We start from the raw sequence: 57671 nt of genomic DNA, 5'->3' as shown, positions 1-57671 counted from the left end.
CTCCGCGGGTAGGAACTGGCGCCGACGTTGAAATTGTCGGTCCGTTCGTTGCGTTCGTCATAGGACGCGACCAGCGCGATGCCGAGACGTCCGGAGGGATCCTTCCAGGTCGCATAGGCGGCGCCCGACGGCGTCTTCTTGTTGCCGAGTTCGTTGATGTTCGCACGCAGTGAACCACCGCCGTAGAAACCGGTCCGCTGCTCGAGCGGGCGAAGCGTGTGGATGTCGACCGTCGCACCGATGCTCGCACCGTTCAGATTGGCCTGTGGGCTCTTGAAGACATTGGCACCCGCGATCAGTTCGGACGGCAGGATATCGAAATTGAACTCGCGCCCGGCACCATCGGTCGCGATGACCCGACCGTTGACGGTGACCGTGTTGAACTGCGGCCCCAGGCCACGAACGGTCACACCGTTTCCGACGCCGCGGTTGCGATCGATCGTGATGCCGGGAACGCGCTGAAGCGATTCCGCGACATTCTGGTCCGGCATCTTGCCAAGATCTTCGCTGGCGATCGCATCGACCGAGTTGACGGCCGAGCGCTTGATATCGATCGACTGACGCTGGCTCGCGCGGATACCGGTGACGATGATGTCCGCGGCACCGACGCTGCCGGGCTGCTCCGTTCGCTCTTCTTTTGCCAAGGGGGGTGTCGGAGCCACATCCTGCGGCGAGTTGGTATCGCCCGGCGTCGACGCGGCGCCGCCATTCTGCGGAATCGCCTGCGCCCAGGCCCCGGTGGCCGGGAGCACCGCCATCGCTGAGAGTGCCACGCTAGCATAGAGCCGTGCAGTGCGCTTCATCATCCAAACCCCTTTGTGTCATTATGTTTCTAATGATCGATGATATTTCAGTAGTGCATGTTTGGAATATGTAAAATGGCACGCTGTCTTTCTGACAGGCGGATCTGCGCAAATTGGCATCGTCGTCCCGACGGTCGCCTGCCCGCGGCCAAGACGCGCGCCACGCAGCAGGCCGTTGGCGAAATAGGTCCGACGGCATATAGGGGTTAGCGTGGCAGTGGCTGCGGCCGCCGAGCCGACGCTACGGAGAACAGGTGAATTCGTATGCGTGCGACAGCAAAGAGGCAAAAGGCAACGCCTGATAAACCAAGCGACAATGATGGTTTTGAAATTGCTGATATCGAACTGAGTCTCGCCGACAAAGCGTACGCCGCGATCCTGAAAGGACTGTTCGATCGGTCGATACCGGCTGGTGCCGAGCTTTCACAGTCCGATCTTATCCGATTGCTGGGAATGACGATCCAGCCACTGCGCGATGCCTTGCGACGACTTGAAACCGAAGGGCTCGTTACTATCCACGCCCGCTCCTGCATTCGCTTCGTCCGTGCGGATCTGGAACTGTCGCGCTCGACCTATCAGTTCAGGTCGCTGATCGAGCGGGCGGGCGCGCGCGCGCTGGCGGAAAGCGGCGATGCCGACGAAATCCAGACGCTCGTCGACGACCACGTCGCGCTGATCAAGGCGCTGAAAGAGAATGGCTGGACCCCGACCGAAGAGGCCGAATTGAACAGGCTGGAAGAGCGGCTGCACGGGGCGCTGATTTCAGCGTTGCGCAATCCGCTGATCGAACTCACCGCCCGTCGACTGAAGAACTATGTGACATTGGTGCGCCTGGACTGGCTGACCACCCGACCGCTTGCGATCCGGACACTCGAAGAGCATCTCGACATCCTCAAGGCCTGCGTGGCGCGCGATGGCGATGCCGCGGAAGCCGCGCTCATCTCGCATTTCCAACTCGCGCTCCAGCGGCTTATCGGCATGGTCTAGCCGGCGGATCGCGCGCACCGATCAGCGCCGATCGCTCAACCCGTCGACCTGCACCGCCGCCATCCATTTTCGGACAGGCGTGGCAATGGGAAGCCGCCGCTGGCAGCCATCCAGCGACAACGCGTGGGTCATTTGGCCTCACCCCGGTTCTCGGGCGTTACGGCCAACCGCTGGACGCCCACGCACGTGCGCGCCGCATCTAGCTGTAGCGTAAGGTGGGCATAGTCCGGCATGGTCTGCAGGATGTGACGCGTCAGCCGTTCGTAATGACTGACGAACGTCCGGACCGCGTCGTCGGTCATCACGCCCGCACCCTCCGAACCGGTGCGTCGCAGTACGTGCTCCTGCTGCAACCGCCAATCGAAGACCCGGTCCCAACTCGGCGCACGCAGGAGCACGAGGTGATCGATGCGGGCAAACAGCCTCTGGTACGCGCCGGCCAGGCTCGCGTTGACGTACCGCCGCCATTGACCAAAGGGGTCGTGATCGCGTTCGGTCGCGTTGATCGGCTCGACCAGCGCCTCCGCAGTTTGCGGCCGCGCGCCGACGCACCAGCCTTCGAAGACGATCAACGCAGGCCGCTCCGGACTGGTCGGCCATAGGCGGGCATCGACGCGTTCGTCCGCCGCCTTGTCGAACCGTGGCAGCCGCACGGGTGCCCCCTCGTCCAGCGCTGCAAACGTCGCAAGACCCAGATCGACGTCGTGCGTACCCGGTACGCCGCGGGTCGCCAGCAACGGATGGATCTTCGCCGCCAGCGCGGCACGTTCGGCATGCGTTCGGTACAGATCATCCAGCGACAGCACCGCCGTCCGCGGCACATGCGCTGCGATCGCGGCCGCCAGCGTGGACTTCCCACTGCCTTGCGCGCCGCAAAGCCCCAGCACGAAAGGTCGCTTGCGCGGGACCTGCAACGCCTGATCGACGGCCCGGATCAGGATTTTCTCAGGCGACACGGTCGGGAAGCGGGCGACCCGCGAAGAAGGCATCGAGATTGTCGGCAGCCTGCATGCCCATCGCGATACGCGCCTCGTCGGTCGCACTGCCCAGATGCGGCAACAGCACCGCGCGCGGGCTGGCCAAAAGCCCGGCGTGCACGGTCGGTTCCTTCTCGTAGACGTCGAGCCCGACCGCCGCGATCCTGCCCTCGCTCAGCGCCGCCGCCAATGCGGCCTCGTCTATGACCGACCCGCGCGCCGTATTGATGATGATCGCACTCGGCTTGGCATGGGCCAACAACGCGGCGTCCAGGAAATGATGGGTCTGCGCACCGCCGGGGATGTGCAGCGACACGATGTCGGCCTCCGCCATGAGCGCCGGGGCCGACGAAGCACGTCCCGCCTCCAGCGCCGCTTCCACCTCCAACGAGGCTGCGCTCCGCGAGAAGTAGCGGATCCGCATACCCAGCCCTCGCGCCTTCGCTGCGGTGCGTTGCGCGATCCGCCCGAACCCGATCAACCCCAACGTGGCCCCGACCAGCGATCGCCCGACGAGATGCGTCGGCCGCCATCCGGTCCAGTTCCCGGCACGTAGCTCGCGCTCGCCTTCGCCTGCGCGCCGGGCGGCCATGAGCATCAGCAGGATCGCCAGTTCCGCCGTCGCCTCGGTCAGCGCGCCGGGCGTGTTGCTGACGGCAAGGCCCGCGGCGTGGGCCGCACGCAGATCGATATGCTCGACGCCGGCACCATAATTGGCAAGCAACCGCGCCCGACGTTCCGGGATACCGATGACGTCGGCGGTCAGCGCGTCGGTAATGGTGGTCACGACGGCGTCGAACGCGCCCAGCGCCGTGCGAAGCTGGTCCGCGTTCAGCGGCGTATCGTCGAGGTTGAAGACCGTCTCGTAATCGCGGGCAAGTCGGACCTCGACCTCGGTCGGAAGACGCCGGGTGACACAGATCCGGTGACGTGGCGACGTGGCCTGGCTCATCGGTCCTGTCCACCATCTGCACGCTCGTAGTGGTCGATCGCCTCTACGCCCCGTACCACACCGACCGATGCGTCGGCGCGCAACAGCCCGGCCTGCCGCAGGTCCGCCCAAAATGCGTCGGGTATCGCCCAGCGGTAAAGCTGCATCGTCCGTTCGGCCTGTGCATGGCTGGTCAGGCCAGGCAGAACACAGGCGACCGCCGGATGCGCCAACGGAAACTGAAGCGCCGCCGCAGCGAGCGGTATGCGGTGCGCTTCGGCGATCACCTCGATCCTGCGCACCCGGTCTACAATGGCGGTGGGCGCGCTATCGTAATTATAGTGCAATGGTCCCTCTCCCATGGTCCCGGTCGCGAGAATGCCGCTATTGTACGGGCCGCCGATCACGACCGATACGGCGTTTGCCTCGCATGCAGGCAGAAAGGCATCAAGCGCGTCCTGCTCCAAGAGCGTGTAGCGCCCCGCCAGCAGGATCATGTCGAGTTGCACAACGCGCATCGCATCCAGGCACACCGCCGTCTCATTCACGCCGAGGCCGAACCCGCCGATCGCCCGGCTGTCACGCAGGTGTTCCAACGCACGAAATCCACCGCCCCTGGTCAACTGGTCCCAATAGCGCGCGTTTGTTTCGCCGTGCGTCGTCCAGCCGATATCGTGGACCAGCAGCAGGTCGATCCGCGCCAACCCAAGCCGCTGCAGGCTGTCTTCATGCGAACGCAGGATGCCGTCATAGCTATAGTCGTAAACGACGCGGAATGGCAGCGGCGCGGCAAATCCGTCGCGCATCGCGGTCGCGCCAAGCGTCTGGTCGGCGATCAGGCGGCGGCCGACCTTGCTCGACACAACCACGTCGCGTCGCGCCCGTAGCGCGTCACCCAGCCGGCGCTCGCTTAGTCCGTAGCCATAGAAAGGCGCTGTATCGAAATACCGGATTCCGGCGTCGAACGCGACATCGACAGCCTCCCGGGCCGCGCCATCGTCGATTGCCTGATAGAGGTTGCCGAATGTTGCCGCACCGAAGCCAACGCGCGTTACGTGCGTTTCGGTTTTGCCCAGACGCCGCGTGGCAATCATTTGCACGGCTGGAATACCAGATACGCCATATTGCTATCCATGATTGCAAGTGGATAAGTACAAGGAGAGTGGCGATTTCGCCCGCCATACGGTGTAGCCCACGGCCGAACCGCTTCATCCCGGCGATACGGCGGACGACATTGCCGCCCGTGCCTCCCACCGATACCGGCTCGTGTCTCAGGCTGCATGAATTCGAAAAGCCACGGCATGGCGCGATGGCGGCGGTCCCGACGTCGTTATTTCCAGGCCGTTGCGCGTGCGCGTCCAATCGACCTTCGTGTTCGATCCCAACATCTCGACCCGCGCGATCGCTCGCGGATGATGCTCGCTCCCCTCCCGCAACGCGCGGATCAGGATCTTGCCGTCTGCGGGCCAACCGAGCGCAAACGCATAGAGCGCGTCGCCCTTGGTCGTAAAACGGATATCGCGGTGGTCGAACCGCAGTTGTTCCAGCTTATAGTTGCCGCCTAGCGGCTGGGCCACCGTCGAGGGACCCTCGCCGTAAATCTTCCACGGCCTGCTCCCTTTGATCCCCTCGCCATTGATCGCCTGCCATTCGGCCATGGCGGTCAGGAAGGCCACTTCATCGGTGTCGGGTTCCCCGTGTCCGGGCAGCGGTATGCTGAGCAACAGATTGCCGTTCTTGCTGACGATATCGACGAACAGCGGGATCATCAGCGACGGCGTCTTGTAGGCATGCCGCTGGAACAGGTTGCGATCATAATGCCAGTCGCCGATGCACGCTTCGGTCTGCCAGGGCTCGGCCTCCAGCTTGTCGGCCATCAGCATCTCGAAATCGCGCGTCAGTGCGCCCCAGACCGGTTCCGGCACTTCCTTCAGGTCGACGACCCCCTGCAACGTGCCGCCCCGACGCTGCATATTGCGATTATAATAATAGGCGATGATCTGCGGGGCGAGATCCGGAATGCCCAGCCACACGCCCAGGTCGGGCGCGGCGGGCCCACCGGCGTCGAAATTGAACTTGACGCCATCGTCGAAGGTCAGGACGTCGGGGTCGTAGCGATCGATGACGTCCTGCACGCGCAAAAGGAATTCGCGCACGAAACCGGGGCTCGGCGAACCCTTGAGGTGCGGGGTCCCGTTCAGTTGACGGGGGTCGCGGCCCTCCCACCATTGTCCCTTGCCGTCCGCCTTGGTCAGTACGCCGTCATACTGCACGCCGGCCATCGGACCGGTCGTGTCGCTCTTGTAGCGAACCGGCAGGAACTCGTCCCAAGTACGATGCGGCGTCCCGTGGTAGCTGACGCCGAACTTCAGGCCCTGCCCGCGCGCCTCCTTGGCCCAGGTGCCGACGATATCGCGCTTCGGACCTATCTGGGTACAGTTCCACGGCTGATAGGCGGAATCCCAGCAATCGAAATTGTCGTGATGCGTGGCCAAGGCGACCAGATACTCTGCGCCCGCCTTCTTGTAGAGCGATACGAGTGCCGCCGGATCCCAGCGCTCCGCCTTCCAAAGATTGCAGATGTCCTTGTAACCGAAGCGCGAGGGGTGGCCGTACGTTTTCACGTGATGCACGTTTTGCGGCATGCCCTGGATATACATGTTGCGGGCATACCAATCGCCCTGCTCGGGCACGCACTGCGGGCTCCAATGCGCCCAGATGCCGAACTTGGCGTCCCGGAACCAGCTCGGGCATTCATAGGCCTTCAGCGATTCCCAGTAAGGCTGGAATGGGCCCTCGGGAATGTTGCCCTTGAAGAACGTCGACCTGATCGACGCGCTCGCCGGTGCCGCACTCGCCAGAACTCCCGCCCCAGCCCCGGCGATAAACATCCTCCGATCCATCACGCTCCCCTCGTCCAGCCGACTATATTGCCTGACGTAGCATACGAATATCAGATAATCTAATTGAGATATGGCGGGCGATTTCGGCCGTCTCGCGCTTGGCAGCACCGATGTCCCGTCCTCGGTCGTCGGAAGTGCCGAGATTACGTCGCGCGAGGGTTGGCAATGCCGTCCGCAGGGTCACCGCGGAAGCAGGGAAGCGCGGTGCGCCCCAAGCCTGTCCTGCATTTTCTACGACCGGCGGCGCTCCGGGTCGTCCTCACCGATGGTGCGCGGCACTCGCCCCAAACACGCGCTTCGCGAACACCTGTGCGGCCTGTTTTACGATTGACTGCCTCACGCGCTTCATCGATAAACCAAAAACCCACGAGATTCCGCGGGTTTTTGCCGTGTGCCGGTTTAGCTCAGTTGGTAGAGCGCCAGTTTTGTAAACTGGATGTCGCGGGTTCGATTCCTGCAACCGGCACCACATCCTGCAACCAACGCCTATAGCGTCAGGCGCGACACCGTTCCCGCATGCCACCATTTTCGGCACGCCTTGTTGAACAGGCCATCGCTCGACCCGAGCAACATAGCACGCGCGATCATTGCGAAAATCGCAGCGTCAGCAACGCCGTGCGCGGATCGGGGAAGTTCTTGTACCACGCACCGATCGAAGGGTTGTAGACCGACGCAACCTGCTTGCTCGCGTTCAGCACGTTGCGGATCGATAGCGCGACGTCGACATGCGGGTTCGGGGTCGTCCAGGTGATCGTGCCGTTCACATAAGCCTGCCCCGGCGAGCGATCCTGCGGACGGTTGAGGGCGGAGACGTAGTAGGACGATTGATAATTGGCGTCGGCCGCCAATCGCAGCGAGCCCGCCGCGGCCAAGGGCAGTTCGTAGCTCGCGCCGCCGGTGACGGTCCATTTCGGCGCATTGGTCAGGCGGTTGCCGTCGGCGTTCACTCCTGCGCCGCCCGCGCCCTTATAGTCGTCGAACGTCGCATGGAGATATCCCCCCGCGAGTTGCAGGCTGAAGCGGTTCGTCAGGCTGGCGCTGTTCTCTATCTCGACACCCCAGCTATGCGCCTTGCCAGCATTGCCGCGACGCGATCCCTGATAGACAGGATCGAAGAACGACACCTGCAAGTCCTGATAATCATTGTAGAACGCCGCTACATTGGACCGCAGCGCACGGTCGAACAGCGTCGCCTTCAGCCCGGTTTCGTAGGTGCTCACCTTCTCCGGCGCGAACGGCAACGTGGCGAGATCGAGCCGCGTCGCACGGTTGTCGTACCCGCCCGATTTGAACCCCTGCGAATAGCTGGCATATTGCAGCAATTGCGGGTTCCATTGCGCCTGTACCGAGGCCTTCGGGGTCAGCGCACGCCACGTCTCGTCCGCCTCCCCCGCGATCGACTGCGCGGTCGGGACACGTGCGAGGTTGATGACCTTGTTGTCGAACACGAAATCCTTGTGTTCGATCGTACCGCGTAAGCCCCCGGTGACGCTGAATACCGACCCGAACCGATAGGTTGCCTCACCGAAGATCGCATAGGCGTCGGTGGTCGTGATGTTGTGGGCGCGCAGACCCGAGACCGCCGCGGTCGGCGACGTTCCGAGGCGCGTGAACCCGTCGCGTTCGACGAAGAAGCGTTCGTGCAGATAGAACAGCCCGCCGGTAAAGGTCAGTGCGCCGTAATCGCCGTTCAGCTGCACTTCCTGCGTCACGTAGCGATCATTGTAATGGATCAGGTTCTTCTGGATCAGCGCGGACTGGCCGTCATTGTCGTACGACACCGGATCGAGGTTGAACCCGCCGACCGCAGTGATCGATTTCAGGCTGAGATGCTCGCCGAGCGCGTATTTCACGCGCAGAGAGCCCGAACGGCCATCGAGATCCTGGAGCGGCTCGACCTCGGAATAGGAGGTACGCTTGTCGAACACGACACCCGGCTGGTTGACCGGGATATAGCTACGCGAGTCGGAGCGGTCGCGGACGAGATTGGCGGTCAGCAACACGTCGAGGTCGGCGTTCGGCGTCCAGCGGAGCTTGCCCCTGAACGAGTCGACGTCGATCCGGTTGACGTCGTGGCCGAGCGTCGGATCCTTGGTCACACCGTCGCGACTGTGGTGGATATACGAGAAGCTTGCTGCCAGCGTATCGCTCAGCGGACCGCTGACGAGCGCGCGTGCGTCGACCTCGTTCTTGCTGCCATAGCCGATCGCGGCCTTGAGGTGCGTTTCCTGGTCCGGATCGCGGGTTATGATCCGCAGCGCGCCGGCACTCGAATTGCGCCCATAAAGCGTGCCCTGCGGACCGCGCAGCAATTCGATCCGTTCGAGATCGTTGAACTCCACCATCGAGCCGATCTGTCGCGGGATGTAGACGTCGTCGACATAGACCGCGAGCACCGGCTCCTGGATCGGATCGCTTTCGCCGACGCCGCGCAACGAAAAGGTCTGCGTGGTGTGACTGATCGAGGTGCGGGGCACGAACAGATTGGGGACCTGCCCGGCCAGATCGCGCACGTCTCGGATGTCGCGATCCTGCGCGAGCTGCCCGCCGAACACGGAGATCGCGATCGGCGTCTTCTGCAGGTCGGTCGAGCGGCGCTCTGCGGTGACGATGATCTCGCCGCGATCGGACGTCTCGGTTCGGTCGAACGTATCGACCGGATCCGCAGTCGACGGACCGCCCGTCGTCTGCGCGCTCGCGGACCATGCCAACCCAAAAGCCATGGTTGCGACGGATATCTTCAGCAAACGCCGTGTAATACGACCCATCAATGCGACCCCTTATTATGTCGCTTAACTATGGAGCCTATCTGGTATTCGTACGAGTTGCTTTAGGTATCCGGTCTCAAACTACCGATTGTTCGTCGATACACATATGTATCATTGACTGTTCTTCAGTATATCTTCCCGATCCGTGCATTGAGTGCGGTCGACCAGAGCGGACGGACATCCACCTTCGCCGGAATCACCTTTGCCGTCGCGAACCGGTCCGCAACCTGTTGCTGCGAGGCGATCGCCGCATCGGTGACGGGCACTATGCGCGGATCGGAACTGCGCTCTCGAAACTGCTGGAGCCAGATCGCTTCGGGCACCCCCGTATCCTTGGCGAGCGCCGCCGCCCAGGCCGCGGGGTTGGCCACCGACCAGGCGAAGGTCCGCGCGATCTTGCCGAGATAGTCGCCGATGGCTTCGACGCGGAGCGGGTCCGCAAGCGCTGCGGTTGATGCCGCGACGACGTAATTGCCCGACAACCTCCCCTTGCCGGTGGCGAGCACGCGCGCGCCGGTCGATCGGGCGAGGCTGCCCTGCACGCCGTAAATCACCCATGCGTCGAGCCGTCCCTGCTGGAACGCGGTCAGTCCGTCCGAGGGCGACAGCGCGATCGGCACGACGTCCGCGAACGTGAGGCCCGCCTCGTCGAGCAGGCGGAGCAGGATATAATGCGATGTGGTCGCACGGACATAGCCGATCCGTTTGCCGCGCAAACCCGCCGCATCGTGGATGGTCGAGCCAGCCGGCACCAGCACGACCTGATTGTTCACGTCGTATTGCTGCACCGCGATCAGCCGGAACAGCGGGTCCGCGGCGGCGGCGAAGATCGGCGGGATCTCGCTCATCCCGCCGAAGTCGATCGCGCCGGCGTTGATCGCCTCGACGATCTGGTTGCCGCCCGCGAACAGCGCCTTGCTCACCGTATAGGGCGGCGCCGCTTCGCCGGCCTGCGCGAAGAACGAGTCGATCTGGCCCTTGTAGGTGGCGACGCGCAGCGTGACGTCCTTCAGCGCGACCGGTTTGGAACCCCCGCGTCCGCACGCCGACAAGGCCAGCGCGCCCCCCATCACCGCGCGGCGGGAAACCAGCGGGCTCAATCGAGCAGGTCCGGTTCTTGCGAGACGATCACGTCCCAATAGGGCTGGAACGCCCAGAGTGCGCCGACCTCCGTGCCGACCTGCGACGCGGTGTGCCGCGCGACCGCGTCGCTCATCGGCTTGGTCGTGCCCGCAGCCTCGGCGAGCAACTGCGCCTGGCACGCATTCTCCATCGCGAGATACCGCCAGACCGCCGCCTCGACCGAATGCCCGACCGTCAGGATGCCGTGGTTCTGGAGGATCACCGCCTTGCGGTGGCCGAGCGTCTTCGCGATCTTCTCGCCCTCGCTCGCATCGAGCACGACCCCGCTATACTCCTCGAACAGCGCGTGATCGTCGTAGAAGGCCGCCGAATCCTGTGTCAGCGGATCGAGCAGCCGGCCGAGCGACGACCAGGCCTTGCCGTACAGCGAATGCGAATGCGCCGCCGCGATCACGTCGGGCCGGGCCTTGTGCAGCTCCGAATGGATCGCGAACGCCGCGCGGTTGAGACGCGCGGGCACGCCCTTGGGTGGCTCGACGACCACGCCTTCGTGACTGACGAGCATCAGGTGAGACACCTTGATCCTGCCGAAATGCACGCCGAACGGGTTGACCCAGAAATGATCGGGCCATTCGGGATCGCGCACCGTGATGTGCCCCGCCCCGCCCATATCGTAGCCGTTGCGCCCGAACAGCCGGTACGCGGCGGCGAGACGCTGTTTGCGATACAGCCGCTCGACCGCGGGATCCGCGTGGACCGGGATCACGGACGATCCGAACTCGGGCAACAGCGCCTCGACGATCGCAGTCTCGGCCGGCTCCTTGCGCCGCAGGGGAAGCGGGTTGGTCATCGTCGGTCTCCTCAATAGCCGCGGGCACGATCGACCACGCCGTCGAGCGGTTGCCCGCGGCGGAAGCGATCGAGATTGGCGGCGAAACTCAGCGAAAGATTGCGGCGCGTCTCGGTCGTGTGGACGCTGGTATGCGGCGACAGGCGGATGCGGGGGTGCGTGTAGAAGCGGTGCCCGGCGGTCAGCGGCTCCGGGTAGGTGACGTCGAGCGTCGCGCGCCCGACCCGCCCTTCGTCGAGCGCAGCGAGCAACGCATCGTCGTCGATCAGGATGCCGCGCGCGATGTTGATGAGGTGCAGGTTCGGCTTGGCGAGCGACAGGAGTTTCGCGTCGACCATCCGCTCGGTCTGTGCGGTCGCGGGCGCAGCGAGCACGACGTGGTCGGCCTGCGCGAAGATCGTCGCGGGATCGGCACGCTCGACACCCGCTGCGAGCGGCAGGTCCGAGCGGCGCGTGGCGATCACCCGCATCCCCAGCGCCTGCGCGCGCGGTGCGAGCGCCTCGCCGATCGCCCCAAACCCGATCAAGCCGAGCGTGGTGCCGGCGACGGTCGCGAGCGGCTTGGCCACCCAGTCCTTGCGGTCGCTGATCCAGATGTCGGGGAGATGTTTTGCCTCCGCCAGGATCGCGGCAAGCGCGAACTCCGCCAGCGCGATCGCCGACGCCCCGCGTGCGGTGGTGACCACCGGCCCCTCGAACAGCCAGTCCGGATAGAAATCGATGCCGACCGAGACGAGCTGGATCCAGCGCAGGTCGAACGGCCAGCCCTTGGGTTGCGCCGGGAACGCGTCGCCCGGCCGACGGAACGGCGCGGCGATCAGCACCTCGGGCCCGTGCGCGAGCCCGGCCGATCCAGGCGCGACGCTGACGATCTCCGCGGCTTGGGAGGAGGCTGCAAAGGCGTCGTTGAAGAGTGCCGGCAGCTGGCTGGCGACCTGCACACGCGTCACGCGCCACGCTCCGCGAACGCCGCGCGACCGGTGCTGCCCAGCACGACATCGCCCTGCGGCGTATGGATGCGACCGCACAACACGTCGCGTAAGTGCCTCTCCAAAGGGTTGTGCCGCGTCAGCCCGGCATTCCCGGTGACTGCGATCGCCTTCTCGACCGCGGCGATCGCGTTCTCGGTGACGAGGTGCTTGACCAGCCCCGCCTCCAGCCCGCTCGTCGCGCCGCTCGTACCCGCGTCGAGCAACAACCGGTTCTGCAACAACAATCCGTCGATCGTCCCGACCACCTCCTGGAACCGCGGCAAGGTCGACAGCGACGCGCCGAGATTGGTCGGCTTGCGATCGATCAGCCAGCCGACCAGCCAGTCGCGCGCATTCCGTGCGACGGCGTCATAGATCGCCGACGTCAGCACCGCGGACCAGTTGGCGAACGCCGCAGAATATGGCGGCTGCTTGCCGACCGGCCCGGGCTCCAACGCCTGATCGAACGGCACCAGAACGTCCTCGAACACCACATCGTGGCTGGCACTCGCGCGCAGCCCGAGATGATCCCAGCTCTCCTCGATCCGAATGCCCGGCGTGTCGGCGCGTACCAGCCAGCCGCCGACCAGCGGCTCGGCGTCGTCCGAACGCGCCCAGACCACCATCCAGGTCAGCGCGGTCGAGCCGGTCGAGAAGATCTTCCGACCATCGAGCCGCCAGCCCTCGGCCGTGCGCCGCGCGATCGTGCCGGGAAGGCCGCCCCGCGCCGGCGTGCCCAGATCCGGCTCCACCCGCAGCGCATTGATCAGCGCACCATCGCGCAACGCCTCGCCGACGACACGCGTCTTCAGCGCCTCCGAGAAACCGGACCGATCGTCGAGCCCGGCATGAAACAGATACTGCATCGTCAGGACGAGCGCGGTCGCCGGTTCGCCGCGAGCGACCGCTGCGATTACGCGCCGCGCTTCCGCCAGATCCCCGCCACCACCGCCAAGCCGGCGTGGCGCGGTCAGCGCGAGCAGGCCATGACGGTGCAGCAGCGCGAAGTTCTCGACCGGCAGCGTGCCGGCGCGGTCATGCTGTGCGGCGGTTGCAGCGAACGCGGCTGTCACGCCCGGCAGGATCGCATCCAGATCAAGCGTCGGCCCCTGCGGCGCAATCGAGAGGAGTTGCGCACTCATCGCAGGACCATGCCGGCCAGGTCGTCGACCGGCTTCACGTGAAGACGATCGGTCGCGCACGGCGCAAGGCTGCCGTGCTGCGATCCGGGTCCGGAATTAGGATGTACCAAGGCTGCGCTCCTTCCCGCAGCAAGGAGCGCTTCATTTCCCATCGAATCAATGTAGATTGTCTGCTAACGCATATGAGCCTGGCTTCTAGGACCGATCATGGCCGTCAACATTCCCACCGACGTCGTGCGCAGCTTCGTCGCGATCGTCGATGCCGGCTCGATGCTCCGCGCCGCGGACCGCGTGTTCGTCAGCCAGTCCGCGCTCAGCCTGCAGATGAAACGGCTGGAGGAACTGCTCCAGGTCGCGCTGTTCCGCCGCGAAGGACGCAGGCTCGTCCTGTCGGTGCAGGGCGAACGGTTCCTGCCGCACGCGCGCGACCTGCTCGCGGTCAACGATCGTGCGCTGGCAGCACTTGGCGACGGCAGCCTCGCCGGCCCCGCGCGGATCGGCTTCGTCCAGGATTTCGCGGAGACGTTGTTGTCCGGCGTCTTGTCGGTTTTCGCATCCAGCAACCCCAACGCTTCGCTCGACGTTCGCGTCGCAGGATCGGCCGAACTGCTCGATCTGCTCGCGGCCGACCGCCTCGACATCGTCCTGTGCATCGGCGAGGACACCGACAAGGCTGCCGTCGCCACCGCCGACATGCATTGGCTCGGCAATCCGCGCCTGATGTCCGCCGCGATCCTGCCTCTGGCGGTGCTCCAGAAGCCATGCAGGTTCCGCGATGCTGCGATCGCCGCGCTGGAAGCGGCGGGCAGGCCCTACCGGATCGTCCTGGAGACGCCGAGCCTGTCGGCCCTGCGCGCGGCGGTGACCGGCGGGATCGGTATAACCTGTCGCACCGACGCCTTGATGGGGCTCGATCCGGAGATCCACGACGGGCTCCCCGCGCTGCCCCGCGTCGCCTATGTCCTGCACATCAACGACACGCGACATCCGGTACTCGACCGGCTCCACGACGTCGTCTTTCGTTCGATCGTCGAATCAGCCAGCGCAGATTGACGCTCTTCACGGCCGCAAAGGCTTTCTTTCCCGGTCGACTAACCTGCTGAGATTGAGGCGGTTTTAGGCTCGTATTTGCAACGCTCATAAGGCTGGCAAGCCATTCTCTATTGAACGAGTGGGAATTGAAGACGCATTGAAGGCGCTCCGGAAAACGAGCGTCCGAAAGGCTGTCCATGGCGAAGACGTCCCAACGATCCCCCAGCCGATCATGGCAGAGCAAGCTCCAGCGTAGCCGCTGGGTATCGCCGATAGCGCTCATGCTGGCCTGGGAAGCGGCGTCCCGGACCGGCCTGATCCCCACCCGTACATTGGCAGCGCCTTCGCAGGTGCTGGGCACGCTGTGGGGCATGATCGTATCGGGGGAATTGCCCGCCAACCTTGCCGTATCGCTCGGTCGTGCGGCGGCGGGCCTCGTGATCGGAGTCAGTCTCGGCATCGTCCTCGCCCTGGTCGCCGGTCTCACCCGCGAGGGCGAAGCGGCGGTCGACTCGCCCGTGCAAATGCTGCGGACCTTGCCCGCGCTCGCGCTGTCGCCGCTGTTCATCGTCTGGTTCGGGATCGGCGAAACGCCCAAGATCGCGCTGATCGCGTTCGCGACGCTGTTTCCCGTCTATCTCAACCTCTACAACGGCATACGCGGCGTCGATGTCCGGCTGATCGACGCGGGGCGCAGCTTCGGCCTGTCGCGCGCGCAGATCGTCACCGACATCGTCCTCCCCGCCGCGCTACCGCAACTGCTGGTCGGCCTGCGCTACGCCTTCTCGGTCGCGGTGCTGATCCTGGTCGTCGCCGAACAGATCAACGCCTCGGCGGGTCTCGGCTTCTTGATCAACAACGCGCGCGATTTCATGCGGACCGACATCATCGTCGTCTGCCTGCTCGTCTATGCCGGGCTTGGCCTCGCCGCCGACCAGTCCGTGCGCCTGATCGAAGACCGCGCGCTCGCGTGGCGCCCCAAGCTCGTGGAGGCCTGAAATGAATATCTCGCACATCATCCCGATGCCGCAGCCAGTCCGACCCGTCGTCAAGCTCACGCGCTTCTCGCGCAGCTTCGGCGCCAACACCGTCCTCGACAATCTCCATCTCGAGATTGCCCAAGGCGAGTTCGTCGCGCTGCTCGGTCGTTCGGGGTCGGGCAAGACGACGTTGCTGCGGACGCTCGCGGGACTCGATGCCGCCGATGCGCAGGACGTGACGATCCCCACGTCGCGCGCCGTCGTGTTCCAGGATGCGCGGCTGCTGCCGTGGAAGCGCGTGTGGCGCAACGTCGGGCTCGGACTGAAGGGCCCGGACGTACGCGACCGTGCAGAGGCGGCGCTGCGTGAAGTCGGTCTTGGCCACCGGCTCGACGTCTGGCCACTGACCCTGTCGGGCGGTGAGGCGCAGCGTGTGGCGCTCGCCCGCGCGCTGGTCCGCGAACCGAAACTGCTGTTGCTCGACGAGCCGTTCGCGGCACTCGACGCGCTGACCCGGGTGAAGATGCACGGCCTCGTGATGGCGCTGTGGCGCACGCACAAGCCCGCCGTGCTGCTGGTGACGCACGACGTCGACGAGGCGATCGCGCTGGCCGACCGCGTGCTGGTGCTCGATGCCGGGCGGATCGTCGTCGAGGAACGCATCTCGGTCCCGCGCGGTCAGCGTACCGGAATCGCGACGGCGTTGCGCGAGCGGTTGCTGGGCGCGCTCGGGGTGGAACGGGACGAGCCCCTGCCCTTCGTGAAAGCCGAATGATGGCGACCCTCGTACAAGACCGCCCACGCCTCGACCGCCTGCGCGACTTCGTCACCGGCATCGGCACGCTGCTCGACCGCACCCGCGACGAACGCTCGCTGCTGGAGGAAGGCAGCGCCGCGCTTGGCCGGCTCGTCGCGCATGACGACTGGCTGCCGGACGCCTACGCCGCCCCAAACCCGGATCACTATTCGCAATACCTACTCCACTGCGACAGCCGCGAGCGGTTTTCCGTCGTCAGCTTCGTCTGGGGACCGGGACAGGCCACGCCGATCCACGACCACCGCGTCTGGGGCCTCGTCGGCGTGCTGCGCGGCGCCGAACTGTCCGAACGGTTCGCGCGCTACCCGGACGGCGGCTTGCACGCGGTCGGCGCGATCGAGCGGCTCGAAGCCGGGGAAGTCGAGGCCGTCTCGCCCTCGGTCGGCGATATCCACCGCGTATCGAACGCGTTCGACGACCGCGTATCGATCAGCATCCACCTCTACGGCAGCAACATCGGCGCGGTCGAACGCGCCACCTATGATGCGGCGGGCACCCCAAAGCGGTTCGTGTCGGGCTATGCCAACGCCGTGCTGCCGAACCTCTGGGACCGCTCGGGAGCCACCGCATGACTACCCCCACCGAAATCCGCACCGCGCTGCTGCTCGGGCATGAAATCGCGCTGCTCGACGTCCGTCACGAAGCTGCGTTCGCGACCGGGCACCCGCTGTTCGCCGCCAACCTCGCCTTCGATCGCATCGACCTGGAAGCGACGATCCGCCTCCCGCGCAAGGACGTACCGATCGTCCTGTACGATGACGGCGAGGGCTATGTACCCGCCGCTGCCAAAGCGCTGACCGCGCTCGGCTGCACCCAAATTACCACCCTCGAAGGCGGTCTCGCAAGCTGGCGGGCGGCAGGTTTCGAAGTGTTCGAGGACGTGAACTCCTACTCGAAGGCGTTCGGCGAGCTGGTCGAGGCGCGCCGACACACGCCGTGGCTCGCCGCCGAGGACGTCGCCGCGCTGATCGAGGAGAAGGCCGATATCGCGATCCTCGATGCGCGCCGGTTCGAGGAATATGCGACGATGAACATCCCCGGCTCGACCAGCGTGCCGGGCGCCGAACTCGTGCTGCGCGTCGCAGAGGCGGTGCCCGATCCCGACACGACGATCATCGTCAACTGCGCCGGCCGCACGCGCAGCATCATCGGCACGCAGTCGCTGATCAACGCCGGCATCCCCAACCGCGTCGTCGCGTTGCGCAACGGTACGATCGGCTGGACGCTCGCCGGCCAGTCGCTCGCGCACGGCAGCGATCGCCCTGCGCCGGAAGTACGAAAGAGCGACGAGACCGCCGCCACCGCGCGCGCCGTCGCCTACCGCGCCGGTGTGAAACGCCTGACGCCCGCCGAGCTTGCAGTGCTCGAACGCGACACCAGCCGCACGCTCTACCGCTTCGACGTGCGCCGCCCCGACGAATACGCTGCCGGCCACATCGCCGGCTTCCGGTCCTATCCCGGCGGCCAGCTGGTGCAGGAAACCGACATCGCCGCCCCCGTCCGCGGCGCGCGCATCGTCCTCGCCGACGACATCGGACCGCGAGCCGACATGACCGCGTCGTGGCTCGCGCAACTCGGCTGGGACGTGTTCGTGCTCGATGGCGGGTTCGCCAACAGCACTGGGGGCGCGCTCGAAACCGGCCCCGGCCCGACCATCCCGCCGGGCGACCCCGCGCACCGGTACAAGCGCCCCTACGAAGGCACCGACAACGCCTCCGCCGCGATGCAGGCCTATCTCGATTGGGAATACGGCCTGGTCGACCAGCTCGCGCGCGACGGCACGCACGGCTTCTACGTCATCTAACGCCTCGAATATCACAGGAGACACGTCATGCCCGTCAAGTTCATCGGCTATATCGGTTTCAACGACGCGTCCGAGATCCACGGCGTCGGCAAGGCGCGCGGGCTCGACAAGGCCTATGTCGAGGCCGCCGCGATCGCGCAGGAAAAGGGCGGCTTCGACCGCGTCCTGATCCCATTCGGCTCCGACAGCCCGGAAAGCCAGATCGTCGCCGCGCACGCCGCCGCGATCACGACCAAGCTCGGCTTCCTGATCGCACACCGCCCCGGTTTCACCCAGCCGACGCTCGCCGCACGGCAGTTGGCGACGCTCGACCAGCTCTCCGGCGGACGCGTCGCGGTCCACATCATCACCGGCGGCGCGGACAGCGAGATGGCGCGCGACGGCGATCATTCGGTCAAGGACGATCGCTACGCACGCACCGACGAATATCTGGAGATCCTGAAGCAGGAATGGTCGTCGGCCACGCCATTCGATCACGACGGGCGTTTCTACAACGTCCGCCAGGCGTTCAGCCAGATCAAGCCGACCAATCTACCCGTGTTCTTTGGCGGATCGTCGCCCGCCGCGATCGACGTCGCCGGTCGCCATGCCGATGTCTACGCATTATGGGGCGAGACGCAGGCGCAGGTCCGCGAGGCGGTCGGCACGATCCGCCATGCCGCCGCGCGCTATGGCCGCAACCCCGGCTTCTCGCTGTCCTTGCGCCCGGTGATCGCCGACACCGAAGAGGCGGCGTGGAAAAAGGCCGACCAGATCGTCGAGAAGGTCCGCGACCTGCGCGTGTCGGCCGGTGCTGCGACCAGCGGTCACGCGCCACCGAACGCGGGTTCGCAGCGGCTCCTCGATACCGCCAACCAGGGCTACCGCGTCGACAAGCGCCTCTGGACGGGCGTGGCGGCACTCGGCGGTGCGCAGGGCAATTCGACCGGGCTGGTCGGCACGCCCGAGCAGGTCGCCGACGCGATGCTCGATTATTACGACCTCGGCATCGACCATTTCCTGATCCGCGGCTTCGAGCCGTTGCAGGATGCGATCGATTACGGGCGTGACCTGTTGCCCGTCGTCCACGAACTGATCGCCGCGCGCGATGCCGAACGCGACCTCGTCGAACCGCAGCGGGCGGTAGGCTGATGCCGGACTGGACGGACGACGAGGGGGTGGCAGCGTCGCCGCCCGCTCCGGCGGAAGGCCTGAAGCGCTGGTGGCCGTTGCTGCTGGCGGTCGTGCTCGCGGCAGGCCTGTATGCGTGGCTGGGACGCGGCAGTGCGAGCGGCGACGTGCTGCACGTCGGCAGTCAGCGCGGCGGCACCAAGGCGCTGATGCTTGCCTCGGGCGCGCTCGACGGTGCGCCCTACCGCGTCGAATGGTCCGAATTCCCCGCCGCTCAGACGCTGCTGGAGGCGATCGGCGCGGGCGCTGTCGATGTCGGGATGGTCGGCGATGCGCCGTTCCAGTTCGCCTATCAGAGTGGCAGCCCGATCAAGGCGGTCGCGGTGCAATCCGCCACCTCGCGGCCGCGCGAAAGCCTCGCGATCCTGGTGCCGGCGCGCTCGCGGATCGTCGATGCGGGCGGGCTTCGCGGCAAGCGGGTCGCGACGACCCGTGGCTCGGTCGGCCACTACCTCCTGCTACGCGCGTTGGATGCGAAGGGACTGAAACCCACCGACGTTCGCCTGATCTTCCTGGCGCCGGGCGATGCCAAGGCGGCGTTCGATACCGGTTCGATCGATGCCTGGTCGATCTGGTCGCCCTATAGCGGCACCGCTTTGGCCGAAGGGGCGCGCGTCGTCGCCGACGGCGCAGACTATCTCAGCGGCTATGCCTTCGACGCGGCGAACGCGAGCGCGGCAACGGCGAAGAAGACGATCCTGACCGATTATCTGCAACGCGAATCCCGCGCGCTCGACTGGGCCCGCGCGCATCCGCAGGACTATGCCGAGGTGCTCGCGAAGGAGACCGGGCTCCCGCTCGATATCGCGCTGTTTCACGCGAAGCATTTGCCGATGGCGCGCGTACCGGTCGACGCGGCCGTGAAGGCGGAGGAACGCGACGTCGTCGCCCAGTTCCGCAAGGCGCGCGCGCTTGCGGGCAATCGATCGCTCGACGAAGCCTATCTCCCGCTGGACCAGGGACCGCACGATGCCCGGTAAGCTGCGAATGCGGGCCTGACCCGCCCGCGGCCTCACGCCGCCAAGCCAATCGTTTTTACCTCGCGCGCTCCCGCTTGGGCGGGACCGGAGACGCGCGTCTTGCTCACGGACATCATCATGACATCGACCTCCCGCCTGCTCGCCGGTGTCGCCCTCGCGACCTTCGCCTCGCCCGCCTTCGCGCAAGGGGCACCGCCTGCCCCCGCCACCACCTTGACCACGCCGGATGCAAGCGGCGGCACCGACGACACGATCGTCGTCACCGGCGTCCGTGGCGGACAGGCGCGGACCGTCGCCGACAGCCCGGTGCCGATCGACGTCATCGGCCGACGCGAGTTGCAGGCGACCGGCCGCACCGGGTTGAAGGAGATCCTCGGCAACATCGTGCCCTCGCTGACGATGCCCGCGCTCGGGGGCGGCGGCACCTCCGCGAGCGTCAAGCCGATCGCGATCCGCGGGCTCTCGGGCGATTACCTGCTCGTGCTGGTCAACGGCAAGCGACGCCACACCACGTCGCTGATCAATAACCTCTCGCGCATCTCGGGCGGCTCCACCCCGGTCGATATCGACCTGATCCCGACCAACGCGGTCGGCCGCATCGAAGTGCTCCGCGACGGTGCGGCGGCGCAATACGGCTCGGACGCGGTGTCGGGCGTCATCAACATCATCCTCGACGACGCGCCGAAGGGCGGCCGTTTCTCGATCACCGGCGGCCAGCAATATTCGAAGGGCGCACCGCTGCTCCAGACGGATCTGAGCTACGGCACGCAACTCGGCGAAGGCGGATTCTTCCGCGCGGCGGTCGAAGCGAAATACCATGATCGTGCGGACTCGTCGGCGGACGCCGTGCCGCGGATCCTGCCGCTGGTGAACGGCCAGCCCGACCCGCGCGAGGCCGAACTCGATCATGTCTATGCCGGCGGATACGGCCGATCGAACCGCGACACGATGATCAACGGCTCGTACAATGCAGAGCTGCCGGTCGGCGATACGCTGCGCCTCTACAGCTTCTCGACGCTCAGCTACCGCGATATCAGGGACGCGCGCGGCGCCTATATCCCCTCCTCTACCGGCTATGGCGGCCAAGCCAACACCAACGGCCTCAACGTCCTGCCACAAGTGTACCCGACTGGCTTCCAGGCCTATCGCCGGATCAAGGAAACCGATTTCCAGGTCACCGGTGGCGCGAAGGGCGAGCTTGCCGGCTGGGCCTGGGACCTGAGTTCGAGCTTTGGCCGCGACCGCGTCTGGCTCGGTGCGGAGAACACGCTCAACCCCTCGATCGGACCGACCAGCCCGACCGGCTTCTACATGGGCACGCAGATCCAGGACCTGTGGGTCAACAATCTCGATCTCAGCCGCGACGTCGAGGTCGGCCTCGCCAAGCCGCTGTCGATCTCGGTCGGCGCGGAGCATCGCTGGGAACGCTTCCAGTCGCGCGCGGGCGAGCCCGACAGCTATCGCAACGGCGGCTACCAGATCCCGGTCGACGACACGCCGTTCGGGCAACTCTATGGCGGCCGCTATCCGTCGCCGGGGCTAGTGTCGTTCACCGGCACGTCGCCCGCCGACGCCGCCTCGCTCAGCCGCACCAATTTGGCCGGCTACGTCGATCTTGCGACCAACGTCACCGATGCGTGGTTCGTCGGCGTCGCCGGCCGGTTCGAGCATTACGACGACAGCGCCGGCAATACGGCAAGCGGCAAGATCTCGACGCGGTACGAACTTGCAAAGGGCCTGGCGATCCGCGGCGGCGTCAACACCGGCTTCCGCGCGCCATCGCTGGCGCAGACCGGCTTCTCGACCACGCAGAACACCACGACGGTCATCGGCAACACGCCGGTCTCGACCATCGCGAAGTTCCTGCCGGTGAACAGCGCCGCGGCGATCGCGCTGGGTGCGCAGCCGCTGAAGCCGGAAAAGTCGCTCAACTACACCGCCGGCATCACCTACGAAGCGGGCGCCCTGCACCTCACGCTCGACGCGTATCAGATCCGCATCGACGACCGGATCGTCAAGACCGAGTTCCTCGGCACCGCATCCAATGGCGGCACCGCGATCCGCGACATCCTCGTCGCGAACGGCGTGACCGGCGTCGACAGCGCGCAGTTCTTCACCAACGCGATCGACACGCGCACCCGCGGCATCGACGCGGTCGCGGAATACACGCTGCGCACGACCGGGCTCGGTGCGTTCCGGCTGAGCGCCGCCTACAGCTACAACAAGACCAAGATCCTCAGTATCGCCGACAACCCCGCCGCGCTGAGTTCGCTCAACGTGGTGCTGTTCGGCCGGCAGGCGCAGCGCGACTTGGTCGTCGCGTTGCCCCGTACGAAGCTGGTGTTGACCAACGACTGGTCGCTCGGCCGCGTCCATGCGCTCGCCCGCGCGACGCGCTACGGAAGCTACACCGAGTCGAGCAACGTCGCGACCGGCGACCGGACCTTCGGCGGCAAATGGGTGGCCGATCTCGACATCGGCTACGACCTCACCGACCGGATCACGCTGGCAGTCGGCGCGAACAACCTGTTCGACACCTATCCCGATCGAAACGGCCTCATCGCCGCCGACGGCAGCGGCGCCTATGGCGGGTTCGCGCCGTTCGGGCTCAGCGGCGGCTCCTATTACGCGCGCGTCGGCGTGTCGCTGTGAGCCGCCAGCTTCACCTTGCCCTGTTCGTGACCGCCGACGGGATCCATCACGGCGGCTGGCGCCATCCGCAGGCCAGCGGCGCGGACCAGGGCTTCGGTTTCTACCGGCACCTCGCCGCCCAAGCCGAAGCCGCGAAGCTCGACATGCTGTTCGTCGCCGACAAGCTGGCGGTCGACGATCTCTACGGCAACGATTTCGCGACGACGGTCCGCTATCGAGCATCGCGCGGGACGGAGCCGCTGACCCTGTTGTCCGCGCTTGCCGTCACGACCAGCCATATCGGTCTCGGCGGCACGATCTCGACGAGCTATACCGAACCCTATCACGTCGCCCGGATGTTCGCGTCGATCGACCATCTCAGCGGCGGTCGCGCGGCGTGGAACGCGGTCACCTCGGTCAGCGACGCCGAGGCGCATAATTTCGGCCGCGCCGAGCATTACGACCACGCGACCCGCTACGCGCGGGCCGGCGAATATCTCGACGTCGTCCGCCGCCTTTGGGATACGTGGGAAGAGGATGCGATCGCGCCCGACAAGCGTGCGGGGACCTATGGCGATCCGGCCAAGGTCCATTACGCCGACCATGCGGGAAAATGGTTCGACGTGAAGGGCCCGCTGTCGCTGCCGCGTCCACCGCAAGGCCACCCGGTCCTGATCCAGGCCGGCGCATCCGGCACGTTCCAGGATCTCGCGACGCGCAACGCCGAAGTGGTGTTCGCGGTCTATCCCGACATCGATCGCGCCAAGGCGGGATATCGCAGTTTCAAGGACGACGTCGCCGCCGCCGGACGATCTCCGGACGCGGTGAAAATCCTGCCCGGCATGGTGCCGATCATCGCCGACAGCGACGATGCCGCCGCCGACCTGCTCGGCGAACTCGACGCGCTGGTCGAGCCGCTGGCGGGGTTGAGCTTCATGTCGGGCAGCATGAACTACGACCTCGCGGGCCACGCGATCGACGAGCCCGTCCCCGACATCCGCGATCTGATCCGGGGCAGCAAGGGCCGCTTCCACTACGTCATCGGCAAGGCGATCGACGAAGGATGGACGTTCGCGGACCTCGGCCGCTGGTACGGCTCGAGCCTGTCGTTCGCCAAGATGGTCGGCAGCCCGCGCACCGTCGCCGACGAAATGGAACGGTGGCTGATCGAGGAGGCCTGTGACGGGTTCGTCGTCATGCCTGCGTTCATGCCGGCCGGCGTCGACCGGATGCTGCACGATGTCGTGCCGTTGCTGCAGGCCCGCGGGGTTTTCCGCCGGGATTACGCATCGTCCACGCTGCGCGGCCATCTCGGGCTCGCGCATCCAGCCAACAGCTTTCACGTTCAGGGAGACCGATCATGACCGAATCCGTCCGGGCCGCCTTGGCCACGCTACAGGCCGAACGCGACCGCAGCTGGACGCCGGGACAGCTCGCACTGAACGCGGGCCAACGTCTCGACCTCGTCGAAAGCTTCGATCCTCACGGTGCAGTGAAGGCGGGCGACACGATCCCCGACTTTGCGCTCGACGGTATCGACGGCACGATCATACGCCGCGATGCATTGATCGCCGATGGACCAGCGGTATTGATCTTCTTTCGGTTCGCCGGCTGCCCCGCCTGCAATATCGCCCTGCCGGTGTATCAGCGCGCGCTGTGGCCGAGCCTGCGCGATCTCGGCGTCCCGCTCGTTGCGGTCAGCCCGCAGGTCCCCTCGCTGCTCGCGGACATCCAGCAGCGTCACGCATTCGACTTCACGATCGCCAGCGACCGCGACAACCTTCTCGCGCGCCAGCTGGGGATCACGTTCGAGCCCAACTCGGCAACCCGGCAGGCTGCGACCACGCCCTTGGGAGACGTAACCGGAACCGGCACGTGGGAACTGCCCTTCCCCACGGCCGTCGTCATCGGCAGGACCGCCGTCGTGGAATGGGCGGACGTCACGCCCGACTGGATGAAGCGGACCGAGCCCGACGCGATCCTGGAAGCCGTCCAATCCGCGATCTCCGGTAGTGATGGCGGTAGGCCGCAAGCTCGAACATTGTCGCGCAGCGGCTGACCAGGTTTCGACGCAACGGGCTACGCCGTGCGGTCCGCCTTGCGCGCAAGAGACTGGAGCGAGGGTCGGACGCGGAGGAATATACGATACGACCGCTCGAGCCCGGCGAGCACGATCGGAATGCGCGCGATCTGACCCAGCGGGCGCAAGACCGGGATGGCGCGCCACATCGCGGCGAAGGCGGCGGCGCCCGACAGCATGCGACCGTCCTCGCGCGCGTGGAAGCGTGCGAGCAAGGCGTCGCGGTCGATCGGACAAGCCTCTACGCCGGCGCCGGCCACCTGGCCGTTACTGCCAACGCTGGCATCGACGAAGTCGATCGCGCCACGACGATCGAGACGACGCATCGCCGCGATCTCGCGTCGACACAACGGGCATCCGCCATCGAACCAGACGGTCAGGCCGGTCATGCCCCTGGATTTTTCGGACTGGGATTTCGCGCCCATATCCGTTCGGCAAGGATCGTCGCGAATCCGAGCCAAACGACGAACGGCACTGCGGTCGCCGCTGCGGGCCGGTCCACCTTGTCGGCGGCGTTCGCATAGGCGGCGCCGGTGGCGATCATGGCACCCGATGCGATCGCGCTCGAACCGAGCTGTTTCTTGCGGAAGAATATCTCGGTCCAGCCGCCGATCATCGCGGTGTTCAGCAACCACAGCCCGGTCGCCGTGGTTCGCGCTGGACTGGCGGGCTTGCGCAACAGCCGATATCCGCCGACCGCCAGCCCGGTTTCGAGTATCGGCCAGACCGCGCCGAACGCGGCATCGGGCGGCGTGAAGCTCGGTTTGTCGAGCCGCTTGTACCAACGGCGGATACCGGGATGCGACGGGTCGGGTGCATTGCGACGGCCGAGGATCGCGCTTGCGCCGAGGACACCGACCACGATCGCCAATGCTGCCGGACGCGACATGCCGGTTTCGGCACTCGTTTTCTCGACCACGGTCATGCTGCGAAAAACCGGTCGAGTTCGTCACTGCCGCCGATCCGTTCGCCGTCGATGAAGACCTGTGGCGTGGTCGCGAAATCGTGCTCGGCCTTGAACGCGTCGACATCCTCGCGCGAGGCGAGGATCCGATCATCGACCGCGAAGCCCTGCGCCTCCAGCGTTTCCTTGGCGCGGACGCCGTACGGGCAGACGTGGTCGGGGAGGACCATCCGGTAGAGTATCGCTTCCTGCGTAGGCATGTCCGTCGTCCTCGTCACGGACAGGCGGTCCGCGATGGCATAGCGCAGCAGCGCCGCCGACGTTCCCTTTGGCACCGCATCAGGCGGGACCGGAACTCGATCGCTCGATCATCCCATAGGGAAGCTCGACCGAATAGCCGTCGCGGGTCTCGGCTTGGGCGTAGGCGGGATCGACGAGGATATCGATCGTCGCGGCCGCCAGTTCGCCGTTCGGCTGACGGATCGTCGTGAGTTGCGGCCAGGCCATCCGCGAGACGGGTGCGTCGTCGAACCCGACCACCGACAACGACTTGGGGACGGCGATATCGAGCCGCGCGGCGCTGACCAGCACGCCCAGCGCCATCTCGTCGTTCGCCGCGAAGATCGCGGTTGGTCGGTCGGTAGCGGCCAGCAGCGCGTCGCCTGCCGCCATGCCCGAGCGGAAGGTGAAGTCCGCCGCCGGGATCCAGTCGGCGCGGACGTCCAGCCCAGCGGCGGCCATCGCGTCCTGGAACCCGGCGAGGCGGCGGCGGGCCGCGCCGTGGGTGGCGTTACCCTGGACGAAGGCGATCCGGCGATGGCCCAGCGCGACGAGGTGGTCGGTCATGTCCCGCGCGGCGGCATAGTCGTCGATATGGACGACCGCCGATACGGGACCGGCGGTGCTCGACCCCAGCTTGACCACTGGTATGCCGCGTTGCGCGAACAGGTCGGTCAGTTCGGTCCAGTCGCAGATCGGTGGGGTCAGCACGACTCCGGCGAGGTCGAGCGCCTGCAATGCGCTAGCGGTTTCCTCGAGCCATCCCTCGACGGAACGGTCGACCCGCTCGACGACCAGGTGATAGCCATGGTGACGGCAACGGGTGATCGCGCCGAGCTGGACGTCGGCGGCATAGCCGGAGGCGGGATCGTCGAAGAACAGGCCGATCAGGAACGATCGCGAGCTCGACAGGCTTCGCGCATGGGCATTGGGGCGGTAGCCGAGCTCGGCCACGATCCGCAGGACATGCTCGCGGACGGGCGCGCGGACATGCGCCTCCGCGTTCATCACGCGGGATACGGTCTTGGGGGAAACCCCCGCCGCTCGCGCGACATCCTTGATGGTAACCGCGTTCATTTCGAACCTATACGCGTGACGGACGGAGGCGCCACCACGCGAAAACAGCGATGACGCCATAGCAGCCGCCGGGCAACAGGAATGCCGGTGTCAGCCCGACCGCATCGGCGATGACTCCCGTCAATAGCGGTATGATCGCGCCACCGACGACGACCATGCACAACAGCATCGATGCGTAGGGCGCGGTGGCGTGATCGTCGGGCAGCGACAACGCGAAGATGGTCGGGTACATCACCGCATTGCACAGCCCGACCGCGAGCAGTGCCGCCGCCGCGACCGGTCCGTCCAGCATCACCGCAACCGCCACCAGCACGCCCGCCGCGATCGCGCAGCCGAGCAGCATCTGCGGCGCACCGAACCGGCCAAGCAGGCGCGCGCCCGCCAGCCGCCCGACCAGCGCGCCGGCCCAGTACAGGCTCACCAGCTGCCCGGCGACGACCGGCGTCGCATCCAGGATGCCGGGCATCGCCAGGAATTCGACGAGCAGCGTCCCGATCGTGACCTCCGCGCCGACATAGGCGAACATCGCCGCTCCACCCGCCAGCAGCCGCGGGTTCGACAAGACGGCCGGCATCCCCGACAACCGAACGCGGCGCGGCGGCGGGATCGCGTGCAGCAGGTCGCGGCGATACGCGAATCCCAGCGCCAGCACGACCGCGACGCCCCCGACGATCAGGAATGGTGCGACGACGCGGACATGCCCCGCGACGTCGATCGCCCCCGTCCGGCCGACGTCGAGCAACAGCGTCGCACCGCCCAGCGACGCGAGCACCGTGCCGAGCGAATTGAACCCCTGGAGCAACGTCAACCGCGAGACCGCGCGCCGTGCAGGCTCCACCACCGGGACGACGATGTTGCCCGCAATCTGGAGAAAGGTCACGCCGCCGGCCAGCACGAGCAGCGCCAGCAGCACCGCCGCATAGCCGAACGCCACGAGCGACGCGGAGAGCAGCAGGCACCCCGCCCCCATGATCGCAAGGCCGGCGGCGATGCTGCGCATGTACCCGACCCTCACGACCAGCGCGGTGATCGGCAGCGCGAACACGAGGTAGCTCGAGTGGAACGCGAACTGCACGAGCAGCGCCTGCGCATGATCCAGCCCCTCGATCAACCGCAGCCGCGGCACCAGCAGCCCGACAAGCGAATTGAGGAACCCGCCGATGAAGTAGATGCCGATGCACAGCCGGAACAGCGTCGTCGCCCGCCGTTCGACGGCGCCGCTCCCGCCGGGAATGTCGGTATCGATAGCCACCCCTCCTCCTAGCAACGACGCGATTCCAGGCAATCCACAATGCCAGTCTTGCAGCAGCCATTGACATCGATGTCGGAGCCCCCGATCATACGGCCAAGCTGCGGACAAGACGCGGCAAGGGGGAGGACATCATCGTGACATCCAGATTTCCGCGTTTCGCGTGTGCGCTGCTGAGCGTCGTGTCGCCGATCGCGCTTGCAGCCCAATCCGCGCCGACGGCGACACGCACGCCCGTCCACGCACCAGCCATGCCGGCGTCTTCACCGACGCGCCCGCTGGCAGGAGCGTGGAACGATACGACGCGGCCGGCTGCGGAACGCGCGGATGCCCTGGTCAAGGCCATGACGCAGGCCGAGAAGCTGCAATATGTCCACGGCTTCTTCCCGCCGATGGTCAAGCCGGCCGCGCCGGACATGATCCCGTCGGCGGGCTATGTGCCCGGCGTGCCCCGCCTCGGCATCCCGACACTGCGCGAGAGCGATGCATCGCTTGGAGTCGCCAATCAGGTCGAACAGCGCAAGGGCGACGTCGCGACCGCGCTGCCCGCCAGCCTCGCCACCGCCGCCAGCTTCGATCCGGCGATCGCCTATGCCGGCGGCGCGATGATCGGCAAGGAGGCGCGCGCGAAGACCTTCAACGTGCTGCTCGCCGGCGGCGTGAACCTGACTCGCGACGCCTGGAACGGCCGCAATTTCGAATATCTCGGCGAGGATCCGCTGTTGACCGGGATCATGGGCGGCGCATCGATCCGCGGCGTGCAGTCGAACCACATCGTCTCGACGATCAAGCATTTCGTGCTCAACAGCCAGGAGACCGGTCGCGCGATCCTCGATGCGAAGATCGATCCCACGGCTTTACGAGAAAGCGATCTGCTCGCGTTCGAGATCGCGATCGCCGAGGGAAAGCCCGGCTCGGTGATGTGCGCGTATAACCGGATCGACGGCGATTATGCGTGCGAGAACAAGGTCCTGCTGACCGACGTGTTGCGCGGCGACTGGAAATACCCGGGCTTCGTGATGTCCGACTGGGGCGCGGTACACTCGACCGAGAAGGCCGCGAACGCCGGGCTCGATCAGGAATCGGGACAGGAACTCGATTCGAAGATGTTCTTCGGGGCGCCGCTTGCCGACGCGGTAAAGGCTGGACGTGTATCGACCGCGCGGCTCGACCAGATGGTCCACCGCATCCTGACCGGCGTGATCGCAAGCGGACTGTACGACGACCCGACCCCCGCCACGGCACAGCCGATCGACTATGCCGCGCATGCCGAGGTGGCGCAGCGTGCAGCCGAGGCCGGCATCGTCCTGCTGAAGAACGACGGCGATGTCCTGCCGCTTGCCCGCACCGCGCGCTCGATCGTCGTGATCGGCGGCCATGCCGATGTAGGCGTGCTGTCGGGCGGGGGATCGTCGCAGGTCCGCTCGGTCGGCGGCGCGCCGATCGAGATACCGCTGACGAGTGGCGCGGCGGCATCGTTCGCGCGCGTCACTTATCATGCCTCATCGCCGCTGCGCGCGATCCGGGCAATCGCCCCGCAGGCGAAGGTGATGTTCGTCGACGGCAGCGATCCCGCCGCTGCCGCCGCCGCGGCCCGCGCGGCCGACATCGCGATCGTGTTCGCGACGCATTGGCAGACCGAGGCACAGGACGCACCGTCGCTGTCGCTGCCCGACAACCAGGACGCGGTGATCGATGCGGTCGCCGCCGCCAACCGCCACACCGTCGTCGTGCTCGAAACCGGCGGCCCCGTGCTGATGCCGTGGGTCGCGCGCGTGCCTGCGATCGTCGAGGCATGGTATCCGGGCCAGCGCGGCGGCGAGGCGATCGCACGCGTGCTGTTCGGCGATGTCGATGCCTCGGGACGCCTGCCGATCAGCTTCCCCCGGACCATCGATCAACTGCCTCGACCGCGCCCGGTAGTGTCGCCGACCGGCGGGACCGACAACGACGCCTCCGCCAATGCCGGCGCCGGCGACGCAGCAGCCCTGCCTTCCTATCCGGTCGAATACCGCGAAGGCGCCGATGTCGGCTATCGCTGGTATGCGACACGCAAGGATCACCCGCTGTTCCCGTTCGGCTTCGGCCTTGGCTATGCAAAGATGCAGATCGGCAAGCCGCGCTTTACGGGGGCAGCAGGCACCCCCGGCAAGGCCGACATCACCGTGACATTCGACGTGACCAACCGCGGCAAGCGGAGCGGGACGGTCGTGCCACAGCTTTATGCGACATTGCCGGGCGGCGGCGCACCCCGGCTGGTCGGCTGGGCGCGGCGCTCGATCGACGCCGGGCAGACCACCAGCATGACGATCACCGCCGATCCCCGCGCGCTGGCTCGGTGGGAGAAATCCGGGTGGCGGATCGGCGGCGGCGCCTATGCGCTCACGCTCGCAACCGATGCCGAGCATCCGGTGAGCAGCGGCAGCGTGACATTGTCGGCGCGCGCGCTGGAGCCTGGCAGTGCTGCTTTAGACACACACTGACACAAAATTACGGTCTGCGGACACCGATGTCACACTTTGATTGACATCGGTGTCGGCTGACAGCACGTTCGGGGCACGCGGGGTTACACCGCCAGATATCACATACCGGCGGGGACATGCCGGTCAGGGGAGGATGACTATGAGGGGATCTATTCCGTCGGCATTCGCGCGCTCGACATCGGCGATCGCGCTGGTGGCCGGGTTGGCAATGCCGTCGCTCGCCGTCGCGCAGGCCGCACCGGCCGTGCCGGCGCAGACGCAGGCGCAACAGGGTACGCCGCAGGCCGACACGTCGCCCGGACCCGCGCAGGCGGAAACCGGCGCGACCGCGACCAACGCGATGCCGGATCAGCCGCCGTCCGACGAAATCGTCGTGACCGGCGTCCGCGCATCGCTGGCGCGGTCGATCGCGATCAAGCGCGATTCGTTCGGCGTCGTCGATGCGATCTCCGCCGAGGACATCGGCAAGTTCCCCAACACCAACCTCGCGGAATCGCTCCAGCGCATCACCGGCGTGTCGATCGACCGGGTCAACGGCGAAGGCTCGACGGTCACGGTCCGCGGCTTCGGTGCGCAATATAACCTCGTCACGCTCAACGGCCGCCAGCTGGCGACCGCGAACATCGTCGCGGTCGGTGGCGACCAGGGCGGCGACGGCGCAGCCGGTTCGGGGCGCTCGTTCGATTTCGCCAACCTCGCGTCCGAGGGCGTGAAGACGCTCGAAGTCTACAAGACCGGTCGCGCCGCGATCCCGTCGGGTGGCATCGGCGCGACGATCAACATCGTCAGCCGCCATCCCCTGGATGCACGTGAATCCGGCTTCAACGGTTCGCTCGGCGCCAAGGCCAGCTACGATTCGAGCGCCGACGCCTGCATCGATTGCGGTAGCCACGTGACGCCCGAACTCTCCGGCCTCGCCAGCTGGAGCAATCCCGACCAGAATTTCGGTGTGTCGGTATTCGGCAGCTACCAGAAGCGCAACTTCAGCGTCCCCAGCCAGGCGAACGATGCCTGGAATATCCGTACGCTGACCGATTTTCTCAATCCGAACAATGGCTTCGTCAACAACGCTACGAAGCTCAACAACTTGCCGACCAACGGCAACGTGCTGGTCGCGGTGCCGAACGACAGCCGGTATCACTTTTCGGAAGACAGCCGCGAGCGCCTGAACGGCCAGGCCGTCATGCAGTTCAAGCCGACCGACACGATCACCGTGACCGGTGATGCGCTGTTCGCGCAGCTGAAATCGTCCGAGCGTCGCTCGACCCAGTCGAACTGGTTCAACCGTCCGTTCGACGAAGTCACGTTCGACGACGCCAGCAACGGCATCGCGACGACCAAATACCTGCACGAGACGATCAACGGCGTGAAGGACGAGGCGTTCGAACAGGCGTATCGCGCGCAGAAGAACCAGCTCTATGATTTCGGCGGCAACATTCAGTGGAACGTCACCGACAAGTTCTCGCTGGCGCTCGACGGGCATTACGGCAAGTCGGACAGCACGCCCGACAATCCGAACGGCCAGACCTCGACCACCGTCGCATTCAACGCGCCGGTCATCGCCGCACACTCGGTCGACTGGGGAACGAACGGCTTCCCGGTCCAGACCCTCGTCATCAACGACCGCACGACCAGCACGACGCCTGGCGGCCAGACGTTCGTCAAGGGCAATGGCAACGGCGTGATCGACATCGGCGATCTGTCGAGCGCGGTCCAGCGTCAGTTCGCCTCCACGCAGTCGCAGCGGATCAAGGAACTCCGCCTCGACGGCGGCTATGATTTCGGCGGCGGCAGCCGGGTCGATTTCGGTGGTAACTACCGTGAGACGAACACCCGCCAGACGCAGTACAACACGCGCCAGGTCCTCGGCGATTGGGGCAACTCGCTGCCGCCCGATATCGAGCGGATCGCACCGGGCCAGGTGTTCCAGTTCTGCACCGCGTGCCAGTTCACGCACAACGACGCGAACCCCGACGCCAATTCGAAGATCGCGTTCCGTACCGAGGACGCGACCAAGCTCTATAATTCGCTCTACAACAACTATATCGGCATCACGAACGATGGTGTCGGTCATCAGCTGAACATCGATGCGAACAACGACAACCGCGTCCGCGAGAAGATCTGGGCGGTTTATGGTCAGGTCACGTGGAGCGGCCAGTTCGGCAACATGCCCGCCAATCTCGTCGCGGGGGCCCGCTTCGAAAGCACGCGGGTCAGTGCGACCTCGCTCCAGCCCGTGCCGCTTGCGATCGTCTGGCAGGCGGATAACGATTTCAACATCCTGAACTCGACCGACCGGCAGGCGATTTCGTCGAAGGGCAGCTACAACAACCTGCTGCCGTCGATGGATTTTTCGCTCAACTTTACCGACAAGCTGAAGGGCCGCCTGTCGTACAGCAAGACGATCGCGCGACCGGCGTACGGCAATCTGTTCGCATCGACGGGGGTCGCTGCTCCGCCGCGGCCGACCGCGATTGGCGGTCTCGCGACCGGCAATTCGAACAACACCGATCTGGATCCGCTGAATTCGGACAATTTCGACGTCTCGCTCGAATGGTATCCGCGCAAGGACGTGTATTTCTCGGTCGGGTTCTTCGACAAGCGGGTGCACAACTTCATCGGCAACACGCAGGTGCAGCGCAACCTGTTCGGCTTGCGCGATCCGACATCGGGGCAGGCTGGAACGCCGTCCGGCACCGCCAAGACGCAGCTGACCGATGTGTTCCGCGCGGACATCACCGACGTCAATCTGTTCACCTACACCGCGGTGCTGCAGCAGAATAATGGCAACGTCGCCGCGGCGAATGCGCAGTTCGCGCAGCATTACAACGCCGCGACGCGGTCGCTCGACCAGGGCTTCGTCGATCAGACGCTGGCGGCGGTCGACATCCTCGCAGGGGCGAACGATCCGCTATTCAACTTCTCGGTGAACACGCCGATCAACAACAAGGACGCGGAGATCTACGGCTTCGAGATCGCGGGCCAGTATTTCCTCGGGGATACCGGCCTCGGCGTCGCGGCGAGCTATACCCTGGTGCGCGGCAATATCGGCATCGACGTGGCGGCGGATCCGACCGTCGACCTGTTCGCGCTGGTCGGGTTGTCCGACACTGCCAACGCGACGCTGATCTACGACAAATACGGGATCTCGGCGCGTCTCAGCTATAACTGGCGTGCCAAGTATCTGAGCCAGGTCAACCGCGACTCGTATCGCAACCCTGCCTTCACCGCGCCTTACGGCCAGGTCGACGTCAGCGTCAGCTACGACATCACGCCGCGGATGGCGATCAGCTTCGAGGGGATCAACATCCTCGAGGAAGGCGTCCGCAGCTATGGCCGCGACAAGATCAACACCTGGTACGAGGCCGAAGGGTCGGCCCGCTACCTGGTCGGCGCGCGCTACCGCTTCTGATCCGGATGCGTCGCCCCGGGCCGGGTCCGGGGCGACGCCACGCCAGTCGACGCGGCGCAGGACTGGCGATCCCGTTCGACTATCCGTATCACGGTGACGGTCCCGGTGCAGACCGGGCCGATGTCCTCCAAACACGAGCAACCATGTCCGGCCAGTATTTGTGAGCGCCACAGTGTCGAGCCCCATACTCCTCAACAATGTCGACCATCACGATCTCCGCGTGGTCGTCGCGCATGGTGCCGAATGGGGCGACGCCGTCGACCAGATCACCGTGTTCCCCACCGAGTTCGAAACGTTGTCGCGCGACTATGCGATCGTGTTTCGACGCGGTGGCGACGGCAAGCTGGAGGCACGCGCGCTGCTCGGCCTCGAGCGCGGCGAGAACCTGTTCCTCGACGGCGCCGACTGGACCGGCCGCTCGATTCCCGCGCTGTTGCAACGCGGGCCCTTCTCGATCGGCGTGCCGGCGGACGGTGCGCCCGGCGAACCGATGATCCACATCGACCCGACCGATCCCCGCGTCGCCACGGCAGCGGAGCACCGCGATCAAAGCGAACGCATCTTCCTCGATCACGGCGGCAACGCGCCCTATCTCGACCGCGTCGGCGGCATCCTCCGGTCGATCTATGCCGGGACGCAGATCATGCCGGCGCTGATCGCCGCGTTCGCCGAGGCCGGGCTGTTCGAGGAGGTGACGCTCGAACTCGACTATGGCGACGAGCGCCGGCACCGTATCGTCGATGCGATCACGCTGTCGGCAGAGCGGTTCGCCGCGCTCGACGGCGCCGCGCTCGCGCGTCTGCACGACGGCGATTTCCTGCGCTGTGCGGTCTGGCTGATGTCCTCGCTGGGCAACCTTCCCGCGCTGATCGATCGCAAGCTGGCCCGCGATGGCCGACGCTGACCCACCGCGGCCCGCCGCGCACGCCGTTCGCACCATCGCCAACGCCGCGGTTGATGCGATCGCCCTCGCCGAGCTGATCGCGCAGGGCCAGCCCGTCATCCTGAAGGGCGCCGCCCGGGACTGGCCGCTGGTCCGCGCCGGTCTCGACTCGCCCGAGGCCGCCGCCGCGATGCTGCGCGCCGCCGATGCCGGGCATCCGGTCGTCGGCTATGTCGGCGACCCCGCGATCCGTGGCCGGTTCCACTACACGCCCGACGCGACGGGCATGAACTTCACCACCGAACGCGCGCCGCTGGGCAGCTTCCTCGATCGCATCCTCGCCACGCAAGGCGACCCCGCCGCCCCGTCGATCTACCTCGGCTCGACCGATCTCGGCACCTATTTCCCCGAACTTCGCGCCGCCAACGACATCGTCCCGTCGGACGGCAGCTTCGACCGCCATCCCCCCACCGCGAGCATCTGGATCGGCAACCGCACGACCGCCGCGACGCATTGGGACATGTCGGACAACATGGCGGTCTGCGTTGCCGGGCGCCGCCGCTTCACGCTGTTCCCGCCCGACCAGGTCGGCAATCTCTACCCCGGCCCGATCGACCCGACCCCCGCGGGACAGGTCGTCAGCATGGTCGACCTCGCCGCGCCCGACCTCGATCGCTATCCCAGGTTCGCCGCCGCGCTGGCCTGCGCGATGGTGGCCGATCTCGAACCGGGCGACGTGCTCGTCTACCCCGCTTTGTGGTGGCACCATGTCGAGGCGCTGTCGGCGTTCAACATCCTCGTGAACTATTGGTGGAACGCCGCGCCCGACTATCTCGACACGCCGATGACGACGTTGCTGCACGGCATGCTGAGCCTGCGCGACCGTCCCGATCACGAGAAACAGGCGTGGCGATCGCTGTTCGACCATTACCTGTTCGCGCCCGCCGACCAGGCCCGCGCGCACCTTCCCAAAGCAGCGCAAGGCCCGCTCGCCCCGCTCGACGCGGTGATGGCCCGGCGCCTGCGCGCCTTGATCGCCAACAGGATCAACCGATGACCCCTGCCCCGCAAACGCCTCCCCCTCGCAAGCGCGTCGTCATCGCCGGCGGCGGCACCGCAGGCTGGGTCGCCGCGACCGCGTTGATCCGCCAGCTCGCCGGCCTGATCGACGTCACGCTGGTCGAATCCGACGATATCGGCACCGTCGGCGTCGGCGAATCGACCATCCCGACGATCCGCACCTTCCACCATTTCATCGGCGTCGACGAAGACGCGTTCATCCGCGCGACCAACGCGACCTTCAAGCTCGGCATCGCGTTCGAAGGGTGGGACCGCACCGATGCCCGCTATTTCCACGCGTTCGGATCGGTCGGACGCTCGACCTTCGTCGCCGATTTCCAGCATTTCTGGATGGAAGCCCGGCGCCACGGGTTCGCCGGCGACTATGGCGACTATTCGCTGGAGCTACAGGCGGCGGCACAGCACCGCTTCGCGCTCGATCGAGACGAGACGTTGGCCTACGCCTATCATCTCGACGCGACCGCCTATGCGCGCTTCCTGCGATCGATCGCCGAGCCCGCGGGCGTGCGCCGCGTCGAAGGCCGCATCACCCAGGTCCAGCAGGCCGCCGACGATGGCCGGATCACCGCGCTGGTGCTCGAATCCGGCGAACGGATCGAAGGCGACCTGTTCATCGACTGCACCGGCTTTCGCGCGCTGCTGATCGAACAGACGTTGAAGACCGGGTTCGACGACTGGTCGCACTGGCTGCCGACCGATCGCGCCTTCGCGGTACAGTCGACCGCGACCGAGGCTCCCGTGCCGTTCACGCGCGCGGTCGCGCACGGCGAAGGCTGGCGGTGGAAGATCCCGCTTCAGCACCGCGTCGGCAACGGGCTGGTCTATTCCAGCGCGCACCTGTCCGATGACGAGGCGCGGGCGCGGTTGCTGGCGGGTATCGATGGCGAGCCGCTGTTCGAGCCACGCCTGCTGCGCTTCACCACCGGCATGCGGCGACAGGTCTGGAACGGCAACTGCCTCTCGCTCGGACTGGCGAGCGGGTTCGTCGAGCCGCTCGAATCCACCAGCATCCACCTCGTCATGGTCGCGGTGACGTGGCTGATCCAGCATTTCCCGTTCGGCGACGACAGCGCCGCGCTGGCGGAACGGTTCAACGCCCGCTCGCGTCGCGAATGGGAACAGGTTCGCGACTTCATCATCCTGCATTACCACCTGACGCACCGCGACGAAACGCCGTTCTGGCAATCCCGCCGGACGCTCGACATCCCCGACAGCCTCGCCACCCGGATCGCCCTGTTCCGGGAATCGGCGATGGCCTACCAGGATCAGGACGAGCTGTTCCGCACCGATTCCTGGGTAGAGGTTATGCTGGGGCAAGGCATTTTGCCGAACGCGCATCACCGCCTCCCCTCCACGATGCCGGCCGCACAGTTGCAGACCGCGCTGACCGATCTGAAACGCGGGATCGCGGCGAAGGTCGGCGGCCTTCCCAAGCACGCCGACTTCCTGCGCCGCTACGCCTAGCGCGGCGGCTTACCCGTTCTGGCGTCGCGTGGAATGCCGGCGGCTGGCGATGGTCGTCGCAGCCGCCGCCGATCCGTTCGTTGGAGCAAGCGCGTCGATCCGGTACCGCACCGATACGCCGACATGGTCGGACAGCATCGATCCGTCGGTGTTGCGACCGAACGGCGCGGCCAGCGCGATCGGGCGGATGGCGACCGTCGGCGACGGGCGATACATCATCCAGTCCTTCGCACGTCCGATCGAGATCGCCATGCTCGACGGTTCGGCGACCGGGCAGCGCGCCAGCCGGCACGTAGCCAGCGCGGTCTGCAACGACGCCTCGCCGCCGAGCATCCGCAGGTCGAAATGCGTCCGTCGCTTCAGGTCGGCGCCGACGTTGAAATCACCGGCGACCAGGATCGGGCGATTGCCCGCCCCGAGCGATCCGATGAAGTCGGCCAGCAGATCGAGCTGCCGATCATAGGCATAGGTCGCGCGCGGCGATCCGGCACCCGACGCGCCGTTCGAATTGAGGTGCGTGTCGACCACCACGATCGGCGTGGCGATGCCGGGGACCGCGATCAATGCCGCCACCGCGCCCTTGTTCGCGAGGCAGTCATACCCCGCGCAGACCGGGTATGCCATGCGCCGCACGCCCAGGATCGGATAGTCCGAGAAGATCGCCAAGCCACTGTCGACATGCTTGCCGAGCCGTTCGCCGACCAGCCGGCTGCCGTCCTCGACGAAGCTATCGTCGCCGCGGGGGATCGCCGCGGACGAGTCCTCGCCGGGGCCATACACCGCATAGCGATAGCCCGCGGTCCGTCCGATCGCCTTGGCATCGTCCACGAACGCTTCCTGGAGAACGACGATGCCCGGCTGCTCGCCAAGCGTCCGCATCGCGTGCAACCGGGTACCAATCGCGCGAAGATCCACCGATCGATCGTCGGTGATCGGCCAGGGCAAGCCGTGCACGTTGTAGGTCATCAGCGATACCTCGCGCGTCGGTGTGCTCGCGACTGCGGGAACGCCGGCGATCATCGCGCCGATCAGTGCCGCCGCCGTTGCGTATTTCGCCATGTATCTCGTCATTGCACATCGTCCTTGGCCGTATGCTGCGATGACGCTGCCGGTGACGTATCTCCGCAGTCGAATTGTTCACGACTGAAATATTTAGCGGCAGACCCTCTTTTCCCGGTCGCGGGCGTCATGGTGCAACCCGGATCGTGCCCGTCGCGTTATAGGCCGCACGCATGATCAAGGTCGCCAGCTACAATATCCACAAGGGCATCGGGCTCGACCGTCGGCGCAATCCCGAACGCGTGGTCGAGGTTCTGCGCGAGATCGATGCGGACGTGATCGCACTCCAGGAAGCGGATCGCCGGTTCGGGGCCAAGGCGTGCGTTTTGCCGCATCACTTGCTGGAAGAGCATAGCGACTGGATGCCGGTCGATTTCGGATTGCGCTCGCTCAGCATGGGCTGGCACGGCAACGTTATCCTGGTCCGCAAATCCGCGACCGTCATCGACTGCGAGGCGGTCCACCTCCCCTCCCTCGAACCCCGCGGCGCGGTCATGGCGGACGTGCGATTGGCCGGGGGCACGATCCGCGTGCTCGGCATGCATCTCGATCTGTCCGGCCTGTGGCGGCGCAAGCAGGCCGCTGCGATCATGAACCATGTCGATACCTGCGCACAGGCGCATCCTACGGTGATGATGGGCGACCTCAACGAATGGAGCGCGGGCGCCGGGTGCCTGCGCGATTTCGGCCGCGACTATGCTTTTGCCGAGACGGGGGCGAGTTTCCATTCGCGGCGCGCTGTCGCTCGGCTCGACCGGATCATGGTGTCGTCGGACTTGAACGTTGTCGACTGCGGCGTGCATGCGAGCCCGGCGGCGCGGAAAGCCTCGGATCACTTGCCGATCTGGGCTATTCTGGAGACTAGGACACCGACGAACCGGACCGGGGCCAGAACCGGGGCCACCGGATAAAACCCCGAACGATACCGTCGGCATGAGGATGTAGAATGCGCGAGAAGGAACTGCGACTGGCGCTCGTCTGCTATGGCGGGATCAGCCTTGCGGTCTACATGCACGGCATCACCAAGGAGATCTGGCGCCTCGTCTGCGCCAGCCGTGCGTTCCACGACGGTGACACGCCGAAGGACGGCAGCGAGGGCGTGTATCACGCGCTGCTTCAGGAGATCGAGGCGCATGGTGCGATCCGGGTCCGCGTCCTCGCCGACATCATCGCGGGCGCCAGCGCAGGCGGGATCAACGGCATCTTCCTCGCGCAGGCGATCGCGACCGGCCAGAGCCTCGACCCGCTGACCGACCTCTGGATGACGTCGGCGGATGTCGAAGCGCTGATCGATACCGAGGCCGCGCCGAAGTCGCGGTTCTCGAAGGCGTGGGCGATGCCGCTCGCGTGGATGGCGGCGGGGCGCAGTACCGACAAGGTCGACGCACTCGACGATCCCACGCGTGAAGAGGTGCGAACCAAGCTGTCGCATTTCATCCGCTCGCGCTGGTTCGAGCCGCCGTTCGGAGGCAAGACCTTCACCAACCTGTTGCTCGATGCGTTCGATGCGATGGCGGCGAGCGAACGCGGGCCACGCCTGTTGCCGCCGGGCCAGCCGCTCGACCTTTTCGTAACGGTCACCGACTTTTCCGGGCATCCCGAGCGGTTGCAGCTCAATTCGCCGGCGGAGGTGGTCGAGACCGAGCATCGCCTGGTGGTCGACTTCACCGATAATGGCGGTGCGTGCGATACGCTAGCGCCGCCTGCCGAACTAGCGTTCGCAGCGCGTGCGACGTCGAGCTTTCCGGGGGCCTTCCCGCCGTTCACGGTCGCCGAGCTGGACGGCGTGCTGAAGGATCGCGCGATCGTCTGGCCGGAGCGTCCCGCATTCCTCGCACGAGTCCTCCCTCGTCATACAGCAGCCAATGCTGCGGAAAGCGCAGTGCTGATCGATGGCTCGGTGCTCGCCAATGCGCCGTTCCGGCCTGCGCTCGATGCGCTCAAGGAGCGGCCTGCGCGCCGCCAGATCGATCGGCGGTTCATCTACATAGACCCCTCGCCCGACATCAAGCTGCGGCTCAATCGCGGTGGCGGCACGCCTGGATTCTTTCAGACGATCATCGGCGCGATCAGCGATATTCCCCGCCAGCAACCGATCCGCGACAATCTGGAAGCGATCGCCGAGCGCTCCGCGCGAATCGACCGGATGCGCGGTATTCTCACCGCGATCCGTCCCGAGGTGGAGGCCGACGTCGAATCGTTGTTCGGCCACACATTGTTCCTCGACCGGCCGACCGCGCCGCGGCTGATCGCGTGGCGGCGACGTGCGCAGAAGGCGGCGGCGGCAAGCTCGGGCTATGGCTTCGTCGCGTACGGCCATCTCAAGCGCAGCGCGGTGATCGAGACGCTGGCGTTGCTGTTGTTCGATGCCGGGGAGCACCACCGGCCCCGGCGGCTGGCGCAGATCCGGGCGGCGATCATCGCACATGTCGCCGCCTCAGGCGCGGACCTGCTCGGGTCGGGCCATGCGGGTGGGGCCAGTGCCGCGTCGATCGCGTTCCTGCGGACCTTCGACATCGGCTTTCGCATCCGCCGGCTGCGGCTGATGGCGCGGCGTTTGTCGGAGGTTGAGACCGCCGCCGACGAGCCCGAGCTGGGGCCGATGCGCGACGCGATCTACGAATCGCTGTCCCCGTATCTCGATCGGTTGCGCGCCGAGATGCATGCCGGGCTGCACGATGCGGTGCGGGCGATGCGCGGCGATGCCACCGCGGTGCTGGAGACGCTCGGCCGGACGTTCGACTTGGAGCGCCTCGATGCGGAAACCGACCAGCGGCTGGCGGAGGCGTTCGCCGCGCTCGCCAAGCCGACGCGGCGCACGCTGTTGCTGGCCTATCTCGGCTTCCCGTATTTCGACACCGCGACGCTGCCGCTGTTGCAGGGCGAAGGGCTCGACGAGTTCGATCCTATCAAGGTCGACCGGATCGCGCCCGACGATGCGACCTCGATCCGCTCCGGGGGGGCGGAGGCCACGTTGAAGGGGATCCAGTTCGGGACGTTCGGCGCATTCTTCAGCCGCGCCTACCGCGAGAACGACTATCTGTGGGGGCGGCTGCACGGGTCGGAGCGGATGATCGACATCACCGTCTCGACGCTGCCGTCGACCGTGCGGATGAAGCCTGGCCGGGTGGCGGCGATCAAGCGCGCCGCGTTCCTCGCGATCCTCGACGAGGAGGAGCCAGGGCTCACTGCCATCCTGCCGCTGATCGCGCAGTTGCGGACCGAAATCGGCTAAAGCTGGCCAAAAGGCGGATGTGGCGGTAGCTCTGCGTTTCCAACCGCGTTTCGGCGCGATGGGGTATGATAAAGGGTCGCCGCATGCAGTTCCTGAAAATCCTGTTCTGGTGCCTGCTGGCGTTCATCGCCGCGGTCTTCACGATATCGAACTGGAATGCCGTCCAAATCCAGCTCTGGGGCGGCCTCATCGCCGACGTGAACCTCCCGCTATTGCTGTTCGTCACCTTCCTAATCGGCTTCCTCCCCACGATGCTCTACAATCATGCGATCCGGTGGCGGCTGCGCCAGCGGCTGTCGACCTGCGAGCGCGAGTTGCTGGACCTGCGCACGCCGCGGCCGGAGCCAGTGGCGTTCGTGCCCGCCGAGACACCGGCAACGATCGCACCGATTGGCGCTCCGACCACTACGCCGCCGGGGTCGCTCCTGTGAGCAACCGAATCTACGTCGCGCTCGACACGCCCGACCTCGCCCGTGCGAAGGCAATGGCTACGCGCGTCCGCCACCATGTCGGCGGTATCAAGCTGGGGCTCGAATTCTTCTGCGCGCACGGTCAGTCCGGCGTGCATGCGATGACGGAACTCGGCCTGCCGATCTTCCTCGACCTCAAGCTCCACGACATTCCGAACACCGTGGCCAAGGCGGTGCAGGCATTGGGCGCACTGAAGCCGGCGATCCTGACCGTGCATGCGAGTGGCGGGCGGGCGATGCTGGAGGACGCAAAGGCTGCAGCGCCGCTCGGCACGAAGGTGATCGCGGTGACGATGCTGACCAGCCTCGACGCGACCGATCTTGCCGCGACGGGCGTCATCGGCAGTGCGCACGACCAGGTTTCGCGACTGACCGAGCTAGCCTGCGAGGCGGGGGTCGACGGCATCGTGTGTTCTGGCGCGGAGGTTGCCGCGGCCAAGGCGATCTGGCCGAAGGGGTTTTTCGTGGTTCCGGGCGTACGCCTTCCCGACGGTCAGGTCGGCGACCAGAAGCGCGTCGTCACCCCGCGCCAGGCGATGGACGCCGGCGCCTCGATTTTGGTTGTCGGTCGCCCGATCACGCAAGCCGAGGACCCCGATACTGCCGCCAGGGCGATCGGCGCGACGCTTTAGAGAATCGTCAGATCGGCGTTCGGGTCGAGATATCACTCAACCCAACCCGTCACCCCGGACCTGTTCCGGGGTCTACGGTCCCGCAAACCAAATTCTGTCGATTTCGCGGGACCGTGGATGCCGGAACGAGCCCGGCATGACAGAGCCGCTTCTACCGATGCGAGGGATGAAGGAAGATCATGACCACCGCCAAGATCTGTGGGCTCTCCACCCCCGCCACGCTCGACGCCGCGATCAAGCACGGGGCGAGCCATGTCGGGTTCGTGTTCTTCCCCGCCTCCCCGCGCCACGTAACGTTCGCCAAGGCCGCCGAGCTTGCCGCCCGCGTACCGCGGCATGTCGCGAAGGTCGGCGTGTTCGTCGATCCGGAAGACGACATGCTCGAACAGGCGGTCGGCTCGGCGGCGCTCGACGTGTTGCAACTCCACAAGGTAACTCCGGCCCGCGCAGCCGCGATCCGCGTTAAGTTCGGGATCAAAACCTGGGTCGCGGTCGCGGTTCGCACGCGCGACGATCTCGATGCGGCGCACGGCTTCGTCGGAGTCGCCGATCGCATCCTGTACGACGCGAAGACTCCGGACTCGGCGGCGCTGCCCGGCGGGATGGGCTTGCGGTTCGACTGGGACCTGCTCGACGGCTTTCGGCATCCACTGCCTTGGGCGCTGTCGGGCGGGCTCGATCCGGCCAATGTGGCGGAAGCGATCCGACGGACAGGGGCGGAACTGGTCGACGTGTCCTCGGGCGTGGAAAACGAACCGGGCGTGAAGGACGAGGCCAAGATCGCGGCGTTCTTAAGGGCGGTCGACGCGCGCTAGCACCACCCCGGCGAAGGCCGGGGTCCAAGCGGGAACGGCCATTTGGCACGCGCCAAGCTCCGTTACCGTGACCTTTCCAATTGGGCCCCGGCCTCCGCCGGGGTGGTGCCCGACAAAACGGAAGGGGTGACAGCGATTTACGAAGTGCTAAACGCCAGTCATGAACGCTCCCACCCTCGCCCCCAACTCCTACCGCGCCCAGCCTGACGAGCGCGGCCATTTCGGCGACTTCGGCGGTCGCTATGTCGCCGAGACGCTGATGCCACTCGTCCTCGAACTCGACGAGGCGTACCGCGCCGCCAAGGCCGACCCCGCCTTCAAGGCGCAGTTCGACGACCTGCTCGAACATTATGTCGGCCGCCCCAGCCCGCTCTACTACGCCGAGCGCCTGACCGAAGCGCTGCGCGAGTCCGCCCCTGAGGGCATAGGTGCGCAAGTCTGGTTCAAGCGCGACGAGCTGAACCACACCGGCGCGCACAAGATCAACAACTGCATCGGCCAGATTCTGCTGGCGATGCGGATGGGCAAGACGCGGATCATCGCCGAGACTGGTGCTGGCCAGCACGGCGTCGCCACTGCCACGGTCTGCGCGCGCTTCGGCCTCCCCTGCGTGATCTACATGGGTGCCAAGGACGTCGAGCGTCAGGCGCCCAACGTGTTCCGCATGAAGCTGCTCGGCGCCGAAGTCCGCCCTGTGACGTCGGGCGCGCACACGCTGAAGGATGCGATGAACGAGGGCATGCGCGACTGGGTCGCCAACGTCCACGACACCTTCTACATCATCGGCACCGCCGCCGGCCCGCACCCGTATCCCGAGATGGTCCGCGATTTCCAGAGCGTGATTGGCATCGAGGCGCGCGCGCAGATGCTCTCGCGCGTTGGCCGCCTGCCCGACATGCTGGTCGCGGCGATCGGTGGCGGCTCGAACGCGATCGGGCTGTTCCATCCGTTCCTCGACGATGCCGACGTGCAGATGCTCGGCGTCGAAGCAGCAGGCCACGGCCTCGACAAGCAACACGCGGCGAGCCTTGCGGGCGGCTTCCCCGGCGTGCTCCACGGCAACAAGACCTATCTGTTGCAGGACGAGGACGGCCAGATCACCGAGGCGCATTCGATCTCGGCCGGGCTCGACTATCCCGGCATCGGCCCCGAGCACGCCTGGCTGCGCGACATCGGCCGCGTCCAATATGACAGCGCCACCGACACCGAAGCGCTAGACGCGTTCCAGCTGCTGTGCCGGACCGAGGGCATCATCCCCGCGCTCGAACCATCGCACGCGATCGCCACCGTGACAAAGAAGGCCCGCGAAATGCGGCAGGACCAGATCATCCTGGCCAACCTGTGCGGCCGCGGCGACAAGGACATCTTCACTGTCGCCGAAGCACTCGGGGTGGCGATATGATCGCACTTCTGCTCCCCTCCCGCCTGCGGGAGGGGTCGGGGGAGGGCCTGTTCGTTCCCCGGACCTTGGATGTGCGGCTATGTCAGCCCCTCCCCCAACCCCTCCCGCGAGCGGGAGGGGAACTGTGAGCCGCCTCGCCGACACCTTCGCACGCACCGCCGCCGCCGGCCGCGCCGCGCTCATCGCCTTCGTCACCGCGGGCGATCCCACCACGGAGGCGACCGGCCCGATCCTCGACGCACTCGTTGCGGGCGGGGCGGATGCGATCGAGCTCGGCATGCCGTTCACCGATCCGATGGCCGACGGCCCCGCGATCCAGGCCGCCAACATCCGCAGCCTCGCGCAAGGGACGCGCACCGCGGACATCCTCGCCACCGCGACCGCCTTCCGCGCGCGCCATCCGGACGTGCCGCTCGTCCTGATGGGCTACGGCAACCCGATGCTCCGGCGTGGCGCGGACTGGTTCGCCGAGGCCGCTGCCAACGCCGGTGTCGACGGCGTGATCTGCGTCGACGTACCGCCCGAGGAAGACGATGCGCTCGGCCCGCAGTTGCGTAGCGCCGGGATCGATCTGATCCGCCTCGCCACGCCGACGACCGACGCCGCCCGCCTGCCGACGGTGCTCGATGGCGCGAGCGGGTTCCTATATTACGTATCGGTCGCCGGTATCACCGGGCTCCAGCAGGCGCAGCAATCCTCGATCGAGGACGCCGTCGCCCGCCTGAAGGCGCAGACCGACATCCCGATCGCAGTCGGCTTCGGTATTCGCACGCCCGAGCAGGCGGCCAACGTCGCGCGCGTTGCGGACGGCGTCGTCGTCGGCTCGGCGATCGTCGAACTGGTCGCGCAACACGGTGCCGCTGCGGCCGAGCCGGTTCGCGCCTATATCAAGTCTCTCGCCGACGCCGTCGCGAGCGCAAGGAAGGTATCCGCATGAGCTGGCTCAACAGCGTCCGCAACGTCCTGCCCTTCGTCGCGAAGCGCGAGACGCCCGAGAATCTCTGGCACAAGTGCAAGGGCTGCGGGCAGATGGTCTTCACCAAGGAGCTCGAGGACAATCTCTACGTCTGCCCGAAATGCGATCACCACGACCGCATCGGGCCGAAGATCCGCTTTGCGCAGCTGTTCGACGAGGGGCGCTGTTCGGAACTCCCGGCGCCGAAGGTCCCCGAGGATCCACTCAAGTTCCGCGACCAGAAGCGCTACACCGATCGCCTGAAGGCGGCGCGAACGGATAACAGCGAGCAGGATGCGCTGATCAACGCACGCGGCGCGATCGACGGCCACCGCGTCGTCGTCGGCGTGCAGGATTTCGGCTTCATGGGTGGCTCGATGGGACTGGCTGTCGGCGAGGCGTTCGTCCGCGGCGTCGAGGCGGCGATCGAGGACCGCGTGCCCTATGTGATCTTCACCGCGAGTGGTGGCGCGCGCATGCAGGAGGGTATTCTCAGCCTGATGCAGATGCCGCGCAGCACGGTCGCGATCCAGATGCTTCATGACGCCGGCCTGCCGTACATCGTCGTGCTGACCGACCCGACGTCGGGCGGCGTGATGGCGGCCTATGCGATGCTCGGCGACGTCCAGATCGCGGAGCCCAAGGCGACGCTGGCGTTTACCGGTCGCCGCGTGATCGAGAGCACGATCCGCGAGAAGCTGCCCGAGGACTTCCAGACGTCGGAATATTATCTCGAGCACGGGATGATCGACATGGTGGTCCACCGGAAGGACCTGCGCGAGCAGCTCGGCACCGTCATCGGGTACCTCAGCGCGCGCGAGGCCGCGTAATCTCTACTCCCTCTCCCCTCCGGGGAGAGGGTCGGGGTGAGGGGCAGCCACAGACGCGGCGCTCGGAACTGCCCCTCACCCCAGCCCTCTCCCCGGAGGGGAGAGGGAGCCCAGAAGAATGCCCGACCACGCGACGTCCTCGTCCCCCGCAGTGCAAACACAGCTCGACCGGCTGACCGCGCTGTCGCCCGGTGCGGATATTCTCGGACTGGAGCGCATCACTGCGCTCCTAAGCCGCCTCGGCGACCCGCACCTGTCGCTCCCCCCGGTATTTCACGTCGCCGGCACCAACGGCAAAGGCTCGACCTGCGCGTTCCTCCGCGCCGCGATCGAGGCTGTCGGGCACAGCGTCCACGTCTATTCTTCGCCCCATCTCGTCCGCTTCAACGAGCGTATCCGTCTCGCAGGATCGCTGATCGAAGATGACCTGCTCGCCGCCTTGCTGTCGGAAGTGCTCGACCACGCCGCCGACCTCCAGGCGAGCTTCTTCGAAGTCACCACCGCCGTCGCATTCCTGGCCTTCGCGCGCACACCCGCCGCCGCGACGATCGTCGAAGTCGGCCTCGGCGGTCGGCTCGATGCGACCAACGTCATCCCCAACCCGGTCGTCACCGGCATCGCCGCGCTCGGCATCGACCACCAGTCGTTCCTCGGCGACACGCTGCAGGAGATTGCCGGCGAGAAGGCAGGCATCGCCAAGCCCGGCGTGCCGCTCGTCACGATGGATTATCCCAAGGCCCTCCGCGCGAAGATCGCCGTGGTCGCCGATGCCGCCGGCGCTCCAGTGTTCGCCCGCGGCACTGCCTGGACGAGCGAGACCGCACGCTCGACCGTCCGCTATGAGGACATCGGCTTTTCGGTCGTCACCAACCGCCCCCGCCTCGTCGGCGCGCACCAGTCTCGCAACCTCGCGCTCGCGATCGCGATGCTTCGTCACCAGGGCGCGCTGCACATTCCCGAAGCGGCCATGCGCGCCGCCGCCGACTGGGCGCACTGGCCCGCGCGGATGCAACGATTGTCCGATGGCCAGTTGCTCGCGCGATTGCCGGAGGGCAGCGAATTGTGGCTCGACGGCGCCCACAATCCCAACGCTGCGCAACCGGTCGCGCGTGCGCTGAGGACGCTAGCCAAGGGACGGCCGGTAACGCTGATCCTGGGCATGCTCGCAAACAAGGATGCGGACGCCGTGATCCGCATCCTGTCGCCATCGATCGGCCACGTCATCGCCATCCCCGTCCCCGGCCACGCCCATCACGCGCCCGAGGCACTTGCGACACTCGCTCGATCGTTCGGAAAGACCGCCGGAACAGCCGCCACGCCCAGTGAAGCGCTAGCCTCGATCGCCGCGCAAACCGACCAGCCGCAACTCGTGCTGGTCGCCGGTTCGCTCTACCTCGCCGGTGAAGTGCTCGCCGCAAACGACCAACCGCCGGACTGAGTTCTTATTGCTATTGACTATCAATAACCAACGGGCGACTTTGCGGGCACCACCACGGAGTCGCGTGAATGACCGATACCCGCCCCAATTCGACGACCAACTCGACGGCCGCCTCGACCCAGACCATCGCCAACGCGACCTCGCTGCTGCCCCATGCGCTACCGCCTTGTGAAAACGCGCGAATCGCCTTGTTCGCGATGCGGCGGATGGGCGCGCACGGCCTCGCCGATGCCCGCGCTTCGCACACGATGTTCACTGCGTTCGGACAGGGCTTCCGTCGCCCGCTGGTCCTGCTCAGGGCGCTGATGGCGGACCTTGCCGGCACGTCGGCGGGTACGATCGCGATCGCCCCGTGCTGCTGCGCACGGATGACGCCGGCGGAATCGGCGATGCTGTCGGTGCTCGCGCGCGTCGAGACCGCGCCCGAGACCGCACGCTATCTGATGGCCGACCTGCTCGGCGTGCGCCGCATCGACGGCGTCCTCGCCAGCGCCGCCGCGGTCGCCGCAGCCTTCGCCGACGAGGGTCGCCCAATCACGCTTTAGACCGGATCACCGGCTCGGGCGTCGCCTTCACCCTCGACGCCCGCGCTGCCGATCGAACGGTCGATCATCCCCGACCGGCTCATCCACCAGAACAGGACGATGCCCGGCAGCGCGAGAGCGGTCGTCAGTAGATAGAAATCGACATAGCCGAACGCCTCGATCAAGGCACCGGCAGTGGTGCCGGTGACGATCCGTCCGACGATGCTTGCCGCCGCTGAGATCAGCGCGAACTGTGCTGCGGTGAAGCGCAGATCGCACAGCGCAGAGAAATACGCGATCACGACGACGCCGCCAAAGCCGCTGGAGGCATTCTCGAAGCCGATCGCCGCCGCCATGCCGAAGTTCGAATGCCCGGCCGCCGCCAGCGCCGCGAACGACAGGTTCGAGACGCCCATCAGCACCAGCGACAGCAGCACCGATCGCTTCATGCCCATCCGCGCGTACAGGATGCCACCGATGAAGATGCCCACCAGATAGGCGATGAAACCGATCCCGACATCGTAGAACGCGATCTCGTCGCCGGTGAAACCGAGGTCGTCGAACAGCAACCGCAGCGTCAGATTGGCGAGCGTGTCGCCGACCTTGAAGATCAGGATGAAGGCGAGGACGATGAACGCCCCTTCGCGCGAGAAGAACTGGACGAACGGCCCCCAGATCGCGCGAAAGCCCTCGGCGAGACCGCGGCGTTCGATTGGCGGACGGCGGCGTTCGGGCTCGCCGAGCGCCAGGCCCGCCAGGACCGCGGGTAACGCAAAGACGACGCACGCCAGATAGGCCGCGTTCCAGCCGGCGCGTTCGGCGACCACCAGCGCCAACGCCCCCGAACCCGCCGATCCGATCCGCCAGCCATATTGGCTCATGCCCGACCCGACACCCAACTGCCGCGGTTCGAGCGTCTCGATGCGGAATGCGTCGATTACGACGTCGAAGGTTGCGCCAGCCGCGCCGACGAGGATCGCTGCGGTCGCTGTCGCTACAATGCTCGCAGCGGGATCGACCAAGGCAAGGTTGATCACCGCCGCGACGACAAGCGCGGCCGTCACGATCAGCCAAGAGACGCGCTGGCCAAGTCTCCCGATGATCGGCATCTGAACGCCGTCGACCACCCACGCCCACAAGAACTTCAGGTTGTAGACGAGGAAAGCGAGACTGAACGCCGTCACCGTCTTCTTGTCGATGCCGCTGGCTGCCAACCGCGTCGTCAGCGTCGCGCCGATCATCGCATACGGAAAGCCCGAGGATATGCCGAGCGCCAATGCTGCCAGCGGTGCCTTCTCCGCATAGGGTCGGAAGCCGTCGCTCCAGCGCTTGCCTACGGTTCCGTTCATCGCACTTACGCTCCCACTCTTGCGCGGACCCTAACGGGAAATTGTGGATGCGCTACCCGTCAGGCGATGGAGCGTGGGGAAACGTCACGCCGTCCGCGGAAACAACGTGAAGCCAGACGGTACGCGTGTCGGCTTGCGGCCACCGAGCATTGCCTCGATCGCCTCGATCGCCGCAATCAGGTCGCGCGGCATATAGGGCTTGGCCATGCAGCCCGCGGCGAGCGTGGTCGCCTCGACCGGGCAGCTTCCGGTTACGAACATCACCGGGACGCCGCGAGCCTGTGCCGCGCGCGCTACGTCGATGCCTGAACCGTCCGCCAAGTTCACGTCGACGAGCACCAGATCGATCACCGTGTCGCTCGCCAGGATCGGCAAGGCCTCAGCGACCCGGTCGATCGTCGCGACGATCGTGAACTTTGCGTCGGTCAGAAAATATTCGGTATCGAACGCGACCAGCGGTTCGTCCTCGACCACGAGGAGCCGGACGATCTGCCGCTTCTTCTTCCCGAACAACATCGCCGAAAGACCCCCGGATGCGCACGAAGGATCGTTACGCTCGCGTGTCCTAACGCGCTTGCGGGCGAACGGTCGCAAATATTTTCGCGCTGGACGCCGATCCATAGTATCAGCCGCGCCATGACGACTTCAAAAGACGATAACCCGACTGCCAGCCCGTCGAACGACGCGCCCGCAACCTCCCCCGAAACGCCGGCCGCACCGATCAAGGGCGACCGTATCGCCAAGCTGCTCGCGCGCGCCGGGATCGCCTCGCGCCGCGATATCGAGCGGATGATCGCCGAGGGCCGCGTCGCGCTCAACGGCAGCATTCTCGACACGCCGGCGACGATCCTGCGCAACCTCAACGGCGTGACGGTCGATGGCGACCCGGTCGAGGCTCCGAGTTCGGCTCGGCTGTTCCTGTATCACAAGCCGACCGGGCTGCTCGTCACCGAGCGCGATCCCGCCGGCCGCACGACGATTTACGATCGCCTGCCGCAGGATCTGCCGCGGCTGGTGCCGGTCGGGCGGCTCGATCTCAACACCGAAGGGCTGTTGCTGATGACCACCGATGGTGGCCTCAAGCGCCAGCTCGAACTGCCCGCGACCGGCGTCGAGCGTGCCTATCGTGCCCGTGCGTATGGCAACATTACGCAGCCGCAGCTCGAGGAACTGATCGAGGGTATCGAGATCGAAGGCGTCCGGTATGGCTCGATCAACGCGAATATCGAGCGTCGCACTGGCGCCAACGTCTGGATCGAAATGATCCTGACCGAGGGAAAGAACCGCGAAGTCCGTCGCGTGCTGGAGCATCTCGGGTTGCAGGTCTCGCGGCTGATCCGGACGCGTTATGGTCCGTTCGTGCTCGGCGACCTGCCGCCGGGGCAGATCGGCGAGGTGCTGCAGCACGACGTCGTCGCGTTCCAGAAGGAACTCGCGAAGGGGCGGCCCGAGGGTCCGGGCGCGCGCGCGAATATCGGGATTAGTGCGAGCGCCGGTGCGGGAGCCGGGATCGGTGCGCGGTCGAGCCAGCGCGGCAGCAATGCGCCGCGGCCTGCGCCGACGGCACGACCGGCACCGGGTGCGCGTCCGGTTTCGGGGGCGCGGCCTGCTGCCGGTGCGCGTACACCGGTTCGCAGTCCGTATGCTGCACCTGCAAGCTCTGGCTTTTCGAGCGGCGTGGTACCGACCGATCGGCCTTCGCGAACGGCACGTCCGGAGCGGATTCGTCCGACCGCGGCAATGCAGCGCGGCGACGTCAACGATCCCTGGGCGCGGCCCGATACACGCAACGCCGCGCGGCCGACCGGGACGCATCACGCCCGGCCGATGAGTGGCGAGACCTCGAAGCCGTATGTGCGGCAGGAGCGTGCGGATCGCGGCGAGGAGCTGAGCACGAACCCCAAGATCAAGCATTTCCGCGCCGCCAAGCCACCGCGGGAGCGCGCTGCGCCGTCGCGTGTCGGTGCGGGCGCTACGGTGCAGCGTCAGGAACAGCCGCGGGGCTTCCGTCCGCAGGCGGACGATTCGCGGGGGCGCAGTTCACTCGACAAGCGCGCGGCGCGGAGTGCCAGCGGGCGTCCGGGTGCCGAGCCGCGGCCGGTGCGATCGGAGGGTCCGGCGCGGCCTGAACGAGGCAGTCGTCCTACGGCACCGGGCAAGGGTCCGTCGGGAGGGCGCGGTCATCCGCCCCGTGCACCACGTGGAGGGAAGCGCTGATGCGTATCATCGCAGGCCAATGGCGCGGTCGCCCAATCGTTGCGCCCAAGGGGGACTCCACCCGTCCCACCGCTGACCGGATGCGCGAGACGTTGTTCTCGATGCTGACCAGTCGGGTTGGCAGCTTCGAGGGGCTGGCGGTCGCCGATCTGTTCGCGGGCTCGGGTGCGCTTGGCATCGAAGCGCTCTCGCGCGGCGCAGCGACGTGCATGTTCGTCGAATCGGACAAGCTGGCGGTCGACGCGCTCAAGGCCAACCTCGCCAAGCTGGAGATCCGCGGCGATGTCCGCGCGACGTCGGTGATGGCGCTCGGGCCCGCACCGGCGCCGCTCGACGTGATCCTGATGGATCCGCCCTACAACACCGGCGCCGGACTGGTCGCGCTCGACAAGCTGTCGCGACTGGGTTGGGTCGGGCCGGCGACGTGGATCAGCCTGGAGACGGCAAAGGCCGAGGTCGTCGAACTGGCCGGCTTCGAGGTCGACGCCACGCGCGTGCACGGCAAGGCGCGGCTGACGCTGTTGCGGCCAGTGTCGGCGTAAAAGAGTGCTCTCCCGCGAAGGCGGGAGAGCATTCTACCTGTCGGTCGTGCGGCCGAGGATCCGCAGCCCCCCAAGGCTCAGCACCCCGGCCGCCATCAGATACCCGCCGACCAGCCACAACCCATGCGGGGCCAACGCCTCCGCGACGATCGGCGCCAGCGCACCGCCCAGCACGCCGCCAAGGTTGAACGTCATCGACACGCCGGTGTAGCGCACCCCCGCCGGAAACAGGCTCGGCAGCCAGCCACCGAGCGGGCCGTAGGCGAACCCCATCACGAACAGCGCCCCCGAAAGCCACAGCCACACCGTGAACAGCGATCCGGAGCCCAGCATGGGCCCCATCAGTGCGCCGACGCCGATGCACCCGGCAAACCCGATAGCGAGCATCCGCGCCGCGGAATGCCGGTCCGCGAGCACGCTGGCCACGATCACGCCGCCCGCGAGGAACCAGATCGCGACGAGTTCGACGCCGAGGAAAGCCTCGCGCGAATAGCCGAGCGTCTTGGTGCCGTAACCAAGCGCGAAGGCGGTCGCGAGGTAGAACAGCGCGAAGCATGCGATAACCCCGAACGTGCCCGCTAGCGTCGCGCGGAGATGCTGCGTCAGGAGCGTCGCAATCGGCACCTTGGGGAGCGCCTCGGTGGCCTCCGCCTCGAGGAAAGCGGGCGTCTCGGTCAGCTTGAGGCGCACCCACAGGCCGAGCCCGACGAGGATCGCGCTGAGCAGGAACGGGATGCGCCAGCCCCAGGCGATGAACTGCGCTTCGTCGAGCACGAGTCCGATGATCAGGAACAGCCCGTTGGCGGCGAGGAAGCCGACCGGTGCACCGAGCGGCGGGAACATGCCCCAGGTGTTCCTGCGGTGCGCCGGCGCGTTCTCGACCGCGAGCAACGCCGCCCCGCCCCATTCGCCACCCAGCCCTAGTCCCTGCCCCAGCCGCATCAGGCACAGCAGCGCAGGCGCGATCCAGCCGACCTGCGCATAGGTTGGCAAGAAGGCGATACCGACGGTCGATCCGCCCATCAGCAACAGCGATGCAACGAGGGTGGACTTACGCCCGATCCGATCGCCGAAATGCCCGAACACAATCGCGCCTACCGGGCGAGCGACGAAGGCCAATCCGAACGTGGCATAGCTCAGCAACAACTGCGCCGAGGCGGACTGGCCCGAGAAGAACAGCGGCCCGAACACCAGCGCAGCAGCGGTCGCGTAGATGTAGAAATCGTAGAACTCGACCGCAGTGCCGACCAGGCTGGCGGCGAGGATGCGGCGATGGGAAGCTAGCGTCGTCATGGGCACGGTCTCGCCGGGGAGGCGGTTCCGGTCAACCGATTGCGGCTTACAATCCTCCCCCGCCAGGGGGAGGTGGCGCGTCGCGACGGAGGGGGAGGACACGGAACCGAGGTTGCCCTTACCTCCCCGTCCGTCTGGCAAGCGCCAGCCACCTCCTCCTTGCGGGGGAGGATCAGACTGGGAGGACTATGCGTGCGACCAAGCCCGGCGCGTTGTCGGCCAGTTCGAAATGACCGTCGTGGAGCCGCGCCACCGCCTCGATCAGGGCCATGCCGAGTCCTGCGCCTGGGGTCGAGCGGGCGCTGTCGAGGCGGCCGAAGCGCTTCAACGCCTGCGCGCGGTCAGCGGCGGCAATGCCGGGGCCGCGGTCCTCGACCTGGATCGCGACGCCGCCGGTGCGGTGGACGATCCTTAGCGTGACTTCGCCACCGCCGGCGCCGTGACGGAGCGCGTTGTCGATCAGGTTGGTGATCGCCTGGCTGATCAGCTCGCGGTGGAGCTTCATCGGCGGCGGGCGGTCGTCGATCGCGATCGTGAAGACGAGACCAGCATCCTCCGCGACCGGGGCGTAGAGTTCGCCGATCTCCTCCAGTAGATTCGCGGGCGAGACCTCGATAAAGCGGTCGCGCGACACCGAGCCAGAGCGGCTGATCTCGATCACCATCGTCAGCATGCGCATGACGAGGTCGGTCTCGACAAGTAGCCCTCCGAGCGCCGCTTCCCGGGCGTCAGGATCGGCGATCAGGACCGCCTGCTCCGTCTTGGTACGCAGGCGCGCGAGCGGCGAGCGCAGGTCGTGCGCCAGACTATCGGTGACGATCCGCAGTTCGGCCATCACGCCCTCGAGCTTGCCGAGCATGACGTTGAGCCGTGCAGCGAGACGATCGAACGCATCACCCCCGCCTGCGGTCATGCCGACTCGCCGAGACAGATCACCCTCACCCGCCGCCTCGATAGCCTTTGCGATACCGTCAAGCCGGCGGCTCACGTAGCGCGTGAGGACGAGGCCGCCGACCACGCCAAGAGCTAGCGACAGGAACACCGCCACCGCCAGCGCCCGTTCGATCGCACGTTCCTCCGCCGCAATCAGATCGAGATTGCGACCGGTCAGGAGCCAGTAGCTTCCAAGCGGGTGCAACGCGTACCCGGTCTCGCGCGCGGACCACAGTTCGTCCGCGCCCAACCGCGCGATCCGGAATTGGGTAATCCGAAGCGGGACCGCTAGGCGTTCTGGCGCGATCCCGACGACCGCCCTGCCCTTCGGGTCGACCACGGCGAGGACGAGCGAAACGTCGCCGGGCACGACCGCGCTGTCGATCGCCTGGCGGATCGCGGGGAGACCGCCACTACGCCAAACCGCGCGCAGAGCTTCAGACTGCTCGGTGGTCTCTCGCCGGATCGCGTCGATCGCATCCGCGCTGGTGGTCTTCCAGACGAAACCGACCAGCGCGAGATTGGAGATCAGCGCCAGCGCGATCGAGAGCAACGCGATTCGGGCTGTTACCGAAAGGCGAATCACCCTTCTACGGCGAGTCGATAGCCTGCGCCGCGGACCGTATGGAGGATCGGCGTCGGGAACCCTTCCTCAAGCTTGCGACGGAGACGACCGATATGGACGTCGACGACATTCGAGCCCGGGTCGAAGTGATAGTTCCAGATCTTCTCGAGCATCATCGTGCGGGTCACGACCTGGCCGGCATGACGGGCAAGGAACTCAAGCAAATTGAACTCGCGGGCGCCGAGCGGGATCGAGCGGCCGGCACGCGATACCGCGCGCGCGAGCAGATCAATTTCAAGATCACCGACGGAGAGCTTCGTCTTTTGCGGTTCGGTCGCGGCACGGTCGGAGCGGCGGAGCATGGCCTCGATCCGTGCGGACAGTTCGGCGAACGAGAAGGGCTTGCACAGATAATCGTCAGCGCCGGCCTTGAGGCCATCGACGCGGTCGTCGACGGCGGCGAGTGCGGACAGGATCAGGACGGGCGTGGCGATACCGGCAGCACGAATCGCGCTGACCATCGACAAACCGTCGAGGCCCGGCAGCATGCGATCCGCGATGATGAGGTCGAAGATGCCCTCGCTGGCGAGGAACAGGCCGTCGCGGCCGTCTGCACAGGCTTCGATTGCATGGCCGGCCTCAGCCAGGCCCTTGGCAAGATAGGCGGATGTCGAGGCGTCGTCCTCGACGATCAGGATCTTGCGGCTCAACGCGGTATCACCTTCCCTGCCACCGATTTCGGTCACCATCTCCTGCCCTTATAAACGGAAAGGCCGGCGGAAAGAACCCTTCCCGCCGGCCCCCACGGTACCCCCGGGAGTGACGGGCACCGATCTCTGGAAACTCATGCGGCCGTTGCTGGCCACGTGTTCGTTCTAGGATCGGGCGGAGGTCAGGGCGATGACCGAGGGGTGACAATTTCGTCATGTTGATATTGTTGTGGGGCGCAATACGAAACCGTCCCAAAAATCTACCCAACCCCAACCCCTACCCCGTCATCTCGGCGAACGCCGGGACCCATGGTTGCGGAGTGTGTAGTGGTTGTTCGCTATCGCCTGGTCCGCCGTATCCGTGGGTCCCGGCGTTCGCCGGGATGACGGAAAGGGTGTAAGGGTGGGGACCCAGATTGGTCCCCTCCCCCCGGCGGAACACGCTTACCTTTTGTCGAGGATCGCAGCGATCGCGGCACCGACATGCGCGATGTCGGCCATCCCGTCGACGCGGTGAACTAGGCCCCGTGCGTCGTAAATCGGCAGGATCGGTGCCGTCTTCGCGCGGTATTCGGCCATGCGGTTGTGGACCGTTTCCGCGTTGTCGTCGGGACGACGCTTGAACTCGGTCGAGCCGCAGACGTCGCAGACGCCCGCCACGACCGGCTTCTTGTAGCGATCGTGATAGCCCGTGCCGCACTTGGCGCAGGTGTAGCGGCCGACGACGCGATCGATCAGCGCGGCTTCGTCGACGCCGAGTTCGATGACGTAGTCGAGCGTGCGACCACGATCCGCGAGCAGACCGTCGAGCGCTTCGGCTTGAGCGGCCGTACGCGGATAGCCGTCGAAGATGACGCCGTTCGCCGTGTCCGGCTGATCGAGACGCTCGCCGATGATGCCCGACACGATCTCGTCAGACACGAGACCGCCGGATTCCATGACCGACTTCGCCTGGAGACCGA

General features: G+C 66.5%; 50 protein-coding genes and 1 tRNA gene (2 of these 51 cut by a window edge). 29 read left to right on the top strand and 22 right to left on the bottom strand.

Annotated elements, in window-relative coordinates; translation table 11 throughout:
• Positions 1-803, bottom strand: the 5' end (the start) of a protein-coding gene (locus BM244_RS01395; RefSeq protein ID WP_093398023.1) for a TonB-dependent receptor. Its footprint begins 2098 nt before the window's first position; only the first 803 of its 2901 coding nucleotides appear in the window; the start codon lies at positions 801-803; its stop codon lies off the left edge, out of view.
• Between the two features lie 264 nt (positions 804-1067).
• Between BM244_RS01395 and BM244_RS01390 the strand changes: the two genes are divergently transcribed.
• On the top strand, positions 1068-1790 hold the full coding sequence (locus BM244_RS01390; RefSeq protein WP_093396925.1) for a GntR family transcriptional regulator: 723 nt from the start codon (positions 1068-1070) through the stop codon (positions 1788-1790).
• A gap of 128 nt (positions 1791-1918) precedes the next feature.
• Here the strand turns inward: BM244_RS01390 and BM244_RS01385 are convergent, their stop codons facing one another.
• From BM244_RS01385 to BM244_RS01370, 4 genes are all read right to left on the bottom strand, one after another.
• Complete coding sequence (locus tag BM244_RS01385) at positions 1919-2779, bottom strand: kinase (protein WP_254784206.1); 861 nt, start codon at positions 2777-2779, stop codon at positions 1919-1921.
• Entirely contained in the window at positions 2736-3719 is a 984-nt protein-coding gene (locus BM244_RS01380; RefSeq protein WP_093396924.1) for a 2-hydroxyacid dehydrogenase, read from the bottom strand. Before BM244_RS01380 ends, BM244_RS01385 begins: the two co-directional genes overlap by 44 nt.
• Complete coding sequence (locus BM244_RS01375; RefSeq protein WP_093396922.1) at positions 3716-4792, bottom strand: aldo/keto reductase; 1077 nt, start codon at positions 4790-4792, stop codon at positions 3716-3718. Before BM244_RS01375 ends, BM244_RS01380 begins: the two co-directional genes overlap by 4 nt.
• Before the next feature lie 177 nt (positions 4793-4969).
• Positions 4970-6601 (bottom strand): alpha-L-fucosidase, encoded by a 1632-nt coding sequence (locus tag BM244_RS01370; RefSeq protein ID WP_093396921.1) that lies wholly within the window; start codon positions 6599-6601, stop codon positions 4970-4972.
• Positions 6602-6994: 393 nt separating this feature from the next.
• On the opposite strand from BM244_RS01370, the gene BM244_RS01365 reads away from it, so the two are divergent.
• Positions 6995-7070 (top strand) — tRNA-Thr (locus BM244_RS01365).
• 115 nt (positions 7071-7185) lie between these two features.
• Here BM244_RS01365 and BM244_RS01360 read toward each other — a convergent pair.
• The 5 genes from BM244_RS01360 to BM244_RS01340 form a co-directional block, all read right to left on the bottom strand.
• Entirely contained in the window at positions 7186-9324 is a 2139-nt protein-coding gene (locus BM244_RS01360; protein WP_093398021.1) for a TonB-dependent receptor, read from the bottom strand.
• 170 nt (positions 9325-9494) lie between these two features.
• A complete protein-coding gene (locus BM244_RS01355) occupies positions 9495-10469 on the bottom strand; it encodes an ABC transporter substrate-binding protein (RefSeq protein WP_254784205.1) in 975 nt (324 codons plus the stop codon).
• Positions 10466-11302 carry a class II aldolase/adducin family protein gene (locus BM244_RS01350; RefSeq protein ID WP_093396917.1) on the bottom strand — a complete coding sequence of 279 codons (837 nt, stop codon included), beginning with the start codon at positions 11300-11302 and terminating at the stop codon, positions 10466-10468. Before BM244_RS01350 ends, BM244_RS01355 begins: the two co-directional genes overlap by 4 nt.
• Before the next feature lie 11 nt (positions 11303-11313).
• The gene (locus tag BM244_RS01345; RefSeq protein WP_093396915.1) at positions 11314-12252 is read right to left on the bottom strand and encodes an NAD(P)-dependent oxidoreductase; all 939 of its coding nucleotides are present in this window, start codon (positions 12250-12252) and stop codon (positions 11314-11316) included.
• Positions 12249-13415, bottom strand: coding sequence for an acyl-CoA dehydrogenase family protein (locus BM244_RS01340; RefSeq protein ID WP_093396913.1), 1167 nt, complete (start codon positions 13413-13415; stop codon positions 12249-12251). The genes BM244_RS01345 and BM244_RS01340 overlap by 4 nt, the downstream gene beginning before the upstream one ends.
• Positions 13416-13622: 207 nt before the next feature.
• Between BM244_RS01340 and BM244_RS01335 the strand changes: the two genes are divergently transcribed.
• The 10 genes from BM244_RS01335 to BM244_RS01290 all read left to right on the top strand — a co-directional run bounded on the left by BM244_RS01335 (position 13623) and on the right by BM244_RS01290 (position 24888).
• The gene (locus tag BM244_RS01335) at positions 13623-14468 is read left to right on the top strand and encodes a LysR substrate-binding domain-containing protein (RefSeq protein WP_093396911.1); all 846 of its coding nucleotides are present in this window, start codon (positions 13623-13625) and stop codon (positions 14466-14468) included.
• Between the two features lie 176 nt (positions 14469-14644).
• Entirely contained in the window at positions 14645-15445 is an 801-nt protein-coding gene (locus BM244_RS01330; RefSeq protein ID WP_093396909.1) for an ABC transporter permease, read from the top strand.
• Between the two features lies 1 nt (position 15446).
• Positions 15447-16202, top strand: a complete 756-nt coding sequence (locus BM244_RS01325; RefSeq protein WP_093396908.1) for an ABC transporter ATP-binding protein — start codon at positions 15447-15449, stop codon at positions 16200-16202.
• Complete coding sequence (locus tag BM244_RS01320; protein WP_093396906.1) at positions 16202-16816, top strand: cysteine dioxygenase family protein; 615 nt, start codon at positions 16202-16204, stop codon at positions 16814-16816. Before BM244_RS01325 ends, BM244_RS01320 begins: the two co-directional genes overlap by 1 nt.
• Positions 16813-18048, top strand: a complete 1236-nt coding sequence (locus BM244_RS01315; RefSeq protein ID WP_093396904.1) for a rhodanese-like domain-containing protein — start codon at positions 16813-16815, stop codon at positions 18046-18048. Before BM244_RS01320 ends, BM244_RS01315 begins: the two co-directional genes overlap by 4 nt.
• 27 nt (positions 18049-18075) lie before the next feature.
• Complete coding sequence (locus BM244_RS01310; protein ID WP_093396903.1) at positions 18076-19179, top strand: LLM class flavin-dependent oxidoreductase; 1104 nt, start codon at positions 18076-18078, stop codon at positions 19177-19179.
• Entirely contained in the window at positions 19179-20198 is a 1020-nt protein-coding gene (locus BM244_RS01305; RefSeq protein WP_093396901.1) for an ABC transporter substrate-binding protein, read from the top strand. The genes BM244_RS01310 and BM244_RS01305 overlap by 1 nt, the downstream gene beginning before the upstream one ends.
• A 117-nt stretch (positions 20199-20315) precedes the next feature.
• The gene (locus BM244_RS01300) at positions 20316-22850 is read left to right on the top strand and encodes a TonB-dependent receptor plug domain-containing protein (RefSeq protein WP_093398020.1); all 2535 of its coding nucleotides are present in this window, start codon (positions 20316-20318) and stop codon (positions 22848-22850) included.
• Entirely contained in the window at positions 22847-24193 is a 1347-nt protein-coding gene (locus BM244_RS01295; protein WP_093396900.1) for an LLM class flavin-dependent oxidoreductase, read from the top strand. Before BM244_RS01300 ends, BM244_RS01295 begins: the two co-directional genes overlap by 4 nt.
• Positions 24190-24888, top strand: coding sequence for a peroxiredoxin-like family protein (locus tag BM244_RS01290; RefSeq protein WP_093396898.1), 699 nt, complete (start codon positions 24190-24192; stop codon positions 24886-24888). Before BM244_RS01295 ends, BM244_RS01290 begins: the two co-directional genes overlap by 4 nt.
• Before the next feature lie 20 nt (positions 24889-24908).
• On the opposite strand, the gene BM244_RS01285 is transcribed toward BM244_RS01290, so the two are convergent.
• The 5 genes from BM244_RS01285 to BM244_RS01265 are packed head-to-tail and all read right to left on the bottom strand — an operon-like array spanning position 24909 to position 28421.
• Positions 24909-25298, bottom strand: coding sequence for a thiol-disulfide oxidoreductase DCC family protein (locus tag BM244_RS01285; RefSeq protein WP_093396897.1), 390 nt, complete (start codon positions 25296-25298; stop codon positions 24909-24911).
• Positions 25295-25834: a TspO/MBR family protein gene (locus BM244_RS01280; RefSeq protein WP_254784204.1), complete on the bottom strand. Its 540-nt coding sequence runs from the start codon at positions 25832-25834 to the stop codon at positions 25295-25297. Before BM244_RS01280 ends, BM244_RS01285 begins: the two co-directional genes overlap by 4 nt.
• Positions 25831-26148, bottom strand: a complete 318-nt coding sequence (locus BM244_RS01275; RefSeq protein ID WP_254784203.1) for a glutaredoxin domain-containing protein — start codon at positions 26146-26148, stop codon at positions 25831-25833. Before BM244_RS01275 ends, BM244_RS01280 begins: the two co-directional genes overlap by 4 nt.
• A gap of 4 nt (positions 26149-26152) precedes the next feature.
• Positions 26153-27169 carry a LacI family DNA-binding transcriptional regulator gene (locus BM244_RS01270; RefSeq protein WP_093396895.1) on the bottom strand — a complete coding sequence of 339 codons (1017 nt, stop codon included), beginning with the start codon at positions 27167-27169 and terminating at the stop codon, positions 26153-26155.
• 7 nt (positions 27170-27176) lie between these two features.
• Complete coding sequence (locus BM244_RS01265; RefSeq protein ID WP_254784202.1) at positions 27177-28421, bottom strand: MFS transporter; 1245 nt, start codon at positions 28419-28421, stop codon at positions 27177-27179.
• 248 nt (positions 28422-28669) lie between these two features.
• On the opposite strand from BM244_RS01265, the gene BM244_RS01260 reads away from it, so the two are divergent.
• From BM244_RS01260 to BM244_RS01240, 5 genes are all read left to right on the top strand, one after another.
• A complete protein-coding gene (locus tag BM244_RS01260) occupies positions 28670-30901 on the top strand; it encodes a beta-glucosidase family protein (RefSeq protein ID WP_093398016.1) in 2232 nt (743 codons plus the stop codon).
• Positions 30902-31040: 139 nt separating this feature from the next.
• Positions 31041-34313, top strand: coding sequence for a TonB-dependent receptor (locus tag BM244_RS01255; protein WP_093398015.1), 3273 nt, complete (start codon positions 31041-31043; stop codon positions 34311-34313).
• Between the two features lie 172 nt (positions 34314-34485).
• Complete coding sequence (locus tag BM244_RS01250; protein WP_093396894.1) at positions 34486-35217, top strand: SapC family protein; 732 nt, start codon at positions 34486-34488, stop codon at positions 35215-35217.
• On the top strand, positions 35204-36253 hold the full coding sequence (locus tag BM244_RS01245; RefSeq protein WP_093396892.1) for a cupin-like domain-containing protein: 1050 nt from the start codon (positions 35204-35206) through the stop codon (positions 36251-36253). The genes BM244_RS01250 and BM244_RS01245 overlap by 14 nt, the downstream gene beginning before the upstream one ends.
• Positions 36250-37740: a tryptophan halogenase family protein gene (locus tag BM244_RS01240; RefSeq protein WP_093396891.1), complete on the top strand. Its 1491-nt coding sequence runs from the start codon at positions 36250-36252 to the stop codon at positions 37738-37740. Before BM244_RS01245 ends, BM244_RS01240 begins: the two co-directional genes overlap by 4 nt.
• A gap of 9 nt (positions 37741-37749) precedes the next feature.
• Here BM244_RS01240 and BM244_RS01235 read toward each other — a convergent pair whose 3' ends face one another.
• Complete coding sequence (locus BM244_RS01235) at positions 37750-38811, bottom strand: sphingomyelin phosphodiesterase (RefSeq protein ID WP_093396889.1); 1062 nt, start codon at positions 38809-38811, stop codon at positions 37750-37752.
• Between the two features lie 161 nt (positions 38812-38972).
• Between BM244_RS01235 and BM244_RS01230 the strand changes: the two genes are divergently transcribed.
• From BM244_RS01230 to BM244_RS01185, 10 genes are all read left to right on the top strand, one after another.
• A complete protein-coding gene (locus BM244_RS01230) occupies positions 38973-39710 on the top strand; it encodes an endonuclease/exonuclease/phosphatase family protein (RefSeq protein WP_093396888.1) in 738 nt (245 codons plus the stop codon).
• Positions 39711-39745: 35 nt separating this feature from the next.
• A complete protein-coding gene (locus tag BM244_RS01225; RefSeq protein WP_093396886.1) occupies positions 39746-42034 on the top strand; it encodes a patatin-like protein in 2289 nt (762 codons plus the stop codon).
• Positions 42035-42117: 83 nt separating this feature from the next.
• The gene (locus BM244_RS01220) at positions 42118-42465 is read left to right on the top strand and encodes a DUF1049 domain-containing protein (protein WP_093396885.1); all 348 of its coding nucleotides are present in this window, start codon (positions 42118-42120) and stop codon (positions 42463-42465) included.
• Positions 42462-43136: an orotidine-5'-phosphate decarboxylase gene (gene pyrF / locus BM244_RS01215; RefSeq protein WP_093396883.1), complete on the top strand. Its 675-nt coding sequence runs from the start codon at positions 42462-42464 to the stop codon at positions 43134-43136. The genes BM244_RS01220 and pyrF overlap by 4 nt, the downstream gene beginning before the upstream one ends.
• Before the next feature lie 176 nt (positions 43137-43312).
• Positions 43313-43951: a phosphoribosylanthranilate isomerase gene (locus BM244_RS01210; RefSeq protein WP_093396882.1), complete on the top strand. Its 639-nt coding sequence runs from the start codon at positions 43313-43315 to the stop codon at positions 43949-43951.
• 160 nt (positions 43952-44111) lie between these two features.
• Positions 44112-45353 carry a tryptophan synthase subunit beta gene (gene trpB / locus BM244_RS01205; protein ID WP_093396880.1) on the top strand — a complete coding sequence of 414 codons (1242 nt, stop codon included), beginning with the start codon at positions 44112-44114 and terminating at the stop codon, positions 45351-45353.
• A gap of 124 nt (positions 45354-45477) precedes the next feature.
• Positions 45478-46290 carry a tryptophan synthase subunit alpha gene (gene trpA, locus BM244_RS01200; RefSeq protein WP_093396878.1) on the top strand — a complete coding sequence of 271 codons (813 nt, stop codon included), beginning with the start codon at positions 45478-45480 and terminating at the stop codon, positions 46288-46290.
• On the top strand, positions 46287-47138 hold the full coding sequence (accD, locus tag BM244_RS01195) for an acetyl-CoA carboxylase, carboxyltransferase subunit beta (RefSeq protein ID WP_093396876.1): 852 nt from the start codon (positions 46287-46289) through the stop codon (positions 47136-47138). The genes trpA and accD overlap by 4 nt, the downstream gene beginning before the upstream one ends.
• A 118-nt stretch (positions 47139-47256) precedes the next feature.
• Positions 47257-48576, top strand: coding sequence for a bifunctional folylpolyglutamate synthase/dihydrofolate synthase (locus tag BM244_RS01190; protein WP_093396875.1), 1320 nt, complete (start codon positions 47257-47259; stop codon positions 48574-48576).
• Positions 48577-48644: 68 nt separating this feature from the next.
• Positions 48645-49121, top strand: a complete 477-nt coding sequence (locus tag BM244_RS01185; RefSeq protein ID WP_254784201.1) for a DUF6628 family protein — start codon at positions 48645-48647, stop codon at positions 49119-49121.
• Here BM244_RS01185 and BM244_RS01180 read toward each other — a convergent pair.
• Positions 49118-50449 (bottom strand): MFS transporter, encoded by a 1332-nt coding sequence (locus tag BM244_RS01180; protein ID WP_093396873.1) that lies wholly within the window; start codon positions 50447-50449, stop codon positions 49118-49120. The two genes, BM244_RS01185 and BM244_RS01180, sit on opposite strands and share 4 nt — an antisense overlap.
• Before the next feature lie 84 nt (positions 50450-50533).
• Entirely contained in the window at positions 50534-50965 is a 432-nt protein-coding gene (locus tag BM244_RS01175) for a response regulator (protein ID WP_093396871.1), read from the bottom strand.
• A gap of 120 nt (positions 50966-51085) precedes the next feature.
• Here BM244_RS01175 and BM244_RS01170 point away from each other — a divergent pair, with 120 nt between their 5' ends.
• Together BM244_RS01170 and rsmD are read left to right on the top strand one after the other, a co-directional pair.
• Positions 51086-52666, top strand: coding sequence for a pseudouridine synthase (locus BM244_RS01170; protein ID WP_093396869.1), 1581 nt, complete (start codon positions 51086-51088; stop codon positions 52664-52666).
• Positions 52666-53208: a 16S rRNA (guanine(966)-N(2))-methyltransferase RsmD gene (rsmD, locus tag BM244_RS01165; RefSeq protein ID WP_060524136.1), complete on the top strand. Its 543-nt coding sequence runs from the start codon at positions 52666-52668 to the stop codon at positions 53206-53208. The genes BM244_RS01170 and rsmD overlap by 1 nt, the downstream gene beginning before the upstream one ends.
• A 33-nt stretch (positions 53209-53241) precedes the next feature.
• Here rsmD and BM244_RS01160 read toward each other — a convergent pair whose 3' ends face one another.
• The 4 genes from BM244_RS01160 to BM244_RS01145 form a co-directional block, all read right to left on the bottom strand.
• Entirely contained in the window at positions 53242-54501 is a 1260-nt protein-coding gene (locus tag BM244_RS01160; RefSeq protein ID WP_093396868.1) for an MFS transporter, read from the bottom strand.
• Between the two features lie 172 nt (positions 54502-54673).
• Positions 54674-56020, bottom strand: coding sequence for a sensor histidine kinase (locus tag BM244_RS01155; protein ID WP_175517991.1), 1347 nt, complete (start codon positions 56018-56020; stop codon positions 54674-54676).
• Positions 56017-56709 (bottom strand): winged helix-turn-helix domain-containing protein, encoded by a 693-nt coding sequence (locus BM244_RS01150; protein ID WP_056050249.1) that lies wholly within the window; start codon positions 56707-56709, stop codon positions 56017-56019. The genes BM244_RS01155 and BM244_RS01150 overlap by 4 nt, the downstream gene beginning before the upstream one ends.
• A 444-nt stretch (positions 56710-57153) precedes the next feature.
• Positions 57154-57671, bottom strand: partial view of an adenylate kinase gene (locus tag BM244_RS01145; protein ID WP_093398012.1) — the 3' portion only. Its footprint extends 133 nt past the window's final position; 518 of the gene's 651 nt are visible here — the last part of the coding sequence; its start codon lies off the right edge, out of view; the stop codon is at positions 57154-57156.

Origin of the sequence: Sphingomonas sp. OK281, assembly GCF_900115295.1 — a bacterium.
Lineage (GTDB): Bacteria > Pseudomonadota > Alphaproteobacteria > Sphingomonadales > Sphingomonadaceae > Sphingomonas.
Note: the sequence above shows the minus strand (reverse complement) of the source record. Positions and strands in the feature narration are given on the sequence as shown.

Bases quoted from the DNA above. Each gene is read 5' to 3' on its own strand.
- BM244_RS01310 (WP_093396903.1), top strand. From the start codon at position 18,076: ATGCCCGTCAAGTTCATCGGCTATATCGGTTTCAACGACGCGTCCGAG.
- BM244_RS01240 (WP_093396891.1), top strand. From the start codon at position 36,250: ATGACCCCTGCCCCGCAAACGCCTCCCCCTCGCAAGCGCGTCGTCATC.
- BM244_RS01230 (WP_093396888.1), top strand. From the start codon at position 38,973: ATGATCAAGGTCGCCAGCTACAATATCCACAAGGGCATCGGGCTCGAC.
- BM244_RS01190 (WP_093396875.1), top strand. From the start codon at position 47,257: ATGCCCGACCACGCGACGTCCTCGTCCCCCGCAGTGCAAACACAGCTC.
- BM244_RS01335 (WP_093396911.1), top strand. From the start codon at position 13,623: ATGGCCGTCAACATTCCCACCGACGTCGTGCGCAGCTTCGTCGCGATC.
- BM244_RS01285 (WP_093396897.1), bottom strand. From the start codon at position 25,298: ATGACCGGCCTGACCGTCTGGTTCGATGGCGGATGCCCGTTGTGTCGA.
- BM244_RS01185 (WP_254784201.1), top strand. From the start codon at position 48,645: ATGACCGATACCCGCCCCAATTCGACGACCAACTCGACGGCCGCCTCG.
- BM244_RS01180 (WP_093396873.1), bottom strand. From the start codon at position 50,449: ATGAACGGAACCGTAGGCAAGCGCTGGAGCGACGGCTTCCGACCCTAT.
- BM244_RS01260 (WP_093398016.1), top strand. From the start codon at position 28,670: ATGCCGGCGTCTTCACCGACGCGCCCGCTGGCAGGAGCGTGGAACGAT.
- BM244_RS01255 (WP_093398015.1), top strand. From the start codon at position 31,041: ATGAGGGGATCTATTCCGTCGGCATTCGCGCGCTCGACATCGGCGATC.
- BM244_RS01325 (WP_093396908.1), top strand. From the start codon at position 15,447: ATGAATATCTCGCACATCATCCCGATGCCGCAGCCAGTCCGACCCGTC.
- BM244_RS01290 (WP_093396898.1), top strand. From the start codon at position 24,190: ATGACCGAATCCGTCCGGGCCGCCTTGGCCACGCTACAGGCCGAACGC.
- trpB (WP_093396880.1), top strand. From the start codon at position 44,112: ATGAACGCTCCCACCCTCGCCCCCAACTCCTACCGCGCCCAGCCTGAC.
- BM244_RS01390 (WP_093396925.1), top strand. From the start codon at position 1,068: ATGCGTGCGACAGCAAAGAGGCAAAAGGCAACGCCTGATAAACCAAGC.
- BM244_RS01340 (WP_093396913.1), bottom strand. From the start codon at position 13,415: ATGAGTGCGCAACTCCTCTCGATTGCGCCGCAGGGGCCGACGCTTGAT.
- BM244_RS01370 (WP_093396921.1), bottom strand. From the start codon at position 6,601: ATGGATCGGAGGATGTTTATCGCCGGGGCTGGGGCGGGAGTTCTGGCG.
- BM244_RS01315 (WP_093396904.1), top strand. From the start codon at position 16,813: ATGACTACCCCCACCGAAATCCGCACCGCGCTGCTGCTCGGGCATGAA.
- BM244_RS01270 (WP_093396895.1), bottom strand. From the start codon at position 27,169: ATGAACGCGGTTACCATCAAGGATGTCGCGCGAGCGGCGGGGGTTTCC.
- BM244_RS01170 (WP_093396869.1), top strand. From the start codon at position 51,086: ATGACGACTTCAAAAGACGATAACCCGACTGCCAGCCCGTCGAACGAC.
- BM244_RS01300 (WP_093398020.1), top strand. From the start codon at position 20,316: ATGACATCGACCTCCCGCCTGCTCGCCGGTGTCGCCCTCGCGACCTTC.
- rsmD (WP_060524136.1), top strand. From the start codon at position 52,666: ATGCGTATCATCGCAGGCCAATGGCGCGGTCGCCCAATCGTTGCGCCC.
- BM244_RS01235 (WP_093396889.1), bottom strand. From the start codon at position 38,811: ATGACGAGATACATGGCGAAATACGCAACGGCGGCGGCACTGATCGGC.
- BM244_RS01380 (WP_093396924.1), bottom strand. From the start codon at position 3,719: ATGAGCCAGGCCACGTCGCCACGTCACCGGATCTGTGTCACCCGGCGT.
- BM244_RS01330 (WP_093396909.1), top strand. From the start codon at position 14,645: ATGGCGAAGACGTCCCAACGATCCCCCAGCCGATCATGGCAGAGCAAG.
- BM244_RS01305 (WP_093396901.1), top strand. From the start codon at position 19,179: ATGCCGGACTGGACGGACGACGAGGGGGTGGCAGCGTCGCCGCCCGCT.
- BM244_RS01175 (WP_093396871.1), bottom strand. From the start codon at position 50,965: ATGTTGTTCGGGAAGAAGAAGCGGCAGATCGTCCGGCTCCTCGTGGTC.
- BM244_RS01280 (WP_254784204.1), bottom strand. From the start codon at position 25,834: ATGACCGTGGTCGAGAAAACGAGTGCCGAAACCGGCATGTCGCGTCCG.
- BM244_RS01220 (WP_093396885.1), top strand. From the start codon at position 42,118: ATGCAGTTCCTGAAAATCCTGTTCTGGTGCCTGCTGGCGTTCATCGCC.
- BM244_RS01225 (WP_093396886.1), top strand. From the start codon at position 39,746: ATGCGCGAGAAGGAACTGCGACTGGCGCTCGTCTGCTATGGCGGGATC.
- accD (WP_093396876.1), top strand. From the start codon at position 46,287: ATGAGCTGGCTCAACAGCGTCCGCAACGTCCTGCCCTTCGTCGCGAAG.
- BM244_RS01320 (WP_093396906.1), top strand. From the start codon at position 16,202: ATGGCGACCCTCGTACAAGACCGCCCACGCCTCGACCGCCTGCGCGAC.
- BM244_RS01245 (WP_093396892.1), top strand. From the start codon at position 35,204: ATGGCCGACGCTGACCCACCGCGGCCCGCCGCGCACGCCGTTCGCACC.
- BM244_RS01375 (WP_093396922.1), bottom strand. From the start codon at position 4,792: ATGATTGCCACGCGGCGTCTGGGCAAAACCGAAACGCACGTAACGCGC.
- BM244_RS01350 (WP_093396917.1), bottom strand. From the start codon at position 11,302: ATGACCAACCCGCTTCCCCTGCGGCGCAAGGAGCCGGCCGAGACTGCG.
- BM244_RS01385 (WP_254784206.1), bottom strand. From the start codon at position 2,779: ATGCCTTCTTCGCGGGTCGCCCGCTTCCCGACCGTGTCGCCTGAGAAA.
- BM244_RS01160 (WP_093396868.1), bottom strand. From the start codon at position 54,501: ATGACGACGCTAGCTTCCCATCGCCGCATCCTCGCCGCCAGCCTGGTC.
- BM244_RS01360 (WP_093398021.1), bottom strand. From the start codon at position 9,324: ATGGCTTTTGGGTTGGCATGGTCCGCGAGCGCGCAGACGACGGGCGGT.